This window comes from Sinomicrobium endophyticum (assembly GCF_052983315.1).
In genome coordinates, this window is record NZ_JBRKIS010000040.1 from 57,672 (window position 1) to 98,799 (window position 41,128).

Annotated in this window: 35 protein-coding genes, 2 tRNA genes and 1 riboswitch; of the genes, 14 read left to right on the forward strand and 23 right to left on the reverse strand. The window is 43.8% G+C overall.

Features of this window, described 5'->3' with window-relative positions; genetic code table 11:
• Positions 1 to 113: 113 nt before the first annotated feature.
• A riboswitch (SAM riboswitch) is annotated at positions 114 to 228 on the reverse strand.
• Between the two features lie 198 nt (positions 229 to 426).
• The 4 genes from ACVBDU_RS15120 to ACVBDU_RS15135 all read right to left on the reverse strand — a co-directional run bounded on the left by ACVBDU_RS15120 (position 427) and on the right by ACVBDU_RS15135 (position 5,129).
• A complete protein-coding gene (locus tag ACVBDU_RS15120) occupies positions 427 to 1,485 on the reverse strand; it encodes an NAD(P)/FAD-dependent oxidoreductase (RefSeq protein ID WP_447180573.1) in 1,059 nt (352 codons plus the stop codon).
• Positions 1,486 to 1,549: 64 nt separating this feature from the next.
• Positions 1,550 to 2,128 carry a precorrin-2 dehydrogenase/sirohydrochlorin ferrochelatase family protein gene (locus ACVBDU_RS15125; protein WP_447180574.1) on the reverse strand — a complete coding sequence of 193 codons (579 nt, stop codon included), beginning with the start codon at positions 2,126 to 2,128 and terminating at the stop codon, positions 1,550 to 1,552.
• 24 nt (positions 2,129 to 2,152) lie between these two features.
• Positions 2,153 to 2,953: a uroporphyrinogen-III C-methyltransferase gene (gene cobA / locus ACVBDU_RS15130; protein ID WP_447180575.1), complete on the reverse strand. Its 801-nt coding sequence runs from the start codon at positions 2,951 to 2,953 to the stop codon at positions 2,153 to 2,155.
• A gap of 58 nt (positions 2,954 to 3,011) precedes the next feature.
• The gene (locus ACVBDU_RS15135; RefSeq protein ID WP_447180576.1) at positions 3,012 to 5,129 is read right to left on the reverse strand and encodes a ferredoxin-like domain-containing protein; all 2,118 of its coding nucleotides are present in this window, start codon (positions 5,127 to 5,129) and stop codon (positions 3,012 to 3,014) included.
• A 340-nt stretch (positions 5,130 to 5,469) separates the two neighbouring features.
• Between ACVBDU_RS15135 and ACVBDU_RS15140 the strand changes: the two genes are divergently transcribed.
• The 4 genes from ACVBDU_RS15140 (at position 5,470) to ACVBDU_RS15155 (ending at position 9,846) form a co-directional block, all read left to right on the forward strand.
• A complete protein-coding gene (locus tag ACVBDU_RS15140) occupies positions 5,470 to 6,147 on the forward strand; it encodes a PrsW family intramembrane metalloprotease (protein WP_447180577.1) in 678 nt (225 codons plus the stop codon).
• 72 nt (positions 6,148 to 6,219) lie between these two features.
• Complete coding sequence (locus ACVBDU_RS15145) at positions 6,220 to 6,765, forward strand: acyl-CoA carboxylase biotin carboxyl carrier protein subunit (RefSeq protein WP_447180578.1); 546 nt, start codon at positions 6,220 to 6,222, stop codon at positions 6,763 to 6,765.
• 72 nt (positions 6,766 to 6,837) lie between these two features.
• Positions 6,838 to 8,280, forward strand: a complete 1,443-nt coding sequence (gene accC, locus ACVBDU_RS15150) for an acetyl-CoA carboxylase biotin carboxylase subunit (RefSeq protein WP_447180579.1) — start codon at positions 6,838 to 6,840, stop codon at positions 8,278 to 8,280.
• Positions 8,281 to 8,304: 24 nt separating this feature from the next.
• Positions 8,305 to 9,846: an acyl-CoA carboxylase subunit beta gene (locus ACVBDU_RS15155; protein ID WP_447180580.1), complete on the forward strand. Its 1,542-nt coding sequence runs from the start codon at positions 8,305 to 8,307 to the stop codon at positions 9,844 to 9,846.
• Between the two features lie 54 nt (positions 9,847 to 9,900).
• Here ACVBDU_RS15155 and ACVBDU_RS15160 read toward each other — a convergent pair whose 3' ends face one another.
• From ACVBDU_RS15160 to ACVBDU_RS15170, 3 genes are all read right to left on the reverse strand, one after another.
• The gene (locus tag ACVBDU_RS15160) at positions 9,901 to 11,658 is read right to left on the reverse strand and encodes an aromatic amino acid hydroxylase (protein WP_447180581.1); all 1,758 of its coding nucleotides are present in this window, start codon (positions 11,656 to 11,658) and stop codon (positions 9,901 to 9,903) included.
• 61 nt (positions 11,659 to 11,719) lie between these two features.
• On the reverse strand, positions 11,720 to 12,394 hold the full coding sequence (mnmC2, locus tag ACVBDU_RS15165; RefSeq protein ID WP_447180582.1) for a tRNA (5-methylaminomethyl-2-thiouridine)(34)-methyltransferase MnmC2: 675 nt from the start codon (positions 12,392 to 12,394) through the stop codon (positions 11,720 to 11,722).
• A 59-nt stretch (positions 12,395 to 12,453) separates the two neighbouring features.
• Positions 12,454 to 12,948, reverse strand: a complete 495-nt coding sequence (locus ACVBDU_RS15170; protein ID WP_447180583.1) for a DUF4920 domain-containing protein — start codon at positions 12,946 to 12,948, stop codon at positions 12,454 to 12,456.
• Between the two features lie 128 nt (positions 12,949 to 13,076).
• Between ACVBDU_RS15170 and ACVBDU_RS15175 the strand changes: the two genes are divergently transcribed.
• Positions 13,077 to 14,147: a branched-chain amino acid aminotransferase gene (locus ACVBDU_RS15175; protein ID WP_447180584.1), complete on the forward strand. Its 1,071-nt coding sequence runs from the start codon at positions 13,077 to 13,079 to the stop codon at positions 14,145 to 14,147.
• Positions 14,148 to 14,327: 180 nt separating this feature from the next.
• Here ACVBDU_RS15175 and ACVBDU_RS15180 read toward each other — a convergent pair whose 3' ends face one another.
• Positions 14,328 to 14,714 (reverse strand): pyrophosphohydrolase domain-containing protein, encoded by a 387-nt coding sequence (locus ACVBDU_RS15180; RefSeq protein WP_447180585.1) that lies wholly within the window; start codon positions 14,712 to 14,714, stop codon positions 14,328 to 14,330.
• Positions 14,715 to 14,901: 187 nt separating this feature from the next.
• On the opposite strand from ACVBDU_RS15180, the gene ACVBDU_RS15185 reads away from it, so the two are divergent.
• From ACVBDU_RS15185 to ACVBDU_RS15205, 5 genes are all read left to right on the forward strand, one after another.
• Positions 14,902 to 15,090, forward strand: coding sequence for a hypothetical protein (locus tag ACVBDU_RS15185; protein WP_447180586.1), 189 nt, complete (start codon positions 14,902 to 14,904; stop codon positions 15,088 to 15,090).
• A gap of 455 nt (positions 15,091 to 15,545) precedes the next feature.
• The gene (locus ACVBDU_RS15190) at positions 15,546 to 16,589 is read left to right on the forward strand and encodes an SRPBCC family protein (RefSeq protein WP_447180587.1); all 1,044 of its coding nucleotides are present in this window, start codon (positions 15,546 to 15,548) and stop codon (positions 16,587 to 16,589) included.
• 605 nt (positions 16,590 to 17,194) lie between these two features.
• On the forward strand, positions 17,195 to 17,533 hold the full coding sequence (locus ACVBDU_RS15195; protein WP_447180588.1) for a P-II family nitrogen regulator: 339 nt from the start codon (positions 17,195 to 17,197) through the stop codon (positions 17,531 to 17,533).
• Between the two features lie 54 nt (positions 17,534 to 17,587).
• Positions 17,588 to 18,832 carry an ammonium transporter gene (locus ACVBDU_RS15200; protein WP_447180589.1) on the forward strand — a complete coding sequence of 415 codons (1,245 nt, stop codon included), beginning with the start codon at positions 17,588 to 17,590 and terminating at the stop codon, positions 18,830 to 18,832.
• Between the two features lie 153 nt (positions 18,833 to 18,985).
• On the forward strand, positions 18,986 to 20,059 hold the full coding sequence (locus ACVBDU_RS15205; RefSeq protein WP_447180590.1) for a porin: 1,074 nt from the start codon (positions 18,986 to 18,988) through the stop codon (positions 20,057 to 20,059).
• Positions 20,060 to 20,333: 274 nt separating this feature from the next.
• On the opposite strand, the gene ACVBDU_RS15210 is transcribed toward ACVBDU_RS15205, so the two are convergent.
• Entirely contained in the window at positions 20,334 to 20,981 is a 648-nt protein-coding gene (locus ACVBDU_RS15210; RefSeq protein ID WP_447180591.1) for a DUF1684 domain-containing protein, read from the reverse strand.
• A 146-nt stretch (positions 20,982 to 21,127) separates the two neighbouring features.
• On the opposite strand from ACVBDU_RS15210, the gene ACVBDU_RS15215 reads away from it, so the two are divergent.
• The 3 genes from ACVBDU_RS15215 (at position 21,128) to dnaJ (ending at position 24,289) form a co-directional block, all read left to right on the forward strand.
• Positions 21,128 to 22,348, forward strand: a complete 1,221-nt coding sequence (locus ACVBDU_RS15215) for an MDR family MFS transporter (RefSeq protein ID WP_447180592.1) — start codon at positions 21,128 to 21,130, stop codon at positions 22,346 to 22,348.
• 174 nt (positions 22,349 to 22,522) lie between these two features.
• On the forward strand, positions 22,523 to 23,107 hold the full coding sequence (locus ACVBDU_RS15220; RefSeq protein WP_447180593.1) for a nucleotide exchange factor GrpE: 585 nt from the start codon (positions 22,523 to 22,525) through the stop codon (positions 23,105 to 23,107).
• A 60-nt stretch (positions 23,108 to 23,167) separates the two neighbouring features.
• Positions 23,168 to 24,289: a molecular chaperone DnaJ gene (gene dnaJ, locus ACVBDU_RS15225; protein WP_447180594.1), complete on the forward strand. Its 1,122-nt coding sequence runs from the start codon at positions 23,168 to 23,170 to the stop codon at positions 24,287 to 24,289.
• 253 nt (positions 24,290 to 24,542) lie between these two features.
• Here the strand turns inward: dnaJ and ACVBDU_RS15230 are convergent, their stop codons facing one another.
• A complete protein-coding gene (locus ACVBDU_RS15230; protein ID WP_447180595.1) occupies positions 24,543 to 25,823 on the reverse strand; it encodes a replication-associated recombination protein A in 1,281 nt (426 codons plus the stop codon).
• An 89-nt stretch (positions 25,824 to 25,912) separates the two neighbouring features.
• Here ACVBDU_RS15230 and ACVBDU_RS15235 point away from each other — a divergent pair, with 89 nt between their 5' ends.
• Positions 25,913 to 26,614, forward strand: a complete 702-nt coding sequence (locus ACVBDU_RS15235) for a rhomboid family intramembrane serine protease (protein WP_447180596.1) — start codon at positions 25,913 to 25,915, stop codon at positions 26,612 to 26,614.
• A gap of 56 nt (positions 26,615 to 26,670) precedes the next feature.
• On the opposite strand, the gene ACVBDU_RS15240 is transcribed toward ACVBDU_RS15235, so the two are convergent.
• The 13 genes from ACVBDU_RS15240 to ACVBDU_RS15300 all read right to left on the reverse strand — a co-directional run bounded on the left by ACVBDU_RS15240 (position 26,671) and on the right by ACVBDU_RS15300 (position 40,863).
• Positions 26,671 to 27,492, reverse strand: coding sequence for a hypothetical protein (locus ACVBDU_RS15240; RefSeq protein WP_447180597.1), 822 nt, complete (start codon positions 27,490 to 27,492; stop codon positions 26,671 to 26,673).
• A gap of 236 nt (positions 27,493 to 27,728) precedes the next feature.
• Positions 27,729 to 28,043, reverse strand: a complete 315-nt coding sequence (locus ACVBDU_RS15245) for a DUF3467 domain-containing protein (RefSeq protein WP_447180598.1) — start codon at positions 28,041 to 28,043, stop codon at positions 27,729 to 27,731.
• 77 nt (positions 28,044 to 28,120) lie between these two features.
• Positions 28,121 to 32,422 carry a DNA-directed RNA polymerase subunit beta' gene (gene rpoC, locus ACVBDU_RS15250; RefSeq protein ID WP_447180599.1) on the reverse strand — a complete coding sequence of 1,434 codons (4,302 nt, stop codon included), beginning with the start codon at positions 32,420 to 32,422 and terminating at the stop codon, positions 28,121 to 28,123.
• Between the two features lie 90 nt (positions 32,423 to 32,512).
• Positions 32,513 to 36,322 (reverse strand): DNA-directed RNA polymerase subunit beta, encoded by a 3,810-nt coding sequence (gene rpoB / locus ACVBDU_RS15255; protein WP_447180600.1) that lies wholly within the window; start codon positions 36,320 to 36,322, stop codon positions 32,513 to 32,515.
• 124 nt (positions 36,323 to 36,446) lie between these two features.
• On the reverse strand, positions 36,447 to 36,827 hold the full coding sequence (gene rplL / locus ACVBDU_RS15260; protein ID WP_072319001.1) for a 50S ribosomal protein L7/L12: 381 nt from the start codon (positions 36,825 to 36,827) through the stop codon (positions 36,447 to 36,449).
• A 47-nt stretch (positions 36,828 to 36,874) separates the two neighbouring features.
• The gene (rplJ, locus tag ACVBDU_RS15265) at positions 36,875 to 37,393 is read right to left on the reverse strand and encodes a 50S ribosomal protein L10 (RefSeq protein ID WP_123216360.1); all 519 of its coding nucleotides are present in this window, start codon (positions 37,391 to 37,393) and stop codon (positions 36,875 to 36,877) included.
• Between the two features lie 25 nt (positions 37,394 to 37,418).
• Positions 37,419 to 38,108, reverse strand: coding sequence for a 50S ribosomal protein L1 (gene rplA, locus ACVBDU_RS15270; protein WP_447180601.1), 690 nt, complete (start codon positions 38,106 to 38,108; stop codon positions 37,419 to 37,421).
• A gap of 19 nt (positions 38,109 to 38,127) precedes the next feature.
• Positions 38,128 to 38,565: a 50S ribosomal protein L11 gene (gene rplK, locus ACVBDU_RS15275; RefSeq protein ID WP_447176230.1), complete on the reverse strand. Its 438-nt coding sequence runs from the start codon at positions 38,563 to 38,565 to the stop codon at positions 38,128 to 38,130.
• A gap of 67 nt (positions 38,566 to 38,632) precedes the next feature.
• Positions 38,633 to 39,184, reverse strand: coding sequence for a transcription termination/antitermination protein NusG (nusG, locus tag ACVBDU_RS15280; RefSeq protein ID WP_447180602.1), 552 nt, complete (start codon positions 39,182 to 39,184; stop codon positions 38,633 to 38,635).
• 17 nt (positions 39,185 to 39,201) lie between these two features.
• A complete protein-coding gene (secE, locus tag ACVBDU_RS15285) occupies positions 39,202 to 39,393 on the reverse strand; it encodes a preprotein translocase subunit SecE (RefSeq protein ID WP_447180603.1) in 192 nt (63 codons plus the stop codon).
• Between the two features lie 14 nt (positions 39,394 to 39,407).
• A tRNA-Trp gene (locus tag ACVBDU_RS15290) sits at positions 39,408 to 39,478 on the reverse strand.
• A 70-nt stretch (positions 39,479 to 39,548) separates the two neighbouring features.
• Complete coding sequence (gene tuf / locus ACVBDU_RS15295; protein ID WP_447180604.1) at positions 39,549 to 40,736, reverse strand: elongation factor Tu; 1,188 nt, start codon at positions 40,734 to 40,736, stop codon at positions 39,549 to 39,551.
• A gap of 55 nt (positions 40,737 to 40,791) precedes the next feature.
• Positions 40,792 to 40,863, reverse strand: a tRNA-Thr gene (locus ACVBDU_RS15300).
• Positions 40,864 to 41,128: the final 265 nt, after the last annotated feature.

The following is a 41,128-nucleotide window of genomic DNA, read 5'->3' on the forward strand; positions in this document are numbered from 1 at the left end:
GTTTTGCCTTATGTACCGGATAACAGAATATTTAAATATATATCCGGGACAAGAAACCGTTGATTTGTTTGTAAAATGTTATCAGAAAACAGGGAGAAATACGGGAAGTATTTGCGTCATCTGTCCCCATGTAATCACGGGGGTAGAATTTAGCACCTTCTCCGCTTCAGGCACGGAGGGTTGCTAAGGCTTCACCGGGTCTATTCCCTCTGCCTTTCTTGATAACTTCGATAAATTCAGAATGCAAAGAAATGTAATACCTTTTTCTTTTGCAAACTAATTGCTGTTTTTTTATTGCTATAACAGCCCTGTGGGAATCGGTATCCGGGACAGGGCTGTTTTCACTATATCCATATATTCGCAGGATATGAAATCCTGTGGAGACATACGGCCGTATGTCTCTGCGATTGCAATTGGCAATCGGTTTTATACCTCGATGGCCTTGATGACTTCTTTTTTGGCTTCTTTTTTCGTGCCGTCAAAACCTTGTATTCCGCCTACGGTGGTATATTTCATGACGTAACGTTTATCCGGAAATATCCTTTGATAGGCACTCTGGCACATGATAGCGGCTTCGTGGAATCCGGAAAGGATCAGTTTTAATTTTCCTTTATATGTATTCACATCTCCAATGGCATAAATGCCCGGGATATTGGTGGAATAGTCATAGGAATTATCCACTTTGATGGCGTTCTTCTCTATTTCCAGTCCCCAGCCGGCTATAGGGCCTAATTTCGGTGACAATCCGAAAAGGGGAATAAAGTAATCCGTCTCACGGATAAATTCTCCTTCGTCCGCATGATTAATAACAACGGAATTCAGGTGGTCTTCTCCGAGCAATCCTACAACTTCGGCACGGGTCACCAGGTTGATTTTCCCCAGCTTTGCCAGTTCTCCGACTTTTTCTACGGAATCCAGGGCCCCGCGGAACTCATTTCTGCGGTGTACCAGGGTAACTTCGGATGCTACATCGGCCAGGAATATAGACCAGTCCAATGCAGAATCTCCACCTCCGGCTATAACCACTTTTTTATCCCGGTATACTTCCGGATCTTTTATCATGTAAGCGACCCCGTTGTCTTCATAGTCGGCAATATTGTCTATCAGTGGTTTTTTGGGCTCAAAAGACCCCAATCCTCCTGCGATGGCAATTATCGGCGCATGGTGTTGCGTACCTTTATTGGTCGTTACGATAAAACTTCCGTCTTCCAGTTTTTCTATGGTTTCCGCTCTTTCTCCCAGGGTAAAACCGGGACTGAAAGGTTTTATCTGTTCCATGAGGTTATCTACCAGGTCACCCGCTTTTATTTCGGGAAAACCGGGAATATCGTATATTGGTTTTTTAGGGTAAAGTTCGGAACATTGTCCTCCCGGCTGTGGCAAGGCATCTATCAAATGCGTTTTTAACTTTAACAACCCGGCTTCAAAGACCGTAAACAGACCGGTAGGTCCGGCACCGATTATTAAAATATCCGTCTTAATCATCTTCTTCTGTTTCTGTTATTTATATATACGTAGTGTTAATTTTTCTTTTTCGGGTACCTGTTCATCAGGATTTATGGATAAACGATCTTGTGATATGGTTCAGTTTTTCCACTTTCTCTTCAAAATTCTCCTTTAATGTACCCCGGTATCGATTGAGGTTTTCTACCAGTTCGTTAATATCGTCCGGTATGATCTCCTCAAAAAGCTGCCGGAGCCTTTTGGCCATGGTAGGCGATTTGCCATTGGTGGATATGGCTATTTTCACATTGCCCTTGGTTACTATCCCTCCCAGGTAAAAATCACAAAGTTCGGGGGTATCGGCTACGTTTACGAGTATATTCCTCGCGCGGGCATCCTCGCATATCTGTTTGTTTACTTCCGGATCGTTTGTCGCCGCAATTACCATATGTTTTTTGTGCAACACATTGGTAGAATACGGCCTGTGCAACAGGGGAATATGGTGTTTTTCCGCCAGTGCCCTCACTTCATCACTGAAATCCGGTGCCACCACAATAACTTTGGCATTGGGACTGGACTTCAGTAAAAAAGACAGTTTTTCATACCCTACATTACCTGCTCCCACGAGCAGTACATTGAGTTCGTTAACCTTGAGAAATACCGGGTATAGTTCGTTCTTTTCCATAATCATTATTCCGAAAACGTGATCTTATCTTTTAAACAGCTGCGCTTTTTGAAGCGTGTCATAATTCTCCGGGGCCACGGCATTTACTTCTTCGTACAATCCTTTTAGTTTCACGCTTTCCCTTACTACTTCACCTATTACGATAATAGCAGGAGAACTGAGTTTTTTATCACGTACCACATCGCCTATGGTATTCACCGTACCGCACCCCAAATGTTCGTTAAGGGTTGTACCGTTCTGAATAACCGCTACGGGAACGTCGCCTTTACCGCTCTCGCGGAACAGCTCCATAATGGTATCGATCTTACTCATTCCCATCAGGATGACCACGGTTGCCGACGATTGGGCTGCAAGGCGGATATCTTCGGACAGCTTTCCTGCCGATGTTGTTCCGGTAACTACCCAGAAACTTTCGGCAACATGTCTTTTGGTGAGAGAAATCCCCTGGTATGCCGGTACGGCTACGGAAGAGGTAATTCCCGGGACTACCTCAGCTTCCACACCGAAACTTTCGGCATAATCGATCTCTTCGGTGCCACGGCCAAAAATAAAAGGGTCTCCTCCTTTTAACCGGACTACGGTACCCGATGCGAAAGCGTGCTGTACGATCAGTTTGTTTATTTCATCCTGCGAATGTACATGGTACCCTTTGCGTTTCCCAACAAAAATTTTCTTTGCATTGGCGGCATGTTCCAGAATATCCCTGTTGATGAGGGCATCGTACAACACCACATCTGCTAATTGCAGAGCCTTTATACCTTTGAGGGTAATGAGGTCCGCATCGCCGGGGCCGGCTCCTACTAATATTAATTTCGGTTTCTTCACGTACTAATCACAGTTGAGTTCCGAATGTCAGAACTTCGGAAAATCATTCTTAATTCTTTTAACTTGCCACCAGTTCCTGGTCCCTGTATATCCTTATCTGGTCGAGGAATGTACGGGAATCTTCCAGGTATTTCTTAGCGAAATCTTCGGTCGGTTCGTTTTTGTTGATCTGGTATACCAGGTCGGCAAATGTATTTCCTGCCGAAGTCTCAACTTTTATCTTTCCTTCATCCACAAATACTTCCTGGAACTGGCTGATTATACCTGCGTGGGTATTGGTCTTTTTATTCTCGGACAACAACAGTGCTTTTGCCGTATTTATCAGGGCTGCATAGGAATGATAAATACCATCTGCCCATTGCTCTTCTTTCAGGGATTCCTTGGCACTGTCTATTTTCTCATCACTTTCGAATAACAAGGTCGCCACAAGGTCTATCACCACACCGGCACATTCCCCTACGCCTACTTCCTGTTTGTAGGTATCGGCATGTCCCCAGTCTTTAAAGTCATCTTCCGTAAGGTTATCCGTATCCGAAAGCGGTTTCAGTATATCGTAAAAATAGGTTTTACCCTGCCTGTCATAGTAATCCAGAAAACTTTCTCCGGCTGTCGCATTGACTTTATAGTCATCCAGAATAGTCCGGAGGGCTTCGGGACCACGTTTGCTGGGTATTTTTATCACCTTATCGGAGAACCTTCCGTTACCATCCCCGAGTACGCCCCCTCCGAGTAACACCTGCAATGCCGGGGCTACCAGCTTTCCGGAACGTATGGACATTCCCTGGAAACCGATATGTGCCATCATGTGCTGACCACAGGCATTCATACATCCGCTTATCTTGATAGCCATGTCGGTATTGTTCAGGTATTCCGGGTATTCATCCCGCAATACACCTTCCAGGACCTCTGCTATTCCGGTGCTGTTGGCAATACCCAGATTACAGGTATCCGTACCGGGACAGGCGGTAATATCTGCCGTACTGTTATATCCCGCATCGGTAAACCCTAGTTTCTTTAGTTCCGTATAAAAGAAAGGCAACAGATCTTCACGAACATAAGGAAGCAAGATATTCTGCCGGAGTGACAAACGCAACTCGTTACCTGCATAACTCTTTATGAGATCGGCCAGCTGCCTTGCCTTGTCCGTATAAAAGTCTCCCAGGAGCACTTTGATCCCAATGGAAACAAAGCCGTCCTGTTTCTGAGGGATGACATTTGTACTTTTCCATTGCTTATAGGCCTTTTCATCTTCGATTTCTACTTTTGGCATTTCTCTATCTTCCAGGTTTTTCAACACAATAGCGTGTGCATCAAAGCCTTCGGTATCGATGGCGTAGGTTTGAAAAGGCAGGGCTTTTTGTTCTTCCTGTACCAAGCGGGTGAATTCCTCCACTCCCATATCCTTCAGTAAAAACTTCATCCGTGCTTTCATTCGTTTGGCCCTTTCCCCGTAACGGTCAAAAATACGCACCACACCTTCTATAAGCGGTATGATACGATCTTCCTCGAGGAATTCATATATCACGTCCGCATGTCTCGGCTGAGAACCAAGTCCGCCTCCAAGCAGTACTTTAAAACCTCTTTTGCCATCTTTGATTTTCGGTATAAAACCGAGATCGTGCATATAGCTCAAAGCGGTATCCGCATCGGAAGAGGAAAAAGATATCTTAAACTTACGTCCCATCTCCTGCCCGATAGGGTTTCGCAGCATATATTTAAAAGCTGCATGTGCGTGGGGAGTAACATCAAAAGGCTCATTCACATCAATCCCGGCGGTTTCGCTGGCGGTAATATTTCGTACCGTATTACCACAGGCTTCGCGGATCGTAACATCGTCCTTTTCCAGTTGTGCCCACAGTTCGGGTGTTCTGTCCAGGCTTACATAATGTATCTGGATATCCTGCCTGGTCGTAATATGAAGACGGCCGGTGGAATATTCATCCGAAACATCGGCTATACGATGCAACTGCTCGCCTGTTACTTTTCCGTAAGGTAACTTTATACGTATCATCTGCACTCCCGCCTGCCGCTGACCATATATTCCCCTGGCCAGACGCAGACTCCGGAAACGCTCCTCATCTACCTTGCCTTCACGGAACAAACGAATCTTTCGCTCCAGGTCAATAATATCTTTCTCTACTACGGGATTCTCTATTTCTGTTCTAAAACTCTGCATTGCTATTAGTCTATTTAATCGATAGATTTATAGGTTTATAATGCAAATGTAAGAGATAATTCCGTATAAACTATATTATTACCGGATTTTTTTGTCACTCGATCTTTTAAAATAGTTAAATAGCCCGAAAAATGCTCTTTACCCATACCTTACACCGGTTCTTCCTCCATAAAATCATATCCGTTTGTTTTGATCCGGAGGAATGTTTATCGGGCTAAATGCATCCGTACATATAAAAACTGTACTGACTATCCTCTGTATCATTAGTACCATCCCCGGAAAGTGTAAAATACATCTTTAAAACATTTCCGCATTAGCATATTTTATGTATTTTTCCCTTATGAATTATTTGATTGTCTCGGCCCTGGCCCCTGTTGTAGCGATAATCCTTTATATATACATCAAAGACAAGTATGAAAAGGAGCCTTTGAGATTGTTGTTTTTCAGTTTTATTTTGGGCGCTATAGTAAGTGTAATTATTACCATGCTAATCTCGGCAGTATATCAAAGGGTGATTCCGCTTTATTACAGCAACAATATATTCCAGGAATTTATTAGGGCTTTTTTTGTAGTAGGACTTACCGAAGAGTTCAGCAAATATGTTATAGTACGGTATTATGCCCAGCCTAAAAAAGACTTTAACGAGCCTTTTGACGGTATTGTATATGCGGTAATGGTATCTATGGGTTTTGCTGCGACAGAAAACCTCATCTATGTGCTCAGCGGCGGATACCAGGTAGCTTTGGTACGAGCGGTTACGGCAGTTCCGGCACATGCAACTTTTGGCATACTAATGGGCTATTTTATGGGAAAAGCCAAGTTTTCGCGTAACCGGCATATGCTCAATCTCTGTGGACTGTTTCTCGCGGTACTCTTCCACGGGGCTTATGACTTTTTCCTGTTTATCAATTTCATTCCCGGAACCTGGGCCGGCGCTTTTATTTCCCTGGCCATCGGGATATTTCTATCCAGAAAAATCATAAAAAAGCACCAGGATAATTCCCGATTTAAGGTGTAACGCCAAAGAATTCCTATTTTTATACCTATATGCTTTAAAAATCCCTGTGCGGAATGACAAAAATTGCGAAATATGTACATTTTTTCACTTCCGCCGTTCAGTAATAAAGAACATCATAATATACGGACATCTATGGACAAAACCTATAATGTAAACGTTAATGACACTTTCGGTTTTACAATTGATACGCACGAAGCCATCTCCCTGGACATGGTAAAAACGGGACAGGAATCTTTCCACGTCCTGAAAGACCATAAATCTTCTAAAGTACAGATCGTGGAAGCCGATTTTTTACGAAAAACTTATAGGATACGCATAGACGGTACTATCCACAGGGTTAAAATATCGGATGACATTGACCGTCTCATCGAAGAAATGGGTTTTACCCGTAACGAAGCTGAACACATATCAGATATAAAGGCCCCTATGCCCGGACTGGTACTGGATATCCAGGTTAAGGAAGGTCAGGATGTCCTGGAAAACGACACTCTTGTTGTCCTGGAAGCCATGAAAATGGAAAATGTCATTCTCTCTCCCCGCAATGGCGTTATCAAATCCATCGTTATACAAAAAGGAAGCTCGGTAGACAAAGGACAGCTATTACTTGAATACGAATAATTGTTTTACAGTAAAATTCACCTTGGAAGACACTTAAAGTATCAACAATATATACCATCAAAACCTTAGAGAGTGAAAAAAATATTGATAGCCAATCGCGGAGAAATTGCTCTCCGTGTTATGCGAACCGTCAGAAAAATGGGAATATCCACTGTTGCCGTATATTCGGAGGCCGACCGCAACGCTCCACATGTAAAATATGCAGATGAAGCGGTTTATATCGGGGAAGCCTCCCCGGAAAAATCATACCTCTCCATAGACAATATTATTCGTGCAGCACTGCAAACCGGGTCGGATGCCATACATCCGGGATATGGTTTCCTGAGTGAAAATGCCCGATTCGCTGAAAAAACCGAAGAAAATAATATCATTTTTATAGGTCCGCCTTCATCCGCTATTCGCACCATGGGAAGTAAGCTGGCTGCCAAAGAAGCCGTAAGTGCTTACGATATTCCCATGGTCCCCGGAACAGATCGTGCCCTTACGGATACGGAAAAAGCGAGACACGTAGCAGGTAATATAGGCTACCCGATACTTATTAAAGCTTCTGCCGGTGGTGGTGGAAAGGGTATGCGGGTTGTTAAGACAGAAAAAGAACTGGAATCTCAAATAAAAAGGGCTATCAGTGAAGCTACCTCCGCATTCGGTGACGGTTCCGTTTTTATAGAAAAGTACATTGCTTCCCCCCGGCATATAGAAATACAGGTCATGGCCGACAATCACGGCAATGTTATTCACCTGTTCGAAAGGGAGTGCAGTATACAAAGAAGGCACCAGAAGGTCATTGAAGAAGCTCCTTCAGTAGTGCTCAGTCCGGAGCTCCGTATGAAAATGGGGGAAGCCGCCGTCAACGTTGCCAGGGCATGTGACTACAGGGGTGCCGGTACCGTAGAATTCCTGCTGGACGAAAACCACAACTTTTATTTCCTGGAAATGAATACCCGCCTGCAAGTGGAACACCCGGTTACGGAATGGATAACCGGAACGGATCTCGTGGAACTTCAAATACGTATAGCCCGGGGAGAAAAACTTCCGCTCGGGCAGGAAGACCTGGCCATCCGGGGGCATGCCCTGGAACTCCGGGTATATGCCGAAGACCCTCTGAACGATTTTCTCCCTAGCGTAGGACACCTGGAACACTATGAAATTCCTTCGGGAGAAAACATTCGTGTGGACAACGGGTTTGAAGCCGGTATGGATGTCCCTATTTTTTACGACCCTATGCTGGCTAAACTGATAACTTACGGCAAAACCCGGGAAGAAGCCATACAAACCATGATCCTTGCCATTGAAAACTATATTGTGGAAGGAGTGGAAACCACCCTCCCTTTTGGAAAATTCGTCTTTATGCACGACACATTCCGTGCGGGAAATTTTGACACTCACTTTATTCAGAAACACTATACCCCGGAAATTTTAAGATCGGAACAGGAAGAAAGAGCCAGGATAGCTGCTTTGATCGCCGTAAAACAATATACGGAAGACCTGAAAAAACTACGCATTCCCGGGGCATAATCATTCCAAAAATTAAATTACACTATGGATTCCGAAATAAAAAACCTGAACGAGAAACTGGCCAAAGCTTATCTTGGTGGTGGGCCGGAACGGATAGAAAAGCAACATCAGAAAAAGAAACTGACCGCCAGGGAACGGGTTGAATATCTTCTGGACAACGGTTCCTTCGAGGAGATCGGCGCCCTGGTCATACACCGTACCAAAGATTTCGGGATGGAAAAACAGCAGTATTACGGGGACGGTGTAGTTACCGGTTACGGTACTATAAACGGTCGCCCGGTATATGTTTTTGCCCAAGATTTCACGGTATTCGGAGGTGCTCTTTCCGAAACCCATGCCGAAAAAATATGCAAGGTGATGGACCTGGCCGTAACCTCGGGAATCCCTATCATAGGACTGAATGATTCCGGTGGGGCACGCATACAGGAAGGGGTTCGTTCTTTGGGAGGATATGCGGATATTTTTTACCGCAACGTAAAGGCTTCCGGGGTAGTCCCGCAAATTTCAGCGATTATGGGGCCATGTGCGGGCGGTGCCGTGTACTCTCCTGCCATCACAGACTTCACCATAATGGTGCAGGATACCAGTTATATGTTTGTTACGGGACCTAATGTGGTAAAAACCGTAACCAATGAAAATGTTACTTCCGAAGAGCTGGGTGGTGCGGGAACGCATGCATCCAAATCGGGTGTAGCACATATTACCTCATCAAATGATGCCGAATGTCTTGAGGATATAAAAAAGCTGCTGGGTTACCTTCCCCAGAACAACAGGGAAAAATCGCTGTCCCTGCCCTTTGAACCCGGGGATGAAATACGGGAAAGCCTCCTTTCCGTCATCCCCGATCATACCAATAAGCCTTATGACATGCACGAAGTGATATCGGGCATTATTGACACCGAATCTTTTTTTGAAATACACAAGGACTACGCCGCTAACATTATTACCGGTTTTGCCAGGCTCGGAGGACGCAGTATCGGCATTGTGGCCAATCAGCCTATGGTACTGGCCGGGGTTCTGGATGTGGATAGTTCCAAAAAAGCTTCCCGTTTCGTACGTTTCTGCGATAGTTTTAATATCCCTTTACTGGTACTTGTTGATGTACCCGGCTTTTTACCGGGAACAGACCAGGAATGGAACGGCATCATATCTAACGGAGCCAAATTACTTTATGCCTTCAGCGAGGCGACAGTACCCAGAATTACGGTCATTACAAGGAAAGCATACGGGGGAGCTTATGATGTTATGAATTCCAAACACATAGGGGCGGACTTTAATTTTGCCTGGCCCAGTGCGGAAATCGCCGTAATGGGAGCCAAAGGAGCAGCGGAGATCATCTTTAAAAAGGAGATTTCTGCTGCGGAAGATCCGGACACAAAACTGAAAGAAAAGGAAGCTGAGTACTCCAGGTTATTTACCAACCCGTATATCGCTGCCAACCGCGGGTTTATCGACGAAGTTATACTACCACAGGATACCAGGAGAAAGCTTCTGAAAGCGTTCGCCATGCTGGAAAATAAACAGGTTGACAATCCAAAGCGAAAGCATGGCAACATTCCGCTGTAATCTTCTGGTATGGGAAATTCCGTAAAGCAGATATAAAATTCATGCCAGGACTACCTATCCCACCAGGTTATTGTCCACCAGGCTGATCCCGCCTTCGATCAGGTGGGCTATCTTCGGGAAATCTGCTTTCATCTTGTCCAGGTAAACCAGTATTTCCCGGGCAAAGGTGTCATCTCCCCGGTCCACGGCAAGTTCGTATAGCTCTACGGAAAGTAACCAGTCTTTAGAGGTATTTGCTTTCAGGCTTTCAAAAATACCGTGCATAGCAGTAGATACTTCCCGTCCTTCGCGTATATCCCTCACGTCCCGGTATAATGCTTCAAGAACAAGCTGCTCCTCAGATTTTTTTATTTTAATGGTCTTTTCCGAAGGTACATGTGTAATAAGATCAAAACTCTTTGTATCTGCCGGACCGGAAAATGCGGAAACTACTTTTTTACCTACGGCCATATCATAAATTCCCCACTCCGGTTTAAAGAGTGTCTTTTCTCCGTGGGTCACCGTACAGTTTTTAAAACTGATCAGAATAATTTTCCCCTGGAGGTTTCTCGTTCCGGTTATGATATCTCCCGTAACTTCTATTCCTCCTTCAAATTCCAGGGTAACCTTTTCGCCTTCGTATATATTGTATGCTTTCAGATCGCGGGGGCTCATATCTTCTATGGCCAGGTTAATCCCCTTCAGTTTTCCTACAGGACTGCCAAAACCTTCGGCATGATATACCGTACCGTGCCCTACGAGTTCTTTTTCCCGATACGACAGGGCGGTTTTCCCTGTGGTCTGCAGATAAACGGGCTTGCCATCGTGTTCTATAACATCCGTAAAAACCCCGGAAATTTGTAATCCTGTACTGAGTTCAGCAGTACCCAAAGCCCCGGAGACGATCAGTTTACGCATACCGCTAAGTCCGCCGGTACGCAGGGCCATGGTATTGGCAAATTCTTCCAGTACCTGGCTAAGATGGGCAAAATCCGGTGTCACATACAGCTGCGGTTGTGGTTTGGTAATATCAAACTCACGGTAGGCCGCTTCAATGTTATACGGAAGCTTCTTCACATTGTCCGTCATACACCAGGCACTCTCCCCTATGGAAGACAGGAGACCGGCTCCATAAATTTTCGGGCTTTCGACTGTTCCTATCAATCCGTATTCTACGGTCCACCAGTGCAGGTTACGGATCAGGGCCATTTCACTGGGTTCTCCCATATTCTTTTGAAGTTCCTCCACCCTTTTTTCCGCCTCTTCGATTTCATGGTCCGGTGTTCCCGGAGCTTCCTTTATAATGGATAAATGACGAATGGCCTCATACATTTCATAATCTTTCCTACTGGATATGGCCTTACAGCCTATTTCCCCGAACCTTCTGAGGTATTCCGCATATTCCGGGTTGGCTATAATCGGGGCGTGCCCTGCTCCCTCGTGAATGATGTCCGGCGCGGGGGTATATTCTATATGCTCCAGCTGACGTATATCAGAAGCGATAACCAGCACATTATAAGCCTGGAACTCCATGAACGCTGCGGGAGGTATAAAACCGTCTACCGCAACTGCGGCCCATCCTATCTCTTCCAGGATACGGTTCATACCGTACATATTGGGTATACTGTCTATAGATATACCTGTTTGCCGCAACCCGTCCAGGTACGAAGCATGGGCCACCTTGCTGAGATAATCCACATTCTTACGCATTACATAGCGCCATACCGCCTGGTTAACGGCAGAGTAATCCTCATAGTTCTGAGGTTTAATAAATTGCTTCAAATGCGTGGGAAGTTTTTCTAAGACAGGATTACTTTTGTATGCAGGTACCATGATGTACTGAAGTATTTTTACGGATTTACTCAAATTTACGAAAAATGGCAGAGATATATAGCTATATTTCCCCTGTATCTTTTAACGCCCTAAGCATTTCCCTCTTACCCGGAGGGCCGGGAAGGCGTTCCACCGTAAACCCGACCGCCTGCATGGCCCTTCTTACACTTCCTTTGGCAGAATAGGTAACCAAAACACCTCCTTCTTTCATGGCAGCATACATTTTGGAAAAAATAGTCTCCGTCCACAATTCCGGCTGTACCCTGGGCCCGAAAGCATCAAAATACACCATGTCAAATTTCTCTTTGTCCGTAATATCCGAAAAAGATTGTTTTCTCTTGGTCAGCACAAATCTTTCGGATATTTGGTGAGGGACTTCCCAGGAAACCTCATGCATCTTTTCAAAAACCGGAGTCCGCTCCTGCGCCCCCAGTTCTGCGGTATAATTCAGTTGTTGCAGTTCTTCGGAAGAAACCGGGTAGGCCTCTACCCCGGTATATTCCAAATATAACTTTCTCTCTTCGGATTCCAGGAAAGTTATGAAAGCATTGAGCCCTGTCCCGAAACCTATTTCCAGAACGGACACCTTTTCCTTTGCCACCTTGTCCAGTCCGTTTTTTATAAATACATGCCTGGCCTCCTGTATGGCTCCGTGAACGGAATGGTAGTGTTCGTCCCAATCTTCCAGGTGTATGGTTGTGGAACCGTCTGCCGTTTTTATTATTTTTCTTTTCAAATGATACGAAGATACTTGGTTAAATATGTCATGCAGATGATGAGAATACGGATCTCCGCTTACTGTTTAATAAGCACCCCGTTGGCTTCAACGGCGTACGTAATCCGTGGTTCGGTGATCTGTGCTATTTCTTCTTCGGTCTTTCCGGCGTCTTCGGCATAGTGTCTCAGGTCTTTAACCGGCATTTCCTCCACGTAAGCCTTTCCTTCAATAACCACTTCTCCTGCAGCGTCTTTCGGGACAAAAAAACCGTAGTCCTTAAAACGTACCATAGCTTCCCGGTCATCATCCAGTTTTACTTTCATCCAGCAACCCTTTTTGGGACATACTTCCAGGATTGTAGAGGTGAATTTAACTGGTATGGTATCGGTTTTCCCAAGCCTGGCAAATTTATCATCCATTTCTGCAGCTCCCCACCTATCTGCCAGGGTAACAGAATCTCCATAAGAACTATAGGCAGCATTCTGTTCTGCGTCTTTTCGCGCATCTTTCTTACAACTGCCAATGGCCAGTAAAAGAAATACTGCTAAAAATTTCACTACTAGTAATTTCATATCTTATTTTTTTTTAAAATTGATTCATCAACCCTATTTTCAACTAACAAAATAAATGAATTTTATGTAATTTTTTAATTCCGTAAAAGTATTTATTTAATTACTTTAGCTATAAAATTCATTTGACCATGAAGACAGAAGAAGTTACTCCTATTAAAATTGAAAAAACGGCAAGCTCCAGGATAGAAAAAGTAGATTTTGATCATCTGACTTTCGGGAGTGTATTTACCGACCATATGTTTGTATGCGACTATGCCAATGGCAGTTGGGGAACTCCTCAAATAATTCCATACCAACCACTTGTACTAGATCCTTCCGCCAGGGTATTTCACTATGCCCAGGCTGTCTTTGAAGGAATGAAAGCATACCGGGACGATAATAACGGAATATGGCTTTTCCGTCCGGATGAAAATTTTAAAAGGATCAACAAATCTTCTGTACGTATGGCCATGCCGGAATTTCCGGAAGATTACTTTTTTGAGGGATTGAAAACCCTGCTTAAACTGGACGAGAAATGGATTCGTAAAGGAGAAGGAAATTCGCTTTACATACGTCCTTTCGTTATTGCTACGGAACCCAGCGTTATGGCTTCTCCTTCCGGACAGTATAAATTTGTAATTATATGCTCTCCGGCACAATCCTATTATGGTGGCGAGGTACGTGTAAAAATCGCCGACCACTACAGCCGTTCTGCTTCGGGAGGTATAGGATATGCCAAAGCTGCCGCAAACTACGGGGCCCAGTTCTATCCTACCAACCTGGCAAACAAAGAAGGATATCAACAGGTAATCTGGACAGATTCCAATACCCACGAATACCTGGAGGAAGCCGGTACCATGAACGTATTCTTCCGTATAGGGGATTCTCTTATTACTGCACCTACCAGTGACAGGATACTGGACGGGGTTACCCGTAAAAGTGTTATCGCTGTTGCCGAAGCCAACGGTATTAAAGTAGAGATAAGACCTGTTAAAGTGGGTGAAATTGTTGCAGCTGCCAAAGAAGGAACCCTGAAAGAGATTTTTGGCAGTGGCACTGCCGCCGTTATTAATCCGGTTGCAGGATTCGGATATAAAGACGAAAAGTTTGAGCTCCCTAAAACGGATGACTCTTATGCTTCTATGATCAAAAAATCTATCATAGACATTCAATATAACAGGTCCGAAGACCCCTTTGGATGGCGTTACGAAGTAAAATAGTCTACTACCTCAGGACAAGCCCACAAGGTATTCGAAAGAAACAAAACATAAATCCATTCCCAATACAAGCCTGCCTGACGATAGGCAGGCATCGGAGCATAAATCTCACTTAGTGAGTAAATTATATTAGCAGGTTGCAGTTATTACCTGTTTCAGAACAGCTGCAACCTGCTACCCTTTTTACTCTTCCAGAACTTTAGCGATATCCGGGCTGAAATAATTCGGGCCTTTCATCACCTTACCGTCTTCCCGGTATATAGGTTTGCCATCTTCTCCCAGCTTACTCATATTACTCCGTTGTATCTCTTCAAATACCTCCTCGATCTTATACTGCATACCATGCTCCAGGATCGTACCACATAAAATATACAACATGTCTCCCAAAGCATCCGCTACCTCGACCAGGTCTTCGTTCTTTGCAGCTTCGAGGTATTCTTCATTTTCCTCTGCCATAAGGTTAAATCGCAGACCTATTTTAGCTTTTCCTATATCGGCAAGAGGGGTATCGGCTATCCCCAAACCAAATGCGCGATGAAATTCAGCTACTGCTTCCAGTTTTCTCTTCATTATTAATTAAAATTACGGTTTCACTCCTTATTTATTACAGCACCTGCCTTGTCTCCGTATACATAAATATTCATACCCTTAAAAATTTCCCCGGATTTCCTGCACATCCATTGCGACGGAAAAAGGACACAATTAAATAAAAACACGGCTGTCGATAAATTGGTTATTTTTGCTTAAAAATAAATATATGTTCACAACAGGACAACTCATATTCGCCATTTTTTTCTTTATTGCTTTTGTTACGGTGATCTTCTTTAGCTATAGAAAGGATAAAAAGCTGCATTCCAGGTACTATACGGGAAGCATCAGGATTTTAATAGGTTTTATCCTCTTCCTTGCAATCCTATTCCTGTTAAAAACCTGGGTTAAATCCTAAATATTGCGCAAAACTCAAAGGAAATCCCCCTTTTATGGCACATCATCAAGACAAGGGCCCCTTTTTTGTTTTTTAAAACCATTATTATTCTAAAAAAAATTATAAATTAGCGCCGTGGTTTAAAAAAAATAAAAGCAATGGTTACATTTTTCAGTGTGCTGTTTTCGCTTCTTATTATTAATGTACTTCTATTAACTTTCAGCATTAATAAGACGGAGAAGAAAACAAAGAAGCCTTTTCGGTTTTATCCGGAAAAAACAAAACAGGGTTATACTCCTCATTTTAACATCAAGAATTACAGGGAAGCGGTATAGTTGGTCGAGACAAATTTTACCGGGTCACTTTAATCTTATCAGGAGGTCTTTTTTGCTACGGCAGAAAATGATTACGATTTCTTTTGTGCTAATATTTGCGTTATTGTGTAAATTAGCATCGGTGCAAATTATAGAGAAATCATGAAAATCGTCAAATACCTTTTTTTCCTCCTTCTGATATTGGTTATAGGTGTGTCCATATATATTGCTATACAGCCCTCCTCATTTCACGTAAGCCGGACCCGGGTAATACAGAGCCATTCTCCTGTAGTATATAACTATGTAGAAGATCTGAAAACCTGGAAAGACTGGATGCCGTGGCTGGAAAAAAATCCGGGTATGCCCGTAAAGTACGGACAAACCACCCGGGGAATCGGAGCCGGTCTTACCTGGACCAATACTAAAACGAAAGGAAAACTGGAAACCATTTCGGTAACTCCTTATACACACCTGGAACAAAAGCTGACTTATGACAACCGGGAACCGGCCGAAGTTTCGTGGACATTCAAACCGGAAGGACAGGTAACAGGTGTTACCTGGGAAGCCAGCGGGAACCTGGACTTCAAGTCCAAAGCATACATACTGTACAAAGGTAGTATGGAAGAAAACCTCGGCCCGGAACTGGAACGGGGTCTTGAAAATCTGGACAGCATTATACAGGCAGATGTCAAAAAATACAGTATATCTATAGACGGTATCACCGAACAAAGCGGAGGTTTCTATCTTTACACAACTACTTCCAGTAAAATATCCGACAGTCGGAAGAAGATTTCGGAACGCTTGGGCACCATCAGGGAATACGTGGCAAAACACAATATCTCTAATATTAGTATTCCCTTTACACATTACTACTCCTGGGATGAAGAAAACAACGCCACCATATTTTCCAATGGTGTCTTTACCTCATCAAAAGTCATTACCGAACCGGAAAGTGAAATACTCACCGGTGAAATCCCTCCTTTCCGGGCGCTGAAGGTAAGGCTGGAAGGAGATATCAAAAACCTCGAAGAAGCATGGGAAAGCGCTTTCGCTTATCTTGCCGAACGGCAGATAGCGCAGGATTCTACCGGACCTTATCTGGAATTTTATCCGGTAGACGCATCCCACACCCTTAACCCTGCAAAATGGGTAACAGAAATATATGTTCCCGTGTCCGAACTGAATATTCCTCCGATAGTTGAATAAATTCTTCTTTACTCACTCCCTCTTTTTATTTCGGATCATACACACAAATAACCGAAAGATTGTGAAGCGGAAAAAACGAGTAATCCGAAAACATATTTTCTCCCCGCTCCCAAAGACCTGGGGGAAACCGGGTATTTGATGCCCGAATGCCCCATCCTGTCCGGCAATCTCCACAATTTTTAAACCTCCCCGGTTATTCCCTGGCCGTCTACCCGGCACAAAGGTTTTGCGTGCTAAAAAATTAACAGGTAACACCGCAAAACAGCACTAATATAACATTCTGCCACCTACCGGTTTTCTTCTATTAAGAACATGTTTTAACACATCAACAACCTATTTTTTCGGCACTACGTCAAAAACTCGTATAATGACCCCACTTTACGGCTCCGAAAACGTTTTCGTTTTCTTCTATCTGCTTTCAAAACTATCATTTTCTCCACCCAAAAAATACAAACACATCATTTTTGATGTATTTTTCAGGTATACCCCCTAAAAATTTAGGGGTATTTTATAAATTATTCGTAAAAATTGAAATATTTAGTACATTTTAGTAAGGGGTATATGTGAATTAATATAAATTTAACACTCATAAAATTTATTCTCTTATGAAAAAAATAGAAGCAATTATCCGAAAATCAAAATTTGATGATGTCAAGGAAGCTCTTCATCAAATTGGAGTCAATTTTCTCAGCTATTGGGATGTTACCGGACTAGGTAATGAAAAACAGGGACACGTATACAGGGGTGTTACTTACAGCACCGCAGATATACAAAGAAGGTATCTCTCTATAGTAGTGTCCGATGAATTTGCCGAAAAGGCCGTAGAAGCCATTTTGGATTCCGCCGTAACAGGCAGTGTAGGCGATGGTAAAATCTTTGTGTCACCCGTAGAAGAAACATACCGTATACGGACACGGGAAAAAGGAAAAACATCTCTTAACTAACAAACGGATAAATAAACTAACCGACAAAGTAAACAATTAAAAAAAGAAAAAGTTATGGAAGAAACTTTATTGACAGCCAATAATATATGGATGATGGTGTGTACCGGATTGGTATTCTTCATGCACTTAGGTTTTTCCTTTCTGGAAATAGGGCTGACACGGCAGAAAAACACAATAAACATTCTCTTCAAAAACGTATTTATAATATGTATAGGTCTTTTGATCTACTGTTTTGTAGGTTTTAATCTCATGTATCCCGGAAGTTTTATAGGAGGTGTCCTTCCGGACTATTTTATAGACCTGTTCGGGCTTTCTTTACCGGAAGACGGCCTTACCGCTGCTTATGCAGAAGGAGGATATACGTACTGGACAGACTTCCTCTTCCAGGGGATGTTTGCCGCCACAGCTGCTACCATAGTATCCGGAGCGGTAGCGGAAAGAGTAAAACTGACAAGTTTTATGCTCTTTTCCGTGATATATGTAGGCATAGTGTATCCCATAGCCGGTTCCTGGAAATGGGGAGGCGGATTCCTGGATGAATGGGGATTCTATGACTTTGCAGGTTCTACCTTAGTACATTCCGTAGGGGGATGGGCCGCTGTTGTAGCCGTTTACCTGCTCGGATCCCGTATCGGAAAATTCAGCAAGGACGGAAAAGTAAACGCTATTCCCGGGCACAATATCCCCATGGCCACTGCAGGGGTGCTCATCCTGTGGCTCGGATGGTTCGGGTTTAACGGTGGTTCTGTACTTTCCGCAGATCCGGGAGCCACTTCCCTCACCCTGGTTACCACCTGTCTCGCGGCGGCTGCAGGAGGAGTTTCCTCATTTGTAACCTCCACAATAATGTACAAAAACTATGACCTTACCATGTTTCTGAACGGAATCCTGGGAGGATTGGTAGGCATCACTGCAGGGGCAGACCTCATGACACCGACAGATGCTGTTATCATAGGGTTGATAGCCGGAGTTATTATAGTTCTGGGTGTTGCTCTGGTAGACAAACTGAAACTGGACGATCCGGTAGGTGCCATAGCTGTTCACCTTATATGCGGAATATGGGGTACTCTTGCCGTAGGTGTTTTCGGTTCTATGGCCGGAATGGATCAGTTCCTCGTACAACTTGCAGGCGTAGCTATCATAGGTGCATTCTGCATCATATCGGCATTCATTATACTATTTACTATTAAAAAGACCATGGGATTACGTGTTTCCAAAGAGGAAGAGCTCGAAGGACTCGACCTTCACGAACACGGTGGTATGGAAGCTTATCCCGATTTCCGAATGAACCAACATTAAACTTACCCCACAAAAGTCCTGAAGGTCTTTTTAAAAAAGGAAGCGGAGCGTTTGGCAGAACGCTCCGCATAATAATCCTCATTCAAAAAAAGATATTCCGGCGTTTCGATACACACATATGCAGTAAACATCAAAACAATTAATCTTTTTATTATGAAATCGATTACTATGACAAAGTTCGTAAAAAAAGTGCTTTTTGCCATCATGGCATTCGTGAATTTAACCGTCTTTGCACAAGAAGAGACCAAATTTCAAATAAGCGGTAGTGTAGACGGCTATTACCGATATAATTTTTCGGACGAACAAAGACAGGCCCCTCTCTCCTCCTTTGCAAATAACCCGGGATTCGCACTCGGAATGGCCAATGTAATTGCTTCTTATGAAGGCGAAAAGGTAGGTTTTGTTGCCGACCTCGTCTTCGGCCCCAGGGGAGAGGATGCTGTCTTTCTATCTACAGGTTCCTCCAACATCGTAAACCAGTTATATGTATACTGGACAGTTAGCGATGCGGTGACCCTGACCTTCGGTAACTTCAATACCTTTCTTGGCTATGAGGTGATATCTCCTACCGGAAATTTCAACTATTCCACCTCATACATGTTCTCTTACGGCCCGTTTTCACATACCGGTTTAAAAGCCGATTTCAGCCTGTCCGAAAACTGGTCTGCAATGCTCGCTGTGATGAATCCTACGGACTATACCGAGCATAATCCGGCTGGAGTCTATACTTACGGAGCACAACTCGGTTACGAAACCGAAAACGGGGGCACATGGCTGAACGCTATTTACGGTAAGCAGTACGACGGAACGGCCATGGCCATTAGTGAAGAACCTACCTTCCAGATAGACCTTACCACAGGATACGACCTTACAGACATGTTCTATCTTGGGTTAAACGCTACCTATAACGAAACCAAAGATGCAGGAGGATTTTACGGGGTAGCCCTGTATCCTCAGGTAAAAACATCCGAGAGTTTTGCTTTGGGTCTGAGAGCCGAATACTTTAAAGAACTGGAAGACGGAGGCCCTGTATACGGACCGGATATAAACACCTGGGACTTTACCCTCACCGGGAGTTATACCGTAGGGGATCTCACCATTAAACCGGAACTTCGTTTAGATACCGTTTCCGAAGACATGTTCTTTGACAAGGACAGTTTCGACACTGCTGTTCCGAACAAAGGAAACCTGGGATCCTTTGTCCTGGCTGCTATCTATAAGTTTTAAAATTCCCGGATTTTTTCAGTTTACTTACTTGTTGCCAGCAAACAGGCCCGGTTTCTACAAAGAAGCCGGGCCTGCTTTTTCTTCCTTCAATGTTGACAGTTACTTTTATATAACGCAATGTACTTTTCAAGCAGTTTTCTTCTTACGCCTTTACCAGAAGAAAAAATTACTTTCCACACCATATCTAAAGAAGTGATGAACGATACGGCACATTTCAATATAGGATATATTCAATAACTCTCCCGGAAGACCGATGACTTTACAAAAGTGATTTTCAAATAGCTTCAAACGCCTTTACTCCGGCCCGTACTGCTACCGGAAGCATATTCTCTTCAGGAACAATGGGACAGGAATATTTTTTATTATAGGCGCAGTAGGGATTATATGCCTTATTAAAATCTATTATAATTTCTTTCCCATGGGGTATACGCAAATCTATATACCTGCCCCCTCCATAGGTTTCCTCTCCATTGGTAGCATCCGAAAAAGGCAGAAACAGGTAATCCTCATACCCTTCTCTGGTGATCAGTTCCTGGTTTTGGTATACATTGAGCTTATACTTCCGTCCGTCTATCACAAAATGCAGTATTCCGTATCTGACTTCTTCCGTAACTCTGTCTGTCGTAGTAGGCATAAGAAACGGTGATTCACCAGGGGTTGTTTCCAGCCTCGCTTTTATCTGCCATGCAGTATCGACCGGGAAAAAATCAAGTCCCCGGAAACGTTTCCGGTCCCTGTCTTTCAAAGGAGATATCTTGGGGTCACGGAACTCTTCGTTCAATTCCCGCTGAAATTGTTCGATATCCCATATGGTACTTGTAGAATCTGTTGTTGCGGAATTTTGCGTATCATGGTATCTCTTATCCCCTTTACAACCGGTAAAAACAATAAGAAATACCAATGTAGCCAACATCGTTTTCATAACTCTCATTCTGTTTTTGTGTATTGTGTATAACTTCAGTTACAAAGCTATAATTTTATTTATTCTATCCGGGAAAAATAACCGTTTTCCCTTCTTTTGTTTATTTGAATATTGTGTAAGTTTGAAGCTTAATTTTTTCTTCTCTTATGTTTCGTTCGCTCCTGCAAAAATACATTTCCTCCTTTGGGGGATTCTCCAGGGAAATCTGGTTCCTGACACTGATTACTTTTATCAACCGGGCAGGTACTATGGTACTTCCCTTCTTGTCCAGATACCTCAAAGAAGACCTCCTTTTTTCCTACGGTCAAATTGGCTGGGTTATGGTTTGTTTCGGGCTGGGCTCTATGGCTGGTTCATGGCTGGGCGGAAAATTCTCCGATAAGATAGGCTTTTACAAAGTAATGGTATTCAGTTTATTTGCCAGTGGGTTATCATTTTTTGTGCTGCAATTCATAACGGGGTTTCAGGGGCTTTGCATAGCCATGTTCGTTATCATGACTATTGCGGATATGTTTCGCCCTGCTATGTTTGTCTCTCTCGGCACCTATAGTAAACCCGAAAACAGGACCAGGGCACTGACATTGGTTCGTCTGGCCATAAACCTCGGGTTTGCTGCAGGTCCGGCCCTCGGCGGACTTATTATCATACGAATGGGATATTCCGGATTGTTCTGGATAGACGGAGCTTCTTGTATTATTGCCATTACACTCTTCCGCATCCTGGTAAAAGAAAAGAAGAAAAAACCGGAAGAAGTTACGGAAACCACCGTCAAAGAGGGGGTCCCGGTTATGAAAGACAAACCTTATTGGGTATTCCTGTTTATTACTTTTGTTCTCGGGATGCTGTTCTTTCAGCTTTTTACCACCATGCCTGTATACCACAAAGAAATATACGGGCTTTCGGAGTTTCAGACGGGATTGTTAATGTCGTTAAACGGACTGATGATCTTTGTGTTTGAAATGCCCCTGGTGAGCTATATAGAAAAAATAAAAACCGACAAGCCCAAACTTATCTATATCAGTGCGATACTTATGTCTGTCAGTTTTTTAATCCTGTTATATCCCGGATGGACCGGAATACTGGTAGTGAGTATGGCTATTATTACCCTGGGAGAAATGATCGGTTTTCCATATACCAATGCTTTTGCCATGAGCCGGGCCAGCAAAGGAAGGGAAGGCAGGTATATGGCTTTGTATACCATGAGTTTCTCCCTCGCCCACATATGGAGTGCCAAAACGGGAATGGAGCTCATTGATCGCTGGGGATATAATGCCAACTGGTTATTTATGAGCGGCCTGGGATTTATTTCCGTTATCTGCGCACTGTGGCTTCGCAATATGATACGCAAAGAAAAACAGCAGGTTTAAAACCGGAATATCGTATTTTAAAAACACCTTATTTTATTACCCCGGGACTAACCCCTGCAATGACATTATGGCATTTTTGAGGTAAATATCTACGCTCTTAACAACAGTAATAGGATCCCGAAGTGTTTGGCAATACTTTTGCAGTATGCAAGCCGGTATAAATAGTTACGCAATATGGCAAAAAAGGATAAAAACGAAGAGACGGTTAATAAAGATATAATGGCAGAGGAGCAAAACGCTCCGGTTACCGAAGAAAACACGGAAAACCAGGGACTTTCCACAGAAGACCTGCTAAAGGAAGAACTTGCTAAAGAAAAAGACAAGTTTTTGCGTCTCTTTGCCGAATTCGAAAATTATAAAAAAAGGACCGCAAAAGAGCGAATAGAACTGTTTAAAACGGCAGGACAAGATGTCGTGTCTGCCATGTTGCCCGTCCTGGATGATTTTGACAGGGCACTAGCTGAAATCCAGAAACAAGGGAACAGTGAAGTTAATGTTGGGGAAACAGGAAACAGGAATGAACTGCTGGTAGGCGTTGAACTGATCAGCAACAAATTCAGCGAAGCCCTGAAAAGCAAAGGCCTCATGGAAATAGAGACCGCCCAGGGAGATATGTTTGATGCCGAACTGCATGAAGCCATAACCCAGATCCCGGCACCTACCGAAGAGCTGAAAGGTAAAATTATCGATGTGGTAGAAAAAGGATACCGTCTTGGGGATAAGATCATACGGTACCCTAAAGTAGTTGTAGGAAAGTAACAGAACTGACGGTCATACCCTAAATTTCTCCGGTAGAAATTCGGGTAAAAAACGGAACAGATGAAAGAAGATTATTACGAAATACTGGGAGTAGACAAAAATGCTTCAACAGCGGAAATAAAAAAGGGCTACCGAAAAAAAGCCATACAATACCACCCGGACAAAAACCCGGGAGATACCCAGGCGGAAGAGATGTTTAAAAAGTCTGCCGAAGCTTACGAGGTATTGAGTGATCCTGACAAACGAGCCAGGTACGATCAGTACGGACATGCTGCATTTGACGGTAATGGCGGGTTTGGCGGTGGCGGTATGAATATGGACGATATATTCAGCCAGTTCGGAGACATATTCGGAAGTGCCTTTGGCGGCGGAGGAGGATTCGGTGGATTCAGTAGTGGATTCGGCGGTCAACGACGTGTTAAGGGAAGTAACCTCCGGATACACGTAAAACTCACATTGGAAGAAATTGCCAGGGGTGTAGAGAAAAAAGTAAAAGTTCGCCGAAAAGTACAGGCTCCGGGAGTTTCTTACAAGACCTGCCCTACGTGCCACGGTACTGGACAAGTAACCCGTGTAACCAATACTATCCTCGGGAGAATGCAAACTTCAGCCCCCTGTAATGCCTGTGGCGGAGCCGGACAGATCATTGACAAAAGGCCGTCCGACGCAGATGCGCAGGGATTAAAAATAAGCGAGGAAACTGTTTCCATTAAAATACCCGCGGGTGTTGCAGATGGCATGCAACTCAAAGTAACGGGAAAAGGAAATGAAGCCCCGGGTAACGGTATTCCGGGAGATCTTCTTGTTGTGATTGGGGAAACAGAACACGAAACCCTCAAAAGGGAAGGAGATAACCTGCACTACGATCTTTATGTGAGCATACCCGAAGCAGTGTTGGGTACCTCCAAAGAAATAGATGCCGTTACCGGAAAGGTAAGAATCAAACTGGAAGCAGGTATGCAATCCGGAAAAATACTGCGCTTACGTGGCAAGGGAATTCCAAGTATCAATGGCTACGGAAGCGGAGACCTGCTGGTTCATGTCAATGTATGGACACCCAAGACGCTGAATAAGGAACAAAAAGAATTCTTCGAACAAATGGTACAGGACGAGCACTTTACACCCAAACCGGAAAAAAGTGATAAATCTTTCTTTGAAAAAGTTAAGGATATGTTTTCGTAAGCAAGGTTTCTGAGATAAAATGCGGCCGGAGTTGTTAACTCCGGCTTTTTATTTCCCTGAAAATCCGAAACCTACCGCTATGCGATTTTTTTTAAGCAATTTTTACTCAATTCCTAAAAATATCATAAAAAAAATGTATATTTGAAAACCCACTAAGAAATCTTAGTGTTAATTTTTTTCTTTTTCATAGCAATTTTTTCCCATCCTTGACCCCGATTAAGGATGGGTTTTGTTTTTATACTGTTTTCTTTCGTTATTCATCTTTATACTTATTCCCCCACCGCTTCTCCAGGAATTCCTTTATACTGCTCTCCCTTGCATTCTTTGCCGGAACGTAAAAGGAGGTTCCTTTTAATTCCTCCGGCAGAAATTCCTGGTTCACAAAATTCTGGTTATAATCATGCGCGTATTTATATTCCTCTCCGTACCTGAGTTCCTTCATCAGCTTGGTAGGAGCATTTCTGAGGTGCAACGGCACGGATAGGTCTCCCGTTTTCCTGACAGATTCCTGTGCCCTGTTAATGGCCATATAAGCCGTATTGCTCTTGGGCGATGTGGCCAGATAAATGGCGCACTGGCTAAGTATAATACGCGATTCCGGATACCCGATGGTAGTAACTGCCTGGAACGTATTATTGGCTATGACCAGTGCAGTAGGGTTAGCAACACCTATATCTTCCGAAGCCAGTATAAGCATTCGCCTGGCTAAAAACTTTACATCCTCCCCTCCTTCTATCATACGTGCCAGCCAATACACAGCTCCGTTGGGGTCGCTTCCTCTTATCGACTTGATAAACGCGGAAACAATATCATAGTGTTGTTCACCGGTCTTATCATAAAGTACTGTATTTTTCTGTACTTTTTCCAATACCAGATCGTTGGTAATAGTAACTTCTTCGGTTCCTTCGGAATTAATTACCAGCTCAAAGATATTCAGCAACTTCCGACCATCTCCCCCGGATAACCTCAGAAGAGCCTCTGTTTCCTTAAGATCAATTTTCATACCGGATAACACAGTATCCTTTTTCATTGCCCGGTGCAAAAGGGCCTCCATATCCGATTTATTAAAGGCATTGAGTACATACACCTGGCACCTGGAAAGCAAAGCGGGAATTACCTCAAAACTCGGGTTTTCGGTAGTAGCGCCGATAAGGGTAACCCAGCCTTTTTCCACTGCTCCGAGCAGGGAATCCTGTTGTGATTTACTGAAACGGTGTATCTCATCAATAAAAAGTATAGGGTTTTTTGTAGTGAATAACCCGCCACTTTGCTTGGCCTTGTCTATAACTTCGCGTACATCTTTTACCCCGCTGCTTATGGCGCTCAGGATATAGAAGGGCCTGTCGCTCTCATTGGCTATGATATTGGCAAGAGTAGTTTTCCCGGTTCCGGGAGGACCCCAGAAAATCAGTGACGGAATAATACCCCTTTTTATCTGTTTGGTCAAAGATCCCGTTTCCCCGATCAAATGCGACTGGCTTATGTAGTCTTCCAGGGTCTTGGGACGTATTCGTTCTGCAAGTGGTTCATTCATGCTATAAAATTACTATATTTATTTTGATGACAATTTACCATGTTACCCATTTTGGTAACCAATTTGCTATACCGTAAACTAAAATGCCAATGCAAAACCAGAAAATTTTTCATTTTTCCCTGACCACCATTCTCTATCCGTTTCTCTTTATTTTGACCTTATGGACGGTATATTGGATAGAGGTACGGTTTGGCTATGATTTTTCGGATTACGGTATACTTCCCAGAAAAGCATCGGGACTGCGGGGCATACTGCTCAGCCCGTTCATACATGGCTCCATAAAACATTTGTACAACAACACCTTCCCTCTGCTTATCCTGGGGACTATCCTGCTCTATTTTTACGGCAGGCTCAGTCTGAACGTCATGATCTACGGTACACTGCTCAGCGGATTCCTCACATGGATTATAGGCCGTGAGGCTTACCACATAGGTGCCAGCGGACTTATCTATATGTTAAGCAGCTTTATCTTTTTTAAAGGAATCTTTACCCGATATTATCGTTTGATAGCACTATCCCTGCTTGTAGTATTTCTGTACGGCAGTCTATTGTGGTATATTTTCCCCATTGATGAGGAAATTTCGTGGGAAGGACATTTATCCGGATTTATCACAGGGTTTATCCTGGCAGTATGTATCCGGGGTAAACTTCCGAAACCTGTGAAATACGCCTGGGAAAAAGACGATTACGACGAAAAGAACGATCCTTTCCTTAGGCACTTCGACGAGAACGGCAATTTTATAGAAGACCCGGATGAAAGGGAAACCCCGGAACCAGAAAAACAAGAATAGATATTATACTTATCTCAACATAATATCTATTCTCCGGTATCTTTCCGTAAACAAGCTTAGAACTTTATGTTCAGTTCTTCCAGCACACGCTCGCCTCCTTCATAGTATTCGGCGATCCACTTTCCGTCTTTTTGGGTAAGCATCCCGTTTTTATCTTTTATAATAAACACATTTTCCGCACTTGTACTCTGCAGTACAAAAATCACTTTCGGGGAACTATCTACCAGTTGATAGCCGTTTTCTACCGGCTGGGCGTATAATACATTGGTATTGTTTACCGCAGTTACCCTGGTCTCTACTCTTTGTTGAATATCCCGGGCAGCTTCTTTTACCTGGTTGCTCTGAGTCCGGGTAAGGTTGCCGGCATTTGCAGGCGATGTTGAAGATGCCGAAGGGGTCCGTGCCACAGGTGCTGATGTCACGGTCCGTTGCGATACGACAGATAGTGACGGATCGTAAGAATAGTTCAGTTCTTCCACGGAAAGGAAAGCCTTCCGCAATGCATCTTGATAGGCTGCTTTATAATCCTTTTCTTTACTCTTACCTTCTTCAGAAACAAAAACCACTTCTCCCCTGCAATTAGTAAGTTCCACAATAAGTTTGGTAGTAAACATGTTGGAATCATCTCTTACATCCGCCCTCAGTGCAAGACAACTGTTTTGTTCCATTTCTTCGGTGAGGTTATTCGTATAAACAGCATTAAAATTGTATTTTTCAAATAAAAACTTGGCCAGGGCATTCACCTGGTACTGGTTTTCTTTTTTCAGAAAATCAAATTTTTTAGGTACAATAACATACTTATACCCGTTAACACTGCTTTGCGCAAACCCCGCGAACATTCCGAATATCACGAAAGCAAATACTATTATTTTCTTCATCGTATTTTGTATTTTGTAGTTGGAGGGTCGTTTTTCCCGGGGATAACTTCTTCTAAGTTATGCTTCTATAGCCAAGCAGGTACAAACCCTTTTATATTTCTGCTAATTTCTGAAATTCTGTCCATATATTCACTATAACCGGAAAATTTATCCCGTATGCCAAGGTAAATAAGGAGTATATCTATAATAATACACCTAAAAAAAGCCCCGAACTTTATAGTTCAGGGCCAATATCTTTAAGCTTCTCCCGTAGGACCGAAATTTAATGGTATCGGAGGCTGATCGTAGTCTTTGATCTCTCCGTGAGCCGATTCAAAACGATGGATATTTTCACCCAGTACTTTCATGAAACGTTTGGCATGCTGCGGCGTAAGGATTATGCGGCTTTTTACTTTAGCCTTGGGTGTTCCGGGCATAACGTTTATAAAATCTACTACAAATTCGGATATGGAATGATTGATTATGGCCAGATTGGAATAGGTTCCTTCGGCAACACTTTCATCCAGCTCTATATCTATTTTTGCTTTTTTCGGTGTGTTCTGATCACTCATCTTGTACGGTTTAAGATTCCGGGTTAAAATACAAGGCCGGGATACAAATCCCGGCCCTGTTTTAACTTCCGTATAATTTAATAAAGACTAGCTTCCTGCTTGCTGCTCATGATCTCATCGTATTCTTCTTTGGATCCTACAATGATATTATCATAATCACGCATACCTGTACCGGCAGGGATCTTATGTCCTACAATAACATTCTCTTTCAGCCCCTCCAGAGTATCTACTTTACCGTTAACGGCTGCCTCATTGAGGACTTTGGTAGTTTCCTGGAACGAAGCCGCAGAGATAAACGACTTGGTTTGCAACGATGCCCTGGTAATACCCTGAAGCACCGGCGAAGCGGTAGCTGTTATCACATCTCTTGCCACAACCAGTTTCTTGTCCGCCCTTTTGAGAATGGAGTTTTCATCTCTCAATTGACGTAACGTTACGATCTGACCGGCTTTGAGTGTGGTAGATTCTCCCGAATCCTCAACAACCTTCTTACCGAACAGTTCGTCGTTCTCTTCGATGAAGTCATCTTTATGAACCAGTTGTCCTTCCAGGAATATCGTATCGCCGGGATCGTTGATCTGTACTTTACGCATCATCTGACGAACTACAACTTCAAAGTGTTTGTCGTTGATCTTAACCCCTTGCAAACGGTATACTTCCTGTACTTCATTAACGAGGTACTGCTGTACGGCAGAAGGCCCTTTGATATTCAGGATATCTTCCGGTGTCACAGATCCGTCGGAAAGCGGTATTCCCGCTCTTACAAAATCGTTCTCCTGTACGAGTATCTGATTCGAAAGCTTTACGAGATATTTCTTGATCTCTCCTATTTTCGACTCTACGATGATCTCTCTGTTACCTCGTTTTATTTTACCGAAAGAAACTACACCATCTATTTCGGAAACAACAGCAGGGTTAGACGGGTTACGGGCTTCGAAGAGTTCGGTAACCCTTGGCAGACCTCCCGTAATATCCCCGGCCTTAGCCGACTTACGAGGTATCTTAACCAGTACTTTACCTTCTTTGATCTTCTCGCCGTTATCTACCATAATGTGAGCACCAACAGGAAGGTTGTACGAACGCAGGGTATCTCCTTTGCTGCCTTTGATAAGCAACGTAGGAATGAGTTTCTTGTTCCTGGATTCGGAAATAACCTTTTCCTGGAAACCTGTTTGTTCGTCAATTTCCACCTGGTAAGTAATCCCTTGTTCTACGTTTTCGTAAACGATGCTTCCGGAGAATTCGGAAATAATAACACCGTTGTAAGGGTCCCACTGGCAGATTACATCGCCTTTACTTATTTTCTGACCGTCTTTTATAAATATCTGTGATCCGTAAGGAATATTGTTCGTACTCAGTACTATTCCGGTTTTCTCGTCGGTGATCTTCACTTCTGAGGTACGGGATATTACCACGTCTACTTCTTTTCCTTCCGCATTTTGACTTTTTACGGTTTTCAGATCTTCTATAGTAACAACACCGTTGAACTTGGCATGCAGTTTGCTCTCTTCGGAGATATTACCCGCAATACCACCCACGTGGAATGTACGCAGTGTCAACTGTGTCCCCGGTTCACCGATAGACTGTGCTGCGATGACACCGACAGCTTCTCCTTTTTGTACCATTTTACCTGTAGCCAGGTTTCGGCCATAACATTTGGCACAGATACCGTGTTTGGCTTCACATGTCAGTGCGGATCGTACCTCGACACGCTCCAACGGAGATGCATCGATCTTCTTCACGATCTCTTCGGTGATTTCTTCACCGGATACTGCCAGCCGTTCTTCGGTCAACGGATCAAATACATCGTGGAGGGATACACGTCCGAGAATTCGCTCTCCGAGAGATTCTACAATCTCCTCGTTCTTTTTCAGAGCTTCTACTTCTACTCCCCTCAGTGTACCACAATCTTCGGTATTGATAATAACGTCCTGGGAAACGTCTACAAGACGACGTGTAAGGTATCCCGCATCCGCAGTTTTAAGGGCGGTATCCGCAAGACCTTTACGCGCACCATGCGTAGAGATAAAGTATTCCAGGATCGATAGTCCTTCTTTAAAGTTTGAAAGGATCGGGTTTTCGATGATCTCTCCACCGCCTGCGGTAGACTTCTTCGGTTTTGCCATAAGACCACGCATCCCGGTAAGCTGACGGATCTGTTCTTTGGATCCCCTCGCACCGGAGTCGAGCATCATGTATACCGAGTTAAACCCTTGCATATCCTCACGGATACGTTTCATAGCCAACTCTGTAAGCATGGCATTGGTAGATGTCCATACGTCAATTACCTGGTTATAACGTTCGTTATTGGTAATAAGACCCATGTTATAGTTCATCATAATACCGTCTACCTGCTCATTGGCTTCGGCGATCATCTGGTGTTTTTCCTCAGGGATAATAATATCTCCCAAACTGAAAGAAAGTCCGCCTTTAAATGCCATTCCGTATCCTGTACTCTTTATTTTGTCCAGGAAGTCAGCCGTTGTAGGTACATCTGTTACTTTAAGTACGTAACCGATAATATCCCTTAGCGATTTCTTCGTCAAAACGGCATTGATGAATCCGGCCTGTTCGGGCACCACCTCATTAAATAATACTCTACCTACGGTAGTCTCAAGGATTTTGGTAACCAGTTCGCCTTCGTCATTAAAGTCTTTGGTTCTTACCTTAATTATAGCGTTCAGGTCTACTTTCCTTTCATTGTATGCTATAATTACTTCCTCCGGAGAGTAGAAGGTAAGTCCTTCTCCTTTTACAGTCACTTCGGGAGTACTTCTTCGTTCCTTGGTCATATAATACAGTCCGAGTACCATATCCTGGGAAGGTACGGTAATCGGCGAACCGTTTGCCGGGTTCAGTATATTATGAGAAGCGAGCATCAACAACTGTGCTTCCAGTATAGCTTCCGGTCCGAGCGGCAGGTGCACTGCCATCTGGTCACCGTCAAAGTCGGCGTTAAAGGCTGTACATGCAAGCGGGTGCAGCTGAATAGCTTTACCTTCTATAAGCTTGGGCTGGAATGCCTGGATACCAAGCCTGTGCAGTGTGGGGGCACGGTTCAGCAGAACCGGGTGTCCTTTAATCACATTATCCAGGATATCCCATACTACGGGCTCTTTTCTGTCTATAATTTTTTTCGCGGATTTTACGGTTTTTACAATACCTCTTTCTATCAGCTTACGGATAACAAAGGGTTTGTAAATTTCCGCTGCCATATCTTTAGGCAGACCACATTCGTACATTTTCAGTTCCGGACCTACAACGATAACCGAACGAGCGGAATAATCCACCCTTTTACCGAGGAGGTTCTGACGAAAACGTCCTTGTTTCCCTTTCAGGGAATCGGACAGGGATTTCAGTGGCCTGTTCGATTCGGTCTTCACCGCGGAAGACTTACGGGTATTATCAAACAGGGAATCCACAGACTCCTGAAGCATCCTTTTTTCGTTTCGGAGGATCACTTCGGGAGCTTTTATCTCCATAAGTCTTTTCAGACGATTATTTCTAATAATAACCCTTCGGTACAGGTCATTCAGGTCGGATGTTGCAAAACGTCCTCCGTCCAAAGGTACCAGCGGGCGCAGTTCCGGCGGAATAACCGGAATCACCTTCAGGATCATCCATTCCGGTTTGTTCTCCCTGTTTTGCTGTGCATCCCGGAATGCTTCCACTACCTGCAGCCTTTTCAGGGCCTCGGTTTTTCTTTGTTTGGAAGTTTCGTTGTTGGCCTTATGACGAAGGTCATAAGACAAAGCGTCCAGGTCAATTCTGTTCAACAGCTCTATGATACATTCCGCTCCCATTTTAGCGATAAACTTGTTGGGATCGGCATCTTCCAGGTATTGGTTATCCTGGGGAAGACTGTCCAGAATGTTCAGGTATTCTTCCTCGGTGAGGAAATCCATTTTCTGCAGGTCATCTCCTTCGGCATTCTTAGCGTTTCCGGGCTGGATAACTACATAACGCTCATAGTATATGATCATATCTAGCTTCTTGGAAGGAAGCCCCAGCAAATATCCTATTTTGTTGGGCAGGGACCTGAAATACCATATATGCGCGATAGGAACAACCAGGTTGATATGCCCTACGCGGTCTCTTCGTACTTTTTTCTCTGTAACTTCTACACCACACCGGTCGCAGACAATACCTTTATATCTTATCCTCTTGTATTTCCCACAAGCACATTCATAATCCTTCACCGGACCGAATATCCGTTCACAAAACAACCCGTCACGTTCCGGTTTGTGTGTCCGGTAGTTTATGGTTTCCGGCTTCAAAACCTCTCCGCGGGATTCCGCGAGGATAGACTCCGGCGATGCCAGGCCTATAGAGATTTTATTAAATCTCGTTACTGTATTCTTATCTTTTCCTCTTGCCATGATGTATGGTGATAATGAATTAAGTGTAATTTGGTACGGGGAGACGGCAACCTGTCCGTAGACGGATTGCCGTGTACCTCGTTATATAAATTATTCCTCCAGCCTGATATCGAGTCCCAGACCTTTGAGTTCGTGCATCAACACGTTGAAAGATTCCGGCAGTCCCGGTTCCGGCATTGCCTCTCCTTTCACGATAGCTTCATAGGTTTTAGCCCTACCGATAACGTCATCGGACTTCACGGTAAGTATTTCCCTAAGTGTGCTGGATGCTCCGTAGGCTTCCAATGCCCATACCTCCATCTCTCCGAAACGCTGTCCACCGAACTGTGCTTTACCTCCGAGCGGTTGCTGGGTGATAAGCGAGTAAGGTCCGATAGAACGTGCGTGCATTTTGTCGTCGATCATGTGACCCAGTTTGATCATGTAGATCACCCCTACGGTCGCAGGCTGGTCAAAACGTTCTCCGGTACCACCGTCATAGAGATAGGTATGTCCGAACCTCGGCACTCCTGCCTGATCGGTATACTTGTTGATCTCATCGAGTGAGGCACCGTCAAAAATAGGTGTAGCAAACTTTTTGCCCAGCTTTTTACCTGCCCAACCGAGAACGGTTTCATAGATCTGCCCGATGTTCATACGGGAAGGTACCCCAAGCGGGTTAAGCACTATATCCACCGGTGTTCCGTCTTCCAGGAAAGGCATGTCTTCCTGGCGAACAATACGAGCCACAATACCTTTGTTACCGTGGCGTCCGGCCATTTTATCTCCAACTTTCAGTTTACGCTTCTTAGCGATGTAAATCTTAGCCAGTTTCATAATTCCGGCAGGGAGTTCATCTCCTACGGAAATAGTGAACTTATCTCTTCGCAACGCTCCCTGAAGGTCATTCAGTTTTATCTTGTAGTTGTGAAGCAGATCGGCTACCAGTACATTCGTATTATCGTCCGTAGTCCAGGTTCCTCCGACAAGGTGAGCGAAGTCATCCACACCGTTGAGCATTTTCAGGGTGTATTTCTTACCTTTCGGTAATACTTCCTCTCCGAGATCATTCAATACGCCCTGGGAAGTTTTTCCGTTTACAAGGGTAAACAACTTCTCTACGAGTACACTCTTCAGGTTTTCAAACTTGGTGTTGTACTCCAGATCCAGTTTAGCGATATCTTCCTTATCTTTTGCTCTTTTGCGCTTGTCTTTGATAGCCCTGGAGAACAGTTTTTTGTCGATCACCACACCGTTGAGCGAAGGGGAGGCTTTCAGAGATGCATCTTTAACATCTCCGGCTTTGTCTCCGAAAATCGCACGAAGCAGTTTTTCTTCCGGTGTCGGGTCGGACTCTCCTTTCGGCGTAATTTTACCGATAAGAATATCTCCGGGTTTCACTTCGGCACCGATCCTGATCATACCCTGTTCGTCGAGATCCTTGGTAGCTTCTTCCGAAACGTTCGGGATATCGTTGGTAAGTTCTTCTGCTCCGAGTTTGGTATCCCTCACTTCCAGAGAATACTCGTCGATATGGATGGATGTAAAGATATCTTCACGTACCACTTTTTCCGAAATAACGATCGCATCCTCAAAGTTATATCCTTTCCACGGCATGAAGGCTACCTGCATGTTTCTTCCCAGTGCAAGTTCTCCCTGCTGGGTCGCATAACCTTCGCAGAGTACCTGTCCTTTTGCCACCCGGCCACCTTTCTTAACGATAGGTTTGAGGTTAATGGAAGTCCCCTGGTTTGTTTTACGGAATTTGATCAGCTCGTATGTTTTGGAATCATCATCAAAACTTACCAGTCTTTCTTCTTCCGTTCTGTCGTATTTAATGGTTATTTTCTGAGCATCCACATACTCCACGACACCATTGCCTTCAGCATTGATAAGTACCCTGGAATCGGAGGCTACTCTTCTCTCCAGTCCGGTACCTACAATAGGCGAATCCGGCTTCAGTATCGGCACGGCCTGACGCATCATGTTTGATCCCATCAGGGCACGGTTTGCATCATCGTGTTCCAGGAACGGAATAAGTGATGCGGATATGGAAGCGATCTGGTTTGGCGCAACGTCCGTATAGTGTACCTGTACAGGATCTACTACCGGGAAGTCTCCTTCCTCACGTGCAATTACCTTATCTTTCAAAATAGTTCCGTCACTGTCCAGCGGAATATTTGCCTGGGCAATGAGTTTTTCTTCTTCTTCTTCAGCACTCAGATATGTAAACTTGGTAACATCTACTTTACCGTTCTCCACTTTCCGGTATGGTGTTTCAATGAATCCCATGGTATTTACCTTGGCAAAAACACTCAGGGAAGAGATCAAACCGATGTTCGGTCCTTCCGGTGTTTCAATCGGACAAAGGCGTCCGTAATGCGTATAGTGAACGTCACGTACCTCAAATCCGGCTCTCTCCCTGGAAAGACCTCCCGGCCCGAGGGCAGACAGACGTCTCTTGTGGGTGATCTCGGCCAACGGGTTTGTCTGGTCCATAAACTGGGACAACTGGTTGGTACCGAAGAAAGAGTTAATTACGGAGGACAGGGTTTTGGCATTAATAAGGTCAATCGGGGTAAATACCTCGTTATCCCTTACGTTCATCCGTTCCCGGATGGTTCTGGCCATACGCGCCAGACCTACACCAAATTGTGCGGACAATTGTTCTCCAACCGTTCTTACACGCCTGTTGGACAAGTGGTCGATATCATCCACTTCGGCTTTGGCACTGATAAGTTCAATCAGGTACTTGATGATGGTGATGATATCTTCTTTGGTCAGGACCTGCTTATCCATATCGATATTCAGTCCCAGCTTTTTGTTCATCCTGTAACGTCCTACATCTCCCAGGTTATAACGCTGATCGGAGAAGAAGAGTTTGTCGATAATTCCGCGGGCAGTCTCCTCATCGGGCGGTTCCGCATTACGCAATTGCCGGTATATGTGTTCTACCGCCTCTTTTTCGGAGTTGGTAGGGTCTTTCTGCAATGTATTGTGAATTATCGCATAGTCGGCGGTCTGACTGTCTTCCTTATGCAGAAGGATAGTTTTGACATCCGCGTCGATAATCTCATCTATATGATCTTTTTCCAGTATGGTGTCCCTGTCGAGCACGATTTCGTTACGCTCGATGGAAACTACTTCACCGGTGTCTTCATCTACAAAATCCTCATGCCATGTATTCAACACTCTTGCGGCAAGCTTTCTGCCGAGTACTTTTTTCAGACCGGTTTTGGAAACCTTAACTTCCTCGGCAAGGTCAAAGATCTCGAGGATATCTTTATCTCTTTCAAAACCTATGGCCCTGAACAGGGTGGTTACCGGTAATTTTTTCTTCCTATCGATATACGCGTACATTACGCTGTTGATATCGGTAGCGAATTCTATCCACGAACCTTTAAAAGGTATTACCCTGGCAGAATATAATTTGGTTCCGTTTGCATGGAACGATTGTCCAAAGAATACTCCCGGAGAACGGTGCAACTGGGAAACAACAACTCTTTCGGCTCCATTAATAACAAAAGTACCGCTGGGTGTCATATACGGTATGGTTCCCAGATAAACGTCCTGCACTATGGTTTCGAAGTCCTCATGTTCCGGATCGGTACAATACAGTTTCAACCTGGCTTTCAAAGGCACGCTATAGGTTAACCCTCTTTCAATACATTCCTGGATGGTATACCGTGGAGGGTCCACAAAATAATCTAAAAATTCTAATACAAACTGATTGCGTGTATCAGTAATCGGGAAGTTCTCCATGAAGGTGTTATACAACCCTTCACGTCCTCTCTCTTCAGATTTGGTTTCCAGCTGGAAGAAATCCTGGAACGATTGAATCTGAATGTCCAAGAAATCGGGATAATCCGGTGTGTTCTTGGCCGAGGCGAAACTTATTCTTTCAGTCTGATTTGTGAACATCAATGGACAAAATTTTGATTAAAATATAAGTAATATAAGGCATATAATTATATATGCAAAAGGGTTTAGGCCTAGTTCGCGTATCGCGAAAAGACCTAAACCAAGGCTTTAAAGCTCAGGGAACTTATTTAAGTTCAACCTCTGCTCCGGCTTCTTCTAAAGAAGATTTGATTCCTTCTGCTTCGTCTTTAGAAATTCCTTCTTTGATAGCTTTAGGAGCGCTGTCTACGATCTCTTTAGCTTCTTTAAGTCCAAGACCGGTAAGTTCTTTTACCAGTTTTACAACTGCTAATTTAGATCCACCAGCAGCTTTAAGGATTACGTCAAATTCGGTTTTTTCTTCAGCAGCTTCTCCACCTCCGGCAGCAGCACCACCTCCGGCAACAGCAACTGCAGCAGCAGCAGGTTCTATACCGTATTCTTCTTTCAATATGTCTGCTAACTCGTTTACTTCTTTTACAGTTAAGTTAACCAATTGTTCTGCAAAATCTTTCAAATCTGCCATTTCTATCGTTTTTAGAATTTTAAATATAATTGTTATTAAGTGCGTACTTACTCTTTTTCTGATAAAGTTTTAAGGATACCTGCAAGTTTTCCACCTCCGGACTTAAGACCGGAAATAACGTTCTTAGCAGGAGATTGCAACAATCCGATGATATCCCCGATAACTTCTTCTTTGGATTTGATGTTAACCAGGGCATCCAATTGCTCATCCCCGATATAGATCGCTTCTGCGATAAAGGCACCTTTCAACAGAGGTTTATCCGATTTCTTACGGAAGTCCTTTATCAGTTTTGCAGGAACATTACCTGTTTCAGAGAACATCAGAGATGTATTACCTTTCAGAATGGAAGGTAATTCACCAAAATCTTTATCAGACGCTTCCATCGCTTTGGAAAGCAATGTATTCTTTACCACCGCCAGTTTCACATTGGCTTTGAAACACGCCCTACGCAAATTAGAGGTAGCTGTCGCATCCAAGCCAGATATATCTGCAAGGTAAATATTTGCATTATCAGCCAACTGTGCAGTTAAATCACTGATTACCGTTGCTTTTTCTTCTCTCGTCATGATTAAAAGAATTATTAACTACCAATTAAACTGCCTTAGGGTCTACAGGTACACCGGGACTCATTGTACTGGACAAGTGAATACTCTTGATGTATGTACCTTTAGCTGCAGTTGGTTTTAGTTTAATTAAAGTTTGAATCAATTCATTCGCGTTTCCGGCAAGTTTATCCGGAGTGAATGAAGCTTTCCCTATAGCGGCATGCACGATTCCGGTTTTATCAACCTTAAAATCGATTTTACCAGCTTTTACTTCGCTAACGGCTTTAGCCACGTCCATTGTTACCGTACCGGTCTTAGGGTTAGGCATCAGTCCGCGGGGTCCGAGAATACGTCCCAACGGTCCTAATTTCCCCATAACACTTGGCATAGTAATAATAACATCAACATCCGTCCAGCCGTCTTTTATCTTTTGCAGATATTCGTCAAGACCTACATAGTCCGCACCCGCTTCCTTTGCTTCAGCTTCTTTATCCGGCGTTACCAAAGCAAGAACTTTCACATCCTTACCGGTACCGTGCGGCAATGTAACCACACCACGAACCATCTGGTTCGCTTTACGCGGATCTACACCCAGCCTTACAGCAATGTCTACAGAAGCATCAAATTTCACATTGGTTATTTCTTTAACCAAAGCGGAAGCCTCATTTACCGAATACAGCTTATTTCTGTCTATTTTAGACAAAGCTTCTTTTTGCTTTTTCGTCAATTTTGCCATTTCCCTTGTCTTTTAAGATTTAAAAAGGCTTCTCACCACTAACCGTTAATCCCATAGACCTCGCGGTACCGGCTACCATACTCATGGCAGACTCTACGGTAAACGCATTGAGATCCTGCATTTTGTCTTCAGCGATCGCTCTTACCTGATCCCAGGTAATGCTGGCCACTTTCTTACGGTTAGGCTCTCCGGAACCACTTTTAATCTTAGCCGCTTCCTTCAATTGAACTGCCGCCGGCGGTGTCTTTATGATAAAGTCAAATGACTTATCTTTATAAACCGTGATAACAACGGGTACTACTTTCCCCTGTTTGTCCTGCGTACGAGCATTAAACTGCTTACAGAACTCCATGATGTTAACGCCGGCAGCACCTAAAGCGGGTCCAACCGGTGGCGACGGATTCGCAGCACCTCCCCTAACTTGTAGTTTAACTACTTTACTAACTTCTTTTGCCATTGTTCAGAATTTAATATAAGGAAGCGTCTTTTTCTAAGGAAGCAAAAGACACTTCTATATGTAACATTTAAATTTTCTCTACTTGCATATAACTAAGCTCCAAAGGTGTCTTCCTACCGAATATCTTCACCATCACCTCCAGCTTACGCTTTTCTTCATTCACTTTTTCTACGGTACCGTTAAAGCCGTTGAAAGGTCCGTCTATAACTTTTACGGTCTCTCCGACACTATAAGGTATAACCACATTATCCGTCTTAACAGACAATTCATCTACCTTACCAAGCATTCTGTTTACTTCGGATTTGCGCAAAGGCACAGGATCTCCGCCTTTTACCTCGCCAAGAAAGCCGATAACACCGGTAATAGACTTTATAATGTGTGTAACTTCCCCACCGAGGTTAGCTTTCACCATTACATACCCAGGAAAGTAAACCCTTTCCTTATTCACTTTTTTACCGTTGCGTATCTGAACTACCTTTTCGGTAGGTACGAGCACCTCATCCACATAGTCAGAATAGCCAAGCCGAGTCACCTCATTTTCAATATAAGACTTCACTTTATTTTCCTGGCCACTGACCGCCCTTACCACATACCACCGTTTCACTAATGCTTCTGCCATTGCAATCTACTCGTATATTAACTTAATTTACTATAATACAGACTGATCAGCTCACCAAAACCTACATCAATTCCCCATATAGCCAAAGAAAACAATATAGAAAAAACAGCTACTACGACCATCAGCCTTTGTCCTTCGGCCCAGGTAGGCCAGGTCACGTTGTTTTTTAATTCTTCGAAGGACTCTTTTATATAACCTACTACTGCCATCTTTTTTTACTTTGCACGGGTGGAGAGATTCGAACTCCCATCAACGGTTTTGGAGACCGCTATTCTACCCTTGAACTACACCCGTTCGTAAAGCCGGAAGAACCTAACAAAGAAAAGGCATCTTCCGGCTTTTACTTATAATTTTAAGACTGCGATTAGTCTAATATTTCAGTTACCTGTCCGGCTCCAACTGTTCTACCACCTTCACGAATCGCAAATCGAAGACCCACGTTAAGCGCGATAGGCTGGAGAAGCTCCACAGTAATAGTAAGGTTATCTCCGGGCATTACCATTTCTACTCCGTCAGGAAGAGAAATAGTACCTGTTACGTCAGTTGTACGTACATAGAACTGAGGACGGTAGTTATTATGGAAAGGAGTGTGACGACCACCTTCTTCTTTCTTAAGGATATACACCTCTGCTTTGAATTTAGCATGAGGCTTTACAGATCCCGGCTTACAGATTACCATACCTCTTCGGATCTGAGTCTTTTCAATACCTCTCAGAAGAAGACCTACGTTATCTCCGGCCTCACCTCTATCTAATATTTTACGGAACATCTCAACCCCGGTAATAGTAGAAGTCAATTTTTCAGCCCCCATACCGATGATCTCTACAGGATCTCCTGTTTTAGCAACACCGGTTTCAATACGTCCTGTTGCAACAGTACCACGACCAGTGATCGTAAATACGTCTTCTACAGGCATAAGGAAATCCTTATCTACATCCCTCTCCGGCAATTCAATCCAGTTATCCACAGCTTCCATCAACTCCATAACTGTATCTACCCATTGTTTCTCTCCGTTAAGAGCTCCGAGAGCAGAACCTTGAATTACAGGACCATTATCGCCGTCATACTCATAGAAACTCAACAAGTCTCTTACTTCCATATCTACAAGCTCGAGCAGCTCAGGATCATCAACAAGGTCAACTTTGTTCAGGAAAACTACGATTCTCGGAACACCTACCTGACGTCCAAGAAGGATGTGCTCACGAGTTTGCGGCATAGGACCATCGGTAGCAGCAACAACCAGGATAGCACCGTCCATCTGAGCAGCACCGGTAACCATGTTTTTCACGTAATCGGCGTGACCAGGACAGTCAACGTGCGCATAGTGACGGTTAGCTGTTTGATATTCTACGTGTGATGTATTAATTGTAATACCTCTTTCTTTTTCTTCCGGAGCATTATCAATCTGATCAAAGCTTCTTGCTTCAGAAAAACCGGCATCCGCCAAAACTTTAGTTATAGCTGCGGTTAAAGTTGTTTTACCATGATCCACGTGTCCAATAGTACCAATATTCAAGTGGGGTTTGGAACGATCAAATGTTTCCTTTGCCATGATTTAATAATTTAATCTTAGTTATATATTAGTGTTCAAATTTAAGTTCTCCGTGAGCCAACGACGGGATTTGAACCCGTGGCCTCTTCCTTACCAAGGAAACGCTCTACCCCTGAGCTACGTCGGCAGTCAAACCGGTTTTACATCGTAAAAATCGGTTACAGAGCGGGAGACGAGGTTTGCTTCGACTACGCTCAGCATAAACTTCTCACCTCTCTCGCTTTTCAAGCAAACCATTCACTTCAACGCAAATTACTTGCTTTTTCAAAGAGCGGGAGACGAGGTTTGCTTCGACTACGCTCAGCATAAACTTCTCACCTCTCTCGCTTTTCAAGCAAACCATTTACTTCAACGCAAATTACTTGCTTTTTCAAAGAGCGGGAGACGAGGTT

Coding starts and splice junctions, on each gene's coding strand:
- ACVBDU_RS15120 (WP_447180573.1), bottom strand. CDS start 1,485: ATGATTAAGACGGATATTTTAATAATCGGTGCCGGACCTACCGGTCTG.
- ACVBDU_RS15125 (WP_447180574.1), bottom strand. CDS start 2,128: ATGGAAAAGAACGAACTATACCCGGTATTTCTCAAGGTTAACGAACTC.
- ACVBDU_RS15135 (WP_447180576.1), bottom strand. CDS start 5,129: ATGCAGAGTTTTAGAACAGAAATAGAGAATCCCGTAGTAGAGAAAGAT.
- ACVBDU_RS15140 (WP_447180577.1), top strand. CDS start 5,470: ATGAATTATTTGATTGTCTCGGCCCTGGCCCCTGTTGTAGCGATAATC.
- ACVBDU_RS15145 (WP_447180578.1), top strand. CDS start 6,220: ATGTACATTTTTTCACTTCCGCCGTTCAGTAATAAAGAACATCATAAT.
- ACVBDU_RS15155 (WP_447180580.1), top strand. CDS start 8,305: ATGGATTCCGAAATAAAAAACCTGAACGAGAAACTGGCCAAAGCTTAT.
- ACVBDU_RS15160 (WP_447180581.1), bottom strand. CDS start 11,658: ATGGTACCTGCATACAAAAGTAATCCTGTCTTAGAAAAACTTCCCACG.
- ACVBDU_RS15170 (WP_447180583.1), bottom strand. CDS start 12,948: ATGAAATTACTAGTAGTGAAATTTTTAGCAGTATTTCTTTTACTGGCC.
- ACVBDU_RS15175 (WP_447180584.1), top strand. CDS start 13,077: ATGAAGACAGAAGAAGTTACTCCTATTAAAATTGAAAAAACGGCAAGC.
- ACVBDU_RS15180 (WP_447180585.1), bottom strand. CDS start 14,714: ATGAAGAGAAAACTGGAAGCAGTAGCTGAATTTCATCGCGCATTTGGT.
- ACVBDU_RS15185 (WP_447180586.1), top strand. CDS start 14,902: ATGTTCACAACAGGACAACTCATATTCGCCATTTTTTTCTTTATTGCT.
- ACVBDU_RS15190 (WP_447180587.1), top strand. CDS start 15,546: ATGAAAATCGTCAAATACCTTTTTTTCCTCCTTCTGATATTGGTTATA.
- ACVBDU_RS15195 (WP_447180588.1), top strand. CDS start 17,195: ATGAAAAAAATAGAAGCAATTATCCGAAAATCAAAATTTGATGATGTC.
- ACVBDU_RS15200 (WP_447180589.1), top strand. CDS start 17,588: ATGGAAGAAACTTTATTGACAGCCAATAATATATGGATGATGGTGTGT.
- ACVBDU_RS15205 (WP_447180590.1), top strand. CDS start 18,986: ATGAAATCGATTACTATGACAAAGTTCGTAAAAAAAGTGCTTTTTGCC.
- ACVBDU_RS15210 (WP_447180591.1), bottom strand. CDS start 20,981: ATGAAAACGATGTTGGCTACATTGGTATTTCTTATTGTTTTTACCGGT.
- ACVBDU_RS15215 (WP_447180592.1), top strand. CDS start 21,128: ATGTTTCGTTCGCTCCTGCAAAAATACATTTCCTCCTTTGGGGGATTC.
- ACVBDU_RS15220 (WP_447180593.1), top strand. CDS start 22,523: ATGGCAAAAAAGGATAAAAACGAAGAGACGGTTAATAAAGATATAATG.
- dnaJ (WP_447180594.1), top strand. CDS start 23,168: ATGAAAGAAGATTATTACGAAATACTGGGAGTAGACAAAAATGCTTCA.
- ACVBDU_RS15230 (WP_447180595.1), bottom strand. CDS start 25,823: ATGAATGAACCACTTGCAGAACGAATACGTCCCAAGACCCTGGAAGAC.
- ACVBDU_RS15235 (WP_447180596.1), top strand. CDS start 25,913: ATGCAAAACCAGAAAATTTTTCATTTTTCCCTGACCACCATTCTCTAT.
- ACVBDU_RS15240 (WP_447180597.1), bottom strand. CDS start 27,492: ATGAAGAAAATAATAGTATTTGCTTTCGTGATATTCGGAATGTTCGCG.
- ACVBDU_RS15245 (WP_447180598.1), bottom strand. CDS start 28,043: ATGAGTGATCAGAACACACCGAAAAAAGCAAAAATAGATATAGAGCTG.
- rpoC (WP_447180599.1), bottom strand. CDS start 32,422: ATGGCAAGAGGAAAAGATAAGAATACAGTAACGAGATTTAATAAAATC.
- rpoB (WP_447180600.1), bottom strand. CDS start 36,322: ATGTTCACAAATCAGACTGAAAGAATAAGTTTCGCCTCGGCCAAGAAC.
- rplL (WP_072319001.1), bottom strand. CDS start 36,827: ATGGCAGATTTGAAAGATTTTGCAGAACAATTGGTTAACTTAACTGTA.
- rplJ (WP_123216360.1), bottom strand. CDS start 37,393: ATGACGAGAGAAGAAAAAGCAACGGTAATCAGTGATTTAACTGCACAG.
- rplA (WP_447180601.1), bottom strand. CDS start 38,108: ATGGCAAAATTGACGAAAAAGCAAAAAGAAGCTTTGTCTAAAATAGAC.
- rplK (WP_447176230.1), bottom strand. CDS start 38,565: ATGGCAAAAGAAGTTAGTAAAGTAGTTAAACTACAAGTTAGGGGAGGT.
- nusG (WP_447180602.1), bottom strand. CDS start 39,184: ATGGCAGAAGCATTAGTGAAACGGTGGTATGTGGTAAGGGCGGTCAGT.
- secE (WP_447180603.1), bottom strand. CDS start 39,393: ATGGCAGTAGTAGGTTATATAAAAGAGTCCTTCGAAGAATTAAAAAAC.
- tuf (WP_447180604.1), bottom strand. CDS start 40,736: ATGGCAAAGGAAACATTTGATCGTTCCAAACCCCACTTGAATATTGGT.